This is a genomic window from Rhodomicrobium vannielii ATCC 17100, from assembly GCF_000166055.1.
GTDB lineage: Bacteria > Pseudomonadota > Alphaproteobacteria > Rhizobiales > Rhodomicrobiaceae > Rhodomicrobium > Rhodomicrobium vannielii.
Genome location: NC_014664.1, coordinates 3925049 through 3981706 on the forward strand (window position 1 = coordinate 3925049; position 56658 = coordinate 3981706).

50 protein-coding genes and 3 pseudogenes (2 of these 53 only partly in view) are annotated in these 56658 nt (G+C 63.0%); 38 read left to right on the top strand and 15 right to left on the bottom strand.

Annotated features, from left to right (window positions below; translation table 11 throughout):
• From cysK to RVAN_RS18135, 12 genes are all read left to right on the top strand, one after another.
• Positions 1 to 167: the end of a cysteine synthase A gene (cysK, locus tag RVAN_RS18080; RefSeq protein ID WP_013421135.1), read on the top strand. 832 nt of this gene lie to the left of the window's left edge; the window shows 167 of its 999 coding nt (coding positions 833–999); the start codon falls outside the window, past its left edge; the stop codon is at positions 165 to 167.
• Between the two features lie 9 nt (positions 168 to 176).
• Positions 177 to 629, top strand: coding sequence for an RrF2 family transcriptional regulator (locus RVAN_RS18085; protein ID WP_013421136.1), 453 nt, complete (start codon positions 177 to 179; stop codon positions 627 to 629).
• A gap of 1012 nt (positions 630 to 1641) precedes the next feature.
• On the top strand, positions 1642 to 4074 hold the full coding sequence (locus RVAN_RS18090; protein ID WP_013421137.1) for a TonB-dependent receptor: 2433 nt from the start codon (positions 1642 to 1644) through the stop codon (positions 4072 to 4074).
• Between the two features lie 185 nt (positions 4075 to 4259).
• Positions 4260 to 5435, top strand: coding sequence for a 2-hydroxyacyl-CoA dehydratase subunit D (locus tag RVAN_RS18095; RefSeq protein WP_013421138.1), 1176 nt, complete (start codon positions 4260 to 4262; stop codon positions 5433 to 5435).
• A 15-nt stretch (positions 5436 to 5450) separates the two neighbouring features.
• Positions 5451 to 6290: an ABC transporter ATP-binding protein gene (locus tag RVAN_RS18100; RefSeq protein ID WP_013421139.1), complete on the top strand. Its 840-nt coding sequence runs from the start codon at positions 5451 to 5453 to the stop codon at positions 6288 to 6290.
• Positions 6287 to 7156: an ABC transporter permease gene (locus RVAN_RS18105; protein WP_013421140.1), complete on the top strand. Its 870-nt coding sequence runs from the start codon at positions 6287 to 6289 to the stop codon at positions 7154 to 7156. Before RVAN_RS18100 ends, RVAN_RS18105 begins: the two co-directional genes overlap by 4 nt.
• A 46-nt stretch (positions 7157 to 7202) precedes the next feature.
• Positions 7203 to 8624, top strand: a complete 1422-nt coding sequence (locus RVAN_RS18110) for a 2-hydroxyacyl-CoA dehydratase family protein (protein ID WP_013421141.1) — start codon at positions 7203 to 7205, stop codon at positions 8622 to 8624.
• 10 nt (positions 8625 to 8634) lie between these two features.
• Entirely contained in the window at positions 8635 to 9723 is a 1089-nt protein-coding gene (locus tag RVAN_RS18115) for an aliphatic sulfonate ABC transporter substrate-binding protein (protein ID WP_013421142.1), read from the top strand.
• 12 nt (positions 9724 to 9735) lie between these two features.
• Entirely contained in the window at positions 9736 to 10563 is an 828-nt protein-coding gene (locus RVAN_RS18120) for an acyl-CoA dehydratase activase (protein ID WP_013421143.1), read from the top strand.
• A 323-nt stretch (positions 10564 to 10886) separates the two neighbouring features.
• On the top strand, positions 10887 to 12131 hold the full coding sequence (locus RVAN_RS18125; protein WP_049779544.1) for an MFS transporter: 1245 nt from the start codon (positions 10887 to 10889) through the stop codon (positions 12129 to 12131).
• A complete protein-coding gene (locus RVAN_RS18130) occupies positions 12128 to 13933 on the top strand; it encodes an ABC transporter ATP-binding protein (protein WP_081449537.1) in 1806 nt (601 codons plus the stop codon). The genes RVAN_RS18125 and RVAN_RS18130 overlap by 4 nt, the downstream gene beginning before the upstream one ends.
• Before the next feature lie 14 nt (positions 13934 to 13947).
• Positions 13948 to 15780: an ABC transporter ATP-binding protein gene (locus RVAN_RS18135; protein WP_013421146.1), complete on the top strand. Its 1833-nt coding sequence runs from the start codon at positions 13948 to 13950 to the stop codon at positions 15778 to 15780.
• 151 nt (positions 15781 to 15931) lie between these two features.
• On the opposite strand, the gene RVAN_RS20430 is transcribed toward RVAN_RS18135, so the two are convergent.
• Positions 15932 to 16072, bottom strand: a complete 141-nt coding sequence (locus RVAN_RS20430; RefSeq protein WP_155942516.1) for a hypothetical protein — start codon at positions 16070 to 16072, stop codon at positions 15932 to 15934.
• Positions 16073 to 16217: 145 nt separating this feature from the next.
• On the opposite strand from RVAN_RS20430, the gene RVAN_RS18145 reads away from it, so the two are divergent.
• The 5 genes and pseudogenes from RVAN_RS18145 to RVAN_RS20955 form a co-directional block, all read left to right on the top strand.
• Complete coding sequence (locus tag RVAN_RS18145) at positions 16218 to 16922, top strand: Crp/Fnr family transcriptional regulator (protein ID WP_013421147.1); 705 nt, start codon at positions 16218 to 16220, stop codon at positions 16920 to 16922.
• 444 nt (positions 16923 to 17366) lie between these two features.
• The gene (locus RVAN_RS18155) at positions 17367 to 17765 is read left to right on the top strand and encodes an NADH:ubiquinone oxidoreductase subunit NDUFA12 (protein WP_013421148.1); all 399 of its coding nucleotides are present in this window, start codon (positions 17367 to 17369) and stop codon (positions 17763 to 17765) included.
• Positions 17755 to 18546, top strand: coding sequence for a class I SAM-dependent methyltransferase (locus RVAN_RS18160; protein ID WP_013421149.1), 792 nt, complete (start codon positions 17755 to 17757; stop codon positions 18544 to 18546). Before RVAN_RS18155 ends, RVAN_RS18160 begins: the two co-directional genes overlap by 11 nt.
• Positions 18547 to 18639: 93 nt before the next feature.
• Positions 18640 to 19355 (top strand): annotated as a pseudogene (gene istA, locus RVAN_RS20950) (IS21 family transposase); the annotation flags it as partial.
• A pseudogene (locus tag RVAN_RS20955) lies at positions 19347 to 19697 on the top strand (ATP-binding protein); the annotation flags it as partial. The pseudogenes istA and RVAN_RS20955, both read left to right, overlap by 9 nt.
• A gap of 488 nt (positions 19698 to 20185) precedes the next feature.
• Here RVAN_RS20955 and RVAN_RS18180 read toward each other — a convergent pair.
• Both RVAN_RS18180 and RVAN_RS21075 read right to left on the bottom strand, forming a co-directional pair.
• Positions 20186 to 20632: pseudogene (locus RVAN_RS18180) on the bottom strand (IS5 family transposase); the annotation flags it as partial.
• Positions 20572 to 21138, bottom strand: a complete 567-nt coding sequence (locus RVAN_RS21075; protein WP_155942517.1) for a transposase — start codon at positions 21136 to 21138, stop codon at positions 20572 to 20574. The gene RVAN_RS21075 and the pseudogene RVAN_RS18180, both read right to left, overlap by 61 nt.
• A gap of 11 nt (positions 21139 to 21149) precedes the next feature.
• On the opposite strand from RVAN_RS21075, the gene RVAN_RS18195 reads away from it, so the two are divergent.
• Positions 21150 to 22772: an ABC-F family ATP-binding cassette domain-containing protein gene (locus RVAN_RS18195; RefSeq protein WP_013421150.1), complete on the top strand. Its 1623-nt coding sequence runs from the start codon at positions 21150 to 21152 to the stop codon at positions 22770 to 22772.
• Positions 22773 to 22801: 29 nt separating this feature from the next.
• Positions 22802 to 25273 (top strand): ATP-dependent helicase HrpB, encoded by a 2472-nt coding sequence (gene hrpB / locus RVAN_RS18200; protein WP_013421151.1) that lies wholly within the window; start codon positions 22802 to 22804, stop codon positions 25271 to 25273.
• A gap of 4 nt (positions 25274 to 25277) precedes the next feature.
• On the opposite strand, the gene RVAN_RS18205 is transcribed toward hrpB, so the two are convergent.
• A complete protein-coding gene (locus tag RVAN_RS18205) occupies positions 25278 to 25499 on the bottom strand; it encodes an FmdB family zinc ribbon protein (RefSeq protein WP_013421152.1) in 222 nt (73 codons plus the stop codon).
• 338 nt (positions 25500 to 25837) lie between these two features.
• Between RVAN_RS18205 and RVAN_RS19375 the strand changes: the two genes are divergently transcribed.
• Positions 25838 to 27049, top strand: coding sequence for a hypothetical protein (locus tag RVAN_RS19375; RefSeq protein ID WP_013421153.1), 1212 nt, complete (start codon positions 25838 to 25840; stop codon positions 27047 to 27049).
• Between the two features lie 323 nt (positions 27050 to 27372).
• On the opposite strand, the gene RVAN_RS18215 is transcribed toward RVAN_RS19375, so the two are convergent.
• Complete coding sequence (locus RVAN_RS18215; protein ID WP_013421154.1) at positions 27373 to 27801, bottom strand: hypothetical protein; 429 nt, start codon at positions 27799 to 27801, stop codon at positions 27373 to 27375.
• Between the two features lie 139 nt (positions 27802 to 27940).
• Here RVAN_RS18215 and RVAN_RS18220 point away from each other — a divergent pair, with 139 nt between their 5' ends.
• Complete coding sequence (locus RVAN_RS18220) at positions 27941 to 28744, top strand: M15 family metallopeptidase (protein ID WP_013421155.1); 804 nt, start codon at positions 27941 to 27943, stop codon at positions 28742 to 28744.
• A gap of 18 nt (positions 28745 to 28762) precedes the next feature.
• On the opposite strand, the gene RVAN_RS18225 is transcribed toward RVAN_RS18220, so the two are convergent.
• Complete coding sequence (locus tag RVAN_RS18225; RefSeq protein ID WP_013421156.1) at positions 28763 to 29467, bottom strand: phosphatase PAP2 family protein; 705 nt, start codon at positions 29465 to 29467, stop codon at positions 28763 to 28765.
• Between the two features lie 111 nt (positions 29468 to 29578).
• Complete coding sequence (locus RVAN_RS18230) at positions 29579 to 31507, bottom strand: cation:proton antiporter (protein ID WP_013421157.1); 1929 nt, start codon at positions 31505 to 31507, stop codon at positions 29579 to 29581.
• Positions 31508 to 31925: 418 nt separating this feature from the next.
• Between RVAN_RS18230 and RVAN_RS18235 the strand changes: the two genes are divergently transcribed.
• The 16 genes from RVAN_RS18235 to tcuB all read left to right on the top strand — a co-directional run bounded on the left by RVAN_RS18235 (position 31926) and on the right by tcuB (position 49445).
• Positions 31926 to 32144, top strand: a complete 219-nt coding sequence (locus RVAN_RS18235; protein ID WP_013421158.1) for a hypothetical protein — start codon at positions 31926 to 31928, stop codon at positions 32142 to 32144.
• 265 nt (positions 32145 to 32409) lie between these two features.
• On the top strand, positions 32410 to 32931 hold the full coding sequence (locus RVAN_RS18240; RefSeq protein ID WP_013421159.1) for a GNAT family N-acetyltransferase: 522 nt from the start codon (positions 32410 to 32412) through the stop codon (positions 32929 to 32931).
• A gap of 457 nt (positions 32932 to 33388) precedes the next feature.
• On the top strand, positions 33389 to 35488 hold the full coding sequence (gene nuoG, locus RVAN_RS18245; RefSeq protein ID WP_013421160.1) for an NADH-quinone oxidoreductase subunit NuoG: 2100 nt from the start codon (positions 33389 to 33391) through the stop codon (positions 35486 to 35488).
• Positions 35481 to 36512 carry an NADH-quinone oxidoreductase subunit NuoH gene (gene nuoH / locus RVAN_RS18250; RefSeq protein ID WP_013421161.1) on the top strand — a complete coding sequence of 344 codons (1032 nt, stop codon included), beginning with the start codon at positions 35481 to 35483 and terminating at the stop codon, positions 36510 to 36512. Before nuoG ends, nuoH begins: the two co-directional genes overlap by 8 nt.
• A 28-nt stretch (positions 36513 to 36540) precedes the next feature.
• Positions 36541 to 37032, top strand: a complete 492-nt coding sequence (gene nuoI / locus RVAN_RS18255; RefSeq protein WP_013421162.1) for an NADH-quinone oxidoreductase subunit NuoI — start codon at positions 36541 to 36543, stop codon at positions 37030 to 37032.
• Positions 37033 to 37480: 448 nt separating this feature from the next.
• Entirely contained in the window at positions 37481 to 38083 is a 603-nt protein-coding gene (locus tag RVAN_RS18260) for an NADH-quinone oxidoreductase subunit J (protein WP_013421163.1), read from the top strand.
• 5 nt (positions 38084 to 38088) lie between these two features.
• Complete coding sequence (gene nuoK, locus RVAN_RS18265; RefSeq protein WP_013421164.1) at positions 38089 to 38430, top strand: NADH-quinone oxidoreductase subunit NuoK; 342 nt, start codon at positions 38089 to 38091, stop codon at positions 38428 to 38430.
• Positions 38431 to 38437: 7 nt separating this feature from the next.
• On the top strand, positions 38438 to 40372 hold the full coding sequence (gene nuoL / locus RVAN_RS18270) for an NADH-quinone oxidoreductase subunit L (protein ID WP_013421165.1): 1935 nt from the start codon (positions 38438 to 38440) through the stop codon (positions 40370 to 40372).
• Positions 40369 to 41907: an NADH-quinone oxidoreductase subunit M gene (locus RVAN_RS18275; RefSeq protein WP_013421166.1), complete on the top strand. Its 1539-nt coding sequence runs from the start codon at positions 40369 to 40371 to the stop codon at positions 41905 to 41907. The genes nuoL and RVAN_RS18275 overlap by 4 nt, the downstream gene beginning before the upstream one ends.
• 2 nt (positions 41908 to 41909) lie before the next feature.
• Entirely contained in the window at positions 41910 to 43388 is a 1479-nt protein-coding gene (nuoN, locus tag RVAN_RS18280) for an NADH-quinone oxidoreductase subunit NuoN (RefSeq protein ID WP_013421167.1), read from the top strand.
• 6 nt (positions 43389 to 43394) lie between these two features.
• Positions 43395 to 44147, top strand: coding sequence for a biotin--[acetyl-CoA-carboxylase] ligase (locus RVAN_RS18285; protein WP_013421168.1), 753 nt, complete (start codon positions 43395 to 43397; stop codon positions 44145 to 44147).
• A gap of 48 nt (positions 44148 to 44195) precedes the next feature.
• Positions 44196 to 45884 carry a ribonuclease J gene (locus RVAN_RS18290; protein ID WP_013421169.1) on the top strand — a complete coding sequence of 563 codons (1689 nt, stop codon included), beginning with the start codon at positions 44196 to 44198 and terminating at the stop codon, positions 45882 to 45884.
• A gap of 26 nt (positions 45885 to 45910) precedes the next feature.
• On the top strand, positions 45911 to 46315 hold the full coding sequence (mce, locus tag RVAN_RS18295; protein ID WP_013421170.1) for a methylmalonyl-CoA epimerase: 405 nt from the start codon (positions 45911 to 45913) through the stop codon (positions 46313 to 46315).
• 5 nt (positions 46316 to 46320) lie between these two features.
• Entirely contained in the window at positions 46321 to 46548 is a 228-nt protein-coding gene (locus tag RVAN_RS18300) for a hypothetical protein (protein ID WP_013421171.1), read from the top strand.
• Positions 46549 to 47116: 568 nt separating this feature from the next.
• Complete coding sequence (gene tcuA / locus RVAN_RS18305) at positions 47117 to 48358, top strand: FAD-dependent tricarballylate dehydrogenase TcuA (RefSeq protein WP_013421172.1); 1242 nt, start codon at positions 47117 to 47119, stop codon at positions 48356 to 48358.
• Positions 48345 to 49445 carry a tricarballylate utilization 4Fe-4S protein TcuB gene (tcuB, locus tag RVAN_RS18310; protein WP_013421173.1) on the top strand — a complete coding sequence of 367 codons (1101 nt, stop codon included), beginning with the start codon at positions 48345 to 48347 and terminating at the stop codon, positions 49443 to 49445. The genes tcuA and tcuB overlap by 14 nt, the downstream gene beginning before the upstream one ends.
• 12 nt (positions 49446 to 49457) lie before the next feature.
• Here tcuB and RVAN_RS18315 read toward each other — a convergent pair whose 3' ends face one another.
• From RVAN_RS18315 to RVAN_RS18330, 4 genes are read right to left on the bottom strand one after another with little or no spacing between them, the layout of a single operon-like run.
• On the bottom strand, positions 49458 to 50819 hold the full coding sequence (locus RVAN_RS18315) for a cobyrinate a,c-diamide synthase (RefSeq protein ID WP_013421174.1): 1362 nt from the start codon (positions 50817 to 50819) through the stop codon (positions 49458 to 49460).
• Positions 50816 to 51580: a precorrin-4 C(11)-methyltransferase gene (gene cobM, locus RVAN_RS18320; RefSeq protein WP_013421175.1), complete on the bottom strand. Its 765-nt coding sequence runs from the start codon at positions 51578 to 51580 to the stop codon at positions 50816 to 50818. The genes RVAN_RS18315 and cobM overlap by 4 nt, the downstream gene beginning before the upstream one ends.
• Before the next feature lie 55 nt (positions 51581 to 51635).
• Positions 51636 to 52097, bottom strand: a complete 462-nt coding sequence (locus RVAN_RS18325) for a cobalamin biosynthesis protein (protein ID WP_013421176.1) — start codon at positions 52095 to 52097, stop codon at positions 51636 to 51638.
• Entirely contained in the window at positions 52094 to 53329 is a 1236-nt protein-coding gene (locus RVAN_RS18330; RefSeq protein WP_013421177.1) for a bifunctional cobalt-precorrin-7 (C(5))-methyltransferase/cobalt-precorrin-6B (C(15))-methyltransferase, read from the bottom strand. The genes RVAN_RS18325 and RVAN_RS18330 overlap by 4 nt, the downstream gene beginning before the upstream one ends.
• 41 nt (positions 53330 to 53370) lie before the next feature.
• Here RVAN_RS18330 and RVAN_RS18335 point away from each other — a divergent pair, with 41 nt between their 5' ends.
• Complete coding sequence (locus RVAN_RS18335; RefSeq protein WP_013421178.1) at positions 53371 to 54150, top strand: cobalt-precorrin-6A reductase; 780 nt, start codon at positions 53371 to 53373, stop codon at positions 54148 to 54150.
• Here the strand turns inward: RVAN_RS18335 and cobJ are convergent.
• The 4 genes from cobJ to cbiB all read right to left on the bottom strand — a co-directional run.
• Positions 54117 to 54881, bottom strand: a complete 765-nt coding sequence (cobJ, locus tag RVAN_RS18340) for a precorrin-3B C(17)-methyltransferase (protein WP_013421179.1) — start codon at positions 54879 to 54881, stop codon at positions 54117 to 54119. The two genes, RVAN_RS18335 and cobJ, sit on opposite strands and share 34 nt — an antisense overlap.
• Positions 54878 to 55636, bottom strand: a complete 759-nt coding sequence (locus tag RVAN_RS18345; protein ID WP_013421180.1) for a precorrin-2 C(20)-methyltransferase — start codon at positions 55634 to 55636, stop codon at positions 54878 to 54880. Before RVAN_RS18345 ends, cobJ begins: the two co-directional genes overlap by 4 nt.
• Positions 55633 to 56298 (bottom strand): precorrin-8X methylmutase, encoded by a 666-nt coding sequence (locus tag RVAN_RS18350; protein WP_013421181.1) that lies wholly within the window; start codon positions 56296 to 56298, stop codon positions 55633 to 55635. The genes RVAN_RS18345 and RVAN_RS18350 overlap by 4 nt, the downstream gene beginning before the upstream one ends.
• Positions 56299 to 56422: 124 nt before the next feature.
• Positions 56423 to 56658 carry the end of an adenosylcobinamide-phosphate synthase CbiB gene (cbiB, locus tag RVAN_RS18355; RefSeq protein ID WP_013421182.1) on the bottom strand. It continues 739 nt past the right edge of the window, so the window shows 236 of its 975 coding nt (coding positions 740–975); the start codon falls outside the window, past its right edge — the gene reads right to left on this strand; the stop codon is at positions 56423 to 56425.

Sequence of the window (56658 nt, forward strand, 5' to 3'; positions counted from 1 at the left end):
AGGGGTTGCCGATCGGAATCTCATCGGGCGCCGCCTTGGCCGCTGGTCTCAAAATTGCAGCACGGCCGAGACTTCGCGGCAAGACCGTGGTCGTTATCATTCCATCTTCGGCGGAACGAGAGCTGTCTACCCCCCTGTTTGAAAGCACAAGTCGGATCAACGACTGAGAGGAAATCATGCTTTCCGCCAAATGCAAATACGGCCTCAAGGCCATGGTCTACATAGCTCGTCGCGGAGACAAGGGACCTGTGCTGATTGCTGAGATTGCCGAGGCAGAAAACATCCCCAAAAAATTTCTCGATGTGATTTTGCTGGAGCTAAAAGTGAACGGAATGCTCACCAGCAAGAAAGGCAAGGGTGGAGGCTATCAGCTTGCTCGCAGGCCCGGTAAAATAACCGTGGCCGACATTGTGCGCGTCCTCGGTGGTCCGAATCTGGCTCCGGTGCCATGCGTTTCCAAGCTGAATTATCGCCCTTGCACGGACTGCAGGGACGAGCAGACGTGCGTGATTCGGTCGGTCATGCTGGAAGTGCGTGACGCTATCGCTGCGGTCCTCGAAAACGTTACACTGGAAGAGATGTCAAACCGGGTGCCAGCGGCGGCGCAAGTCCTCATGTTCGACATCTGAGAAGCAATGCCTCGGATCGACGGTTGCTGCGGAGTAATCGCAGCGATTTTCGTCTTGTTAGCGACCGGCTGCGGCGTGGAGCGCTGCGAGCTTGGCATGTCGATGGCAGATCGAAAGGGTGGCTCGATTGCCCCTCGACGCGGGCAAGGCGGTTCCGCCGGTAGTTTCGCGGCGCAGGCGACTTTCATTTTGCTGCGGCCATGAGCGTGCAACCCGACACGCGCTGGCTTCAGTCTGACCCGCTGCTGTCCGCTATTGATCACATCCTGAAGCGCGCGGCGGCCAAGCGAACCGCGGCAGGACGACTCCACTGTGGTCGCGAATTGCTTGGTGACGAGGGCTGAACGGCATTTTCGGCAGCACTGTTGGAGATCTTCTAGTGGTCCGATTCCGACATTTGCATCCGTTCGCGGCACCTCGTGAGCAAATGTCGGAATCACAAGGACCACTAGCAACGTGATGATTTTTAGTGGAGCTTTTGGATTTGACATTTGAGCGAGAGCTCGCTGCAACCGGGACTCAAATGTCAAACTCGCTCCACTAACATCCTTCAGCCCGGCAGTGCCTCCCGCACGAGCGTAGTTCCCCTACGCAGCTAAAGCCAGTCGAAGGCACAATTTGTCACATCCCCTCGTGGCCAGCGCATATTCGAAAAAGTTAATATTGACATTGTCTACTAGTTTAATAGACAATATTCCAATCGCATTTGGTTCCGGCTGAGCCAGCGAAGAAGCAGCTGATACGTAGCGTCCCCTATTAGGGGGCAACCGGGCGCTTTGCCTCTAGTGATATTGAGCAGAGCAAACAACTAAACCATCCGGAAGTTGGACTACCATCAATTTCCGCGGGCACTTGGGGTGGGGATCGTAAAATGAGTAGCAAATCATCGGGGAGCGCAAGCTCCGCGAGGGGTCGAAATGCGCCTAACTTTAGATCAAACGCGTTCTTCAGCGGAGCATTGGTCTTTGGGATCGCGGTCACCGCATCCGGAGTTCAGGCTCAGGAGCAGCCTGTGGTGAAAGCCCCGGTAGACCGCAACAACGCGCGGATAGCTACAACTCCAACCACAGCCCAGAACGGTGCGCCGGATTCGGGCGTGCCTGGCGCCAACTCCGCCCAGAATGCAGGCAGCGCAACAACTGCTGGAGCAACAATTCAAGACGTCATCGTTACAGCGCGCCTACGTGAAGAAAACTCGCAGGACGTTCCAATTCCGACAACAGCGTTAAGCGGTGAAACGCTCAACCGCGAGCATCACGCGACTGTCAAGGACTTCACACAGAAAGCTCCGAGCCTCACCGTCAACGCGCCCAACGCGCGCCAGACCAGTATAGCCATCCGCGGACTTGGCAAGAACAGCGCCAACGAAGCGCTTGAGGGCAGCGTCGGCGTCATCGTCGATGGCGTGTTTATCAGTTCAGTTGGTATGTCGTGGGCCGACTTTTCCGATGTCGAGCAGATAGAAATACTCCGGGGCCCGCAAGGCACGCTGCTTGGAAAGAACACAACGCTTGGCGTGCTCGCTATTACATCGAAAGCGCCGAGCTTCACTCCCGAAAAGGAGGTTGAAGTTACATACGGTAATCGTGACCTATTTGTTACGAAAGCGTCGGCAACCGGCCCTGTGATCGACGACAAGCTCGCCTATCGTGCCTCTGTTTACTTCAACCATCAAGATGGTTTTTTGGAGAATCAGCAGCCCGGCGGTGAGGCCTTCGACGGGGCCTCGGACAGATGGGGCGGCCGTCTCCAGTTCCTCTATACGCCAAATGCGAACGTCACCAACAGGACAATCATCGATCACGGTCAGTCCAACGAGCCCGTCAACGTCAACTTTCCGGTCCGGGATCCTCAAACCTACTCAGATAACGGGGCCTCGCGCGGCAACACCTATACATCCCGGCTTGCCCGGTTCAGCTATCAGCAAACCTTCAATTCCTGGGATAGCGCGAACCTCGACGGTCAAAAGAGGATTGGGACGTCTCAGAACGGCGTTTCCACCCAAACGGACTGGCGAACCGGCGGCTATACCGTGACTTCTATCAGCGCGTATCGCGACTTTGCCTTCGACGCCCTCAACGATTCCGATTCCACGCCGCTCAGTATTTCGCGCGGAGGCACTCTGGTCGATGCGAAGCAGTATTCACAAGAACTTCGCGTGACCTCACCAAAGAACGTCGAATTTCTTGGTCAGAAATTCGACTATCAAACGGGTCTCTACGCCCTGCGGAACGAGGTCGAGACGACCAGCCGAACGACCTATGGAACCGACGCAGGAAGATTTTACGCCTCGACGGTGCAATATAACGCCTTGTCGGCTCAGGCGCTGAGCGATTCACTGAACGGCGTGTTCCTGCGCGCCGCAGAACACCCGAATACAACGAGCCTTGCGGCCTATGGTCAGACGACATGGCACGCAACGGACAAGGCTGACCTTACACTCGGTCTTCGGAACACCTACGAAGAAAAGACCAACTGGATCCAGAAGTGGTATGTCGGCGGCGTCGATCTCTCATCTTTGTATTCGGGAAACACCTTGAACTATGTAAACTCTATCAGGAATGGGCAGACGAAGCTTCTGACACTGGGTACGGGGCCTCTTGTTGGGGAAACCATCTACGCCGACTCCTGGTCCTGGCTGATTAACCCCAGTTATAAGATTACGGACGACATCCTCGGCTACTTTTCCGTAAGTTCCGGAGAAAAATCCGGCGCCGTTCAATTCGATAAGACAACCGGCGCTCCTGCAAACGTCGATCCCGAAAAGACCCTCGATTACGAACTGGGGCTGAAGACGTCCTGGCTGGACCGCAAACTGACATTAAACCCCAATCTTTTCCACACACAAATCACCGACTATCAGGCGCAGTTGTCAACAATACTGGCGGGTCAGAACTCGGCGACAAGCTACCTCGGCAACGTCTCGGGTGTCCGGTTGCGGGGCGTGGAGGTCGAGGGGAATTATGTCACCCCCATCGAAGGACTGCGCTTAACCTTTAGCGGCGCCTACAATGACGCAATCTATTCGGACTTCAAGAACGCCCCCTGCGCAACTGATCTATCGTACACAAGCACCCAGGTTTGCGATTTTTCGGGCAAACGGCTTTCCGGCGCGCCGCGATGGATCGCCAACGCGGGCTTCGACTACACTCGCGAAGTAGCAGATGGCTATACCGCATTTTTCTTCGTCAGCGAAACCTTCAGAACGCGAGCCAACCTCAACACCTCTCTATCCGTGTACGGATGGCAAGACGAATACTTCCTCACGAATGCTGGCGTAGGTATCCGCCCAGACAGCGGAGCTTGGGACCTTTCGGTTTGGGGCAAAAATATCTTCGACACGCACTACTTCACGAACCTATCCAGCCTCTCATCAACCTCAAGCGTAAGCGGGACTCCGGGAGATCCCCTTACATTCGGGATCACGTTCCGTACCAAGTTGTAGACCATCTCGGGTTGATAATGGGCCTAAACCGCGCCTTACTGCCAAACGAAACGCAATAACGACAATAATGGAGAGTGGAGCGGCGAATCCGAGAAGATCTCTCCTAGCAGGCCACAAATAATATCGCGCTGCGACACATCAAGTTTCAGCGCCACTATCATCGAGAAGGATCACAGAGGGCAATAATGTCGATTAAAACGATAGAACAAATCAGGAAGCGTTTGGCCGAGAGGCCGGCAGAAATTGCCGAGGCCCGTCGCGGCGGCGCAAAGGTCGTGGGCTGGTTCAATTACAACGTGCCCGAGGAAGTCATCGATGCCTTGGGTCTGATCCCGGTCCGGCTGGGAACCGGAGGCAGCGACCGCCTGGTCGAACTCGGCTCCCGCTACATCTCCACAGGGAACTGCGTGTACGTCCGCCAGGCCGCCGGGCTTTTTGCCGAAGCGGAGGATCCCTACATTGTCAACTCGGATCTCGTCGTCTTTGATGTCACTTGCAAGCAGGTTTACCGCTTAGCCGAGATAGTTAGCCATTACTTCAACGTGAATACGCTGGTGCTCGGCGTACCTTACAACTTCACAGTCCCCGCCGGTGTTACCTATTTCCGCAAGGAGACTGCCGCGCTCACGCGTCGGCTGGAGGAACACTTCGGCGTGACGCTGACCGCAGATAACCTGCGCGCCTCAGTTCGGCTGTATGAGGAGATACGTGCCGCCATTCGCAAACTGTACGAGTATCAGAAGCAGCGGAAGTCGCCGATCAGCTGGAGCGAATCCAACGAGGTCGTGCAGGCGGGCAATTTTTTGGATCGGCGGGAGTATCTTTCGCTGCTGGAGCAGTTGCTGCAGGAGCTGAAGAACTCGAGCCGTGATGCTTACCGTCATCTTGGCGAAGATGCGCCAAGGCTTTTGCTGACCGGCAGTATCATCCCGCCCGGTGACAGCAAGCTGCCTGGCGTGATCGAGGAGCTTGGCGGAAGGATCGTCGTTGACGACCTGTGGTCTGGTTTTGCGCCCGCAAGACTTATCCACGTTCGGGGCGACACACTTGATGACGTTGCCGACGGCTATCTGGTTCCGCACGCCTCGCTGCCCAATCTCGATTTCGAGGGCGACACAAGGTTGAGCAACCTCAAGGCATTGTCGGCCGAGTTCGACGTGAGCGGCGTCCTTTTCCACTCCTTGCGTTACTGCGATGCATTCACATTCAAGGCACCGGAGACCAAGCGGTTCTTCCTTGGGCTCGGCATCTCCTTCCTAGAAATACATACCGAATACGCAGGCTCGGACTATGAGGCGATCCGCACACGCGTCGAGGCCTTTCTGGAGTTGGTCAAAGGTCGCTCGGCGGCACTGGTATAAGGCGGGCCCATTCCCATGGAAAAAATCCTCATCAGCGGTGTCAGGAAGGTTTTCCGCATCAAGGCAGGGGGCGACGCGGCACGAGGTGACGAGCCCGGCGAGTTGACGGCTCTCGACGGGGTAGATTTATCCGTGCGCGCTGGCGAGTTCGTCACTCTTGTCGGCCCGAGCGGCAGCGGGAAATCGGTGCTGCTCGACATCGTGGGAGGACTGGCGTCGGCCTCGAGCGGCAGGGTGAGCATTGATGGAGTGGAAGTTCACGAGCCCGCCCGCAACAGTGCCTACGTCTTCCAGCAATATGCGCTCTTTCCGTGGCGCAGCGCTATCGGCAACGTCGAGTATCCGCTTGAGGTGCGCGGCGTTGGCAAGGCCGAGCGGCGCGAGAAGGCCCGGCAGCTCCTCGCGCTCTTCGGCCTCTCCGGCTTCGCCGAGCGCTATCCGAACCAGCTGTCCGGGGGCATGCAGCAACGCGTCGCGATCGCTCGAGCGCTAGCGAGTGATCCCGAGGTTCTCCTCATGGACGAGCCCTTCGCAGCACTGGACGCGCAGACCCGCGAGATACTTCAGGGTGAGTTGCTGCGCATCTGGGAAGAGATTCGAACAACGGTCCTCTTCGTCACTCATGGCATCGACGAGGCCGTCTTCCTTGCCGACCGCGTGGTGGTGATGACCGCCAGACCGGGGGTCGTGAAGAAGATCATTGATGTTGAACTGCCAAGGCCGCGCCTCGACCACATACGTTCCAGTGCGGAGTTCAACGCCTGCCGTCGGGAGGTGTGGGAAGCTCTGAGCGACGAGGTCAAGAAGGCGCAGCGAGACCAGGAATACGTCCTAGAAACCGAGAGTGCATCATGACCGGCTTACAGTACAAGATCAGAGGTGCAGTGGGCCTTGACGGTGCGGCGCTGCAGCTCCCCAAGACAACAGCGTCTCGCAGAACGAAGCGTCGAAAGCCCCCGGCGAATCTTGTCTACGGACTGCCACTTCTTTTCGCGGTGGCGACGCTATGGGAACTTGCGCCCAGACTCGGCCTTTTGAACCCGATCTTCTTCCCAGCCTTTTCGGAGGTGGTGAGCGCCTGGGTGGATCTTATCGTCAACGGGTCGCTGCTCAGCGATGTCTGGGCCAGTCTCCGCCGCAGTGCCACGGGCTTCCTTCTCGCAGTTCTGGTAGCGGTGCCCCTCGGGTTGCTGATGGGAAGTTACCGCAAATTCGAGCGCTTGACCGATCTGTTCGTGCAGACACTGCGCAACACGCCGCAATATGCCCTGCTCCCCCTTTTTGTGCTGACGATGGGCATCGGCGAAGCTTCCAAGATCGCCATCACGTTCTATGCGTCGATGTGGATGCTGCTCATCAATACGATCAGCGGCGTCAAATCGGTTGATCCCACGCTGATCAAGGCAGCCAGGTCGATGGGCGCCAATGATTTCGATCTCTTCCGCAATGTGGTGCTGCCTGCCAGTGTCCCGTCGATCACAGCTGGCGCGCGGCTCGCGGTCAAGGCGTCGGTCGTCTCGGTCATCGGCGCCGAGATGTTGGCTGCCCAGTCAGGCGTTGGGCATCTGATCCAGAATGCGCAGCTGATGATGCAGGTGCCGGAGATGTACGCCGGCATCCTGACGCTGACTGTCATCGGAACGACGATCAACTACCTCCTCGTCTGGGCGGAAAAAAAGGCGAGCGGCTGGAAGTACGGCCGCGAGACATCAGCCCTCTAGCAACAACCGCAATCCCTTTCAGATCCAAGTCAAGGACGACGCACTCATGAGCACGGCGACACTCCAGACAAACGCAGTTAGAGAAGGTTTCCGCTATCCGGAGTCCATTCGCGAGGCGTTCATCGCAACTCCGGGCCTCAACTTCCGCGACGGCAGCTACGTCTCCTCGGAAAAGATGTGGGAGTTTCTCACGGTCGAAGCGCCGCGGCGGTTCCCCTACTCCTTCAGCGAGGAGCGGATTTTCGGCGAATCCCTGCACGATTACACATATTTCGCAGGCATCAAACACAACTACCTGAACCTTACGCTGCGCGACCGACTGCTCAAGGCGCACGCGAACGGGGTGCCGATCATACATGTGCAGGGCGGGCAAACAGTCGACCCCTTCTTCGCCGCTGGGGCTATTCCCGTAGTCCCAGGGCCGTTGCGTGGTTGGGCTACGAGCATGAAGGAGGGGCTAACCCTCTATCAAGCGGGTCAACGCGCCACTGACATCCTGGAAGCCGGACGCAGCGCGATCTCCGTCGATTGCTGCAACAATCCGGTTGGCGCCATGGAAGCAATTCGCCAGAACCTCATCCCTATCGACATGGTGGTGCCCTACCTCGCGCTGCGTTGCACGGACATCGCCTACACACTGGAGTCCTATCGCACCCTCGTTAAGGACATCCCGCTGCATTTCATCGACTACCCCGTTACCCGGGACACGGAATGGACGGTTCAGTACGTAGCCGAACTCCTCCGTGATTTGGTGAAGAGGATCGCCCAACTTCGGGGCGTCGAGGTCACCGAGGAAGATCTCTGGAAGGAGATCAAACTCGAAAACCGGGGCCGCAAGTTCGCCCGCGATGCGGTCGAGTTGGTCTGGCGAGCCGAGTTGCCGCCGATTCGTAGCCAGAATCTTTCCGGCATCATCACTGGCGGACGCTTCGATCGCGGCGACTCGCTGGCCGGAACCGAGTTGCTTGAGCAAGACTTCGCGGAGGTGACGCAGCGTGTCAGGGACGGTGTCCTGGCGCCGGGTGTCTCCGAGGACGCTGTCCGGCTCATCTCGGTGGGTTCATGCTTCGGGCTTCAGTCAGACTTCGTTGAGGCACACGGCGGGGTCGTCGTCGGCACCGACGATCACCTCAGCAAAATCTACGCGGATGTCGGCGAATACGGCGATCCTTATGAGCGGATGGCCGAGAGCATTCTCTCATACAACTACGAAAAGGAGACCGAGAAGCGAGCCGCCTATGTTGTCGACCTCGTGCGCCGCTCCCGTGCCAACGGTGTCGTGTGTGGCTACAACTGGGGCTGCAACTACCAATCGGCGGTATCACGCATGATCGCCGACATCGTCAAGAAAGAGACCGGCGTGCCGACGCTCAACCTCGTCGTCAACGGCCTCGGCCTGAGCCGTCTGCAAGGCAATGAGCAGACGCAAAACCGTATCGAATCCTTCATCGAGATGATCCGCCACTAAGGGGGGTAGTATGTCATCAGTCAAAAGCAAGGCTCGGCTTCGCCTGGGTTTGCTGGCGGTGGCGGTCGTGGCGCTGGTGGCCGTGGGCTTGTCCGTGGCCTCCTTCTCCAACTCCGATGGCCGGCAGATTGAGGTCATCCGTGTCGGCAGCACGGCGCCAGGGCATCTGGTGTTCACCGTCAGCAAACACCTCCACGCGTGGGATAGGGAGTTCGCGCCCGACGGCATACGCATCGAGTACCTTCCCTTCACCGGGGGAGGTTCCGAGGCGGCCACCGCTCTATCGTCGGGCAATCTGGAATTCATGTTTACCGCCAGCAACCCTGCTCTTCGCGCGGCCGCCTCCGGTGCGGACGTGAAAATGGTGGCCGTCTCCAGCTTTGCGCGACGAGGCGCGTCCTCGATCATCGTTCGCGCAGACTCGCCCATCCGGTCGGTGGCTGACCTGAAAGGCAAGAAGGTGGCCTATCTCGCTGGCACGGTGCGGCACGCTTCGCTGGTCAGGGTGCTGCAGTCGGTCGACTTGACGATCAAGGACATACAGTCGCTGCAACTCGACGCGATGGCGTCCGCGCCGGCCTTGCTGCGCGGTGATATCGACGCGCTGGTCGAAGGTGAGGGAACGGTCTGGAAGCTGATGCAGCAAAAGGCCGTCCGTGTGCTTGTCGACGGGCGTAATCATCCAGAGTGGGCGACGCCGAGCGTCATCACCGTAAACGGAGACTTCGCTCGTCGTCATCCAGACTTGGTGCGCCGCTTTCTGGCCGTCGATTTGCAATGCGCCGAGTGGGCTGATGCCCATCCAGAGGAAACCATTCGGGTGCTCTCAAAACTGAATGGGCAGCCGGTTGAATACCTCCGGACCTATCACCCGGACGGGCGATTTTTTGCCCAGCCTGCGATCACGAGCGAGGCTCTGCAGTCGTTGCGCGACGAAGAGGAGTTCATGCGGAGCACCGCCCTTTTGAAGGGCTCGATCGATCACGGCACCTGGGTGGACAGAAGTTACATCGACGCGGTTTACGCCGCGTCCGGCAAAGGAAACGCGAGCGAAACAGTGCGCGTTGTTTCCGATCAAAAAGCACAAGCTTCGCAATAAGAGGAGATCGTCATGTCGTCTGTAAACAAAGTAGAAGGAATTTACGCCGGGGTTGATGTCGGCTCGCTGGCTTCCAAGTCCGTGGTGCTGCGCGACGGCGAGATCATCGGCCAGGCCATAATTGCCAGCGGGCTTAGCTCGGACGCCAGCGGCAAGAGCGTGTTGCTGGAGGCTCTTGCCAACGCTGGCGTGGAACTCGCGGACGTTAACCACGTTGTCGCGACAGGCTATGGACGCATCACCGCATCTTACGCCACCAAGACGATAACCGAAATCAGTTGCCACGCCAGAGGCACCAACTTCCTCTATCCGAACGTGCGCACCATCATCGACATGGGCGGCCAGGATTGCAAGGCAATCCGCGTCGACGGCACCGGCAACGTCAGCGATTTTGCCATGAACGACAAGTGCGCAGCCGGCACCGGCCGCTTCCTTGAAGTCATGGCCGGCGTTTTCAAGACGCCGCTCGGTGAACTCGGGGATCTGGCGCTGAAGGCGACCGGACACGTGCCCATGAGCAGCACCTGCACCGTCTTCGTCGAGTCCGAGACGATCTCGCTGCTGGCGCGTGGAGAAAATCCGTCCAACATCCTGGCCGGCATCCATTATGCGATCGCGCGCCGCATTGCCGGGCTTTTCGCCCGCGTGGGCATCGAAAGCGATGTCTTCTTCTCAGGCGGCGTCGCCAAGAACAAAGGCATGAAGGAAGCAATCGAAACCGTTCTCAAGGTCAGCATCGTCGAGCCGATTTTCGATCCGCAACTGACCGGTGCTCTCGGTGCCGCGGTGTTCGCGCAAGCCATCGGCGCGCGCGAGGCGAAGAAGCTGGTGGAGGCTTAGTGCTGCGGATTTTACATTTGATGCACGCACCGCCTGTGGTCCCTTAATCGAATGCAAAAGTCGAAAGGCATTGGAATCAATCGGTTGTCAGTGCCTTCGAGGCGCATACGTTGCTTGGGCTGACCAAACGTATGCGCCGGAGCACCTGATCGGCCGAAATATACCGCCGAACGGCGCCCTCCCGAAATGGTCAGCGGCGCAATGAAAAATGGCTGCGCGGCGGTCGATTCAGCGACGACCGCCGCTTCTGCTTGCGAACGACATCACGGACAGGCGCCCCTTCCCCGCCGCGCGCCGATTTCAACAGGACATTGCATTTGCTGATGAATGGTCACGTGAAGGGCTTGTATGACCGCCTCGGTCTGGCCCGGATGGCAATATCGCTGCGGCATAGGAACTACCGACTGTTTTTCATCGGGCAATCGATTTCCAACGTCGGAAGCTGGATGCAGAAGATTGCTATCAGTTGGCTGGTCTACCGGATGACCGACTCGGTCTTCATGCTCGGGTTTGCCACGTTCGTCGGTCAACTGCCATCCTTCGTGATCTCTCCCTTCGCGGGCGTGCTCGCCGACCGATGTAACCGTCGTACGCTGATGCTGGTCCTGCAAACGAGCCAACTCCTGGTCGCCGCGACGCTGGCGGCCATCGTCTGTCTCGGTGTGGCGCAGGTCTGGCAGTTGCTTTTACTGAACTGCCTCATAGGCATTCTCAACGCCTGCGATCTGCCCGTTCGGCAATCCTTTACGGCGGAGATGATTGGCGAAGGCGAGGCGTCCGTCTTGAGCAACGCGATCGCGCTCAACTCCACCATGATGAATCTAGCCAAATTGATCGGCCCGGTCCTCGCCGGAACGCTAATTACCATTGCGGGCGAAGGTGTCTGTTTTATATTCAATGCCGTCAGTTTTCTCGCCGTACTTGCCTCGCTTTGCATGATGCGTGTACCGCGTCGCAAGCTGCCGCCGCGCGGTGGCGCGATCCTCGGGGAACTGCTCGGCGGCCTTCGCTATGCCCGCCATCATTCCCATATTCGACGCACCCTCGTGCTACTGAGCGTCTTCGCGTTCCTTGGTCAGCCGCACATCTCCTTGCTGCCCGTTTTCGCCAAGGAGGTGCTCGGCGGCGGCCCGGATACACTTGGCGTCTTGATGGCCTGTCAAGGGCTAGGCGCGGTCTGCGGCGCGATGTATCTGGCCGGACGCGCGTCGACGGAGGGCATTGAACGCTGCGTTGCGCTCGCCTGCATGCTCTACAGCGCGTGTCTGTTCGCCTTCACGTGCTCGCAAAACCAGGCGCTTTCCATGGCCCTGCTCGTAGTGACCGGCTTTGCCATGATGGTTCAGATGGCCGGGAGTAACACGATCCTGCAGACCCACACTGGTGCGGATATGCGGGGCCGCATCATGAGCTTCTACGCCGTCGCGGTTATGGGTATGACGCCTCTGGGCAGCCTTATTGCCGGGGGGGTCGCTGATCGAATCGGAGTCGCGGACACAGTAGCAATCGGCGCTGGTCTCTGTCTGCTGGCTGGTCTTGGATCTTGGCGCCTGATCAAGAGCGAATGATGGGCGAAGCCGAGAAAACACCTGAGGAATTCCAGACCAACACTGGAAAGTGGAAAGCATTCCTATGGTCGTATCTTCGGCGATACCGCCTGCGCCTGGCGTTTGGTGTGGCGTTTGTCGTTGCGCGCGACCTTATAGGTTACACCATTCCGCTCCTGATAAGCATCGGAATAGACACTTTGGCGCATTCGCCGAGAGAAACCGCCAGCGCAGGCGTCGCTCTTGTCAGTCTCGGCATCGCTGCTGCTGCCTTGCCGCGATTTGCATTTCAGACCGCCGCAAGGCTTAGCTTGATGTCGACCTCGCGCAACATCGAATACGAGATGCGCCGCGACTTGATGCGCCATTTCTTTGCACTTGACGCATCCTTCTGGTCTCGCACCCGTGTTGGCGACGCAATGGCTCACGCCGTCAACGACCTGAATGCCGTACGCATGATGGTCGGCCCGGGTGCGACGGCACTTTTTGAGGGAGTCACGGCGCTGCCTGTTGCCTTGGCGGTGATGGGTTGGGTGAATTGGCACTTGACATTGGCTGCGCTGCTCCCGCTGCCCTTTGCCTTTTGGGCGCTTCTGTACGCCGGGCGCATGATCCGCCATCGCTTCGATGCTATTCAGAGCCTGTTCTCCACCATGAGCGCCGCCGTCCAGCAGACGGTCTCCGGTGTTCGCGTGGTGCGAGCCTTCGTTCAGGAGCAAAACGAGACCAGCCGCTTCGACGAAATGAACCGTTCCTACGCGAAGTCCAACCGCGAACTGGCTTTGTACTCAAGTTCGCTCGATCCAATGCTGGCTTTTGCCACAGGTCTGTCGGTCCTGATTGTGCTCGGCTACGGCGGCAGGCTCGTCCTGGAAGGCAGCCTGAGTGTGGGCGACTTTGTCATGTTCACCACTTACATGGCCCTGCTGTCGCGTCCCGTCTCTTCTCTTGGGCGAGCTGTCAATCTGTTGCAACGCGGTGCCGCTTCAGTCGCCCGCTTGCACGCACTCTTCGCACAGAGGCCAAAAATCGTCGATCCCGGCGTTTCCGGCAAAGATAGCGGTGCCGCGCCCGTGCCGCTGCGCGAGCTTCAGTTCGATGACGTTTCAGTGAGCTTTGGAAAGAACGTCGCGCTGGCCGGAGTGAGCCTGCGGATTCCGTTCGGCAGCACGGTGGCGATTCTCGGCCCGACTGGGGCGGGGAAGACAACTCTAGCGCGGCTGATCCCGCGCTTGCTCGATCCGAGCTCCGGTTGCGTCCGTTTCGATGGTCGCGATGTGCGCGACATGCCGCTGGAACAGCTGCGCTCGCAGATCAGTCTGGCATCGCAGGAAACCTACCTTTTTAGCGCCACGCTCGGCGAAAACATCGCCATGGGCGCGCCGTCGGCGTCCGCTTCGCAGATTGCCGAAGCCGCACAGATGGCTGGCCTCGAAGAAGATTTGCGCGCGTTTCCTCTCGGGTTGCAGACGATCGTTGGGGAGCGTGGCGTCATGCTCTCCGGCGGGCAGAAGCAGCGTGTCGCTCTGGCGCGAGCTCTGTTACGACGCCCGCGCATTCTGGTGCTTGATGACACGCTCTCCCGCGTCGACGCCGTGACCGCAGACTTCATACTGCGTCAGTTGCGGCATGCGTCCTGGTCGCAGACGACCGTCTTCATTGCAACCCGGATCGCTGCAGCACGGCATGCCGATCACATCGTGATCCTAAGCGAAGGGCGAGTGGTCGAGGCCGGGCGCCATGACGAGCTGCTGGCGAGCAACAGCTACTATGCGCGGATGGCGCGCCTTCAAAATCTCGAACACGAGTTGGCGACGCTATGACAAGAGATGACGCCATGCTCCCCACCGCATCCGTCGACGAGGTTCCACCCAGGTTGGACGACTGGTCGGTGCTTACGAGACTCCTGGGCTTGCTGTCGCCCTATTGGGGGGAGGTAGCGGCCTCGGTACTTTGCGCACTGTTCGCTACGGCTCTCCAAATTATCAACCCGCTTCTGCTTTCCATCGCCATCGACAAGTATTTCCTCCACCACGAGCCAGCGATCGATTGGCTTCGCATCTGGCTGCCGCAGGATGCGCAACGCGGGCTGCTATTACTGTCGGTCCTCTTCTTTGCGGGCGTGGTCCTGTCATTCTTGTTTCAAAGCCTTCACGCGTATCTCGCTCAGAGCTCCGGGCAAAAGGCCATGGCCGACCTGCGCCATCGCATCTTTACACATTTGCATCGACTTCCGGTCGCCTTCTACGACGTCACTCCGGTGGGACGATTGGTGACCCGCGCCACCACCGATGTCGAGGCGCTCAACGATCTGTACACGAACGGCATAGTCTCGGTGCTAGCCAACTCTGTCATGACCCTTTGCTTTCTGGCGGCGGCGCTGCATCTGAACAGCCATCTGAGTATCGTTCTGCTCGCGTTTCTTCCCCTCTTTACGATAATGACACTGTGCTTCCGGCGCATTATCACCCGCAGCCAGCAATACGGGCGCATCCTGCTGGCTCGCATCAATTCCTTTATCGCCGAGAACGTCGGCGGCATCGACGTCGTGCATCTGTTCAATCGCCAGAAGCCGCATCTGGAACGCTTCGACGAGATGAACTCGGCCTACAACACCACCTCCATGCAATGGGTCACAGCCAACGCATGGTTCATGCCGGTGGTCGAAATACTCGGCACGATTTCCCAAGCAGCGCTCTTGTTCATGGGAGCCTGGCTATTGCAAGACGGCCAGCTCTCGATTGGGGTGATTGTCGCCTTCCTGCAGTATGCGACGCTTTTCTTGCGTCCCATCCAGGAGATAGGCGAGCGTTATGGTGTGCTGCAATCGAGCGTCGTTTCTGCCGAAAAGGTCTTCGGGTTGCTCGACATGCCTCTGTCTCGCTTGCAGGACGGGGGCGCATCGCCCGCGTTAGCCCACGCGGAGATCGAGTTTGATCACGTCTGGTTTGCCTATAAGGGCGACGAGTGGATACTGCAGGATGTCAGCTTCAAGGTAGCGAGCGGAGAGTCCTTGGCGATCGTCGGGCATACCGGCGCCGGCAAGACGACAATCGTCAACCTTTTGCTACGCTTCTACGAGCCGCAGCGCGGTGTCATCCGCGTCGGCGGCGTCGACATTCGCAGCATCCCTGCGTCGTCCCTGCGCAACCGTTTCGGCGTGGTCCTTCAGGATACTTACGTGCGCGAGGGCAGCATTCTGGATAATCTGCGCTTCGGGGCCTTAGGAGATACCGAAGCGCAGGTGCACCGCGCCGCCGAAAAGACAGGGCTCTTGATGATGGCTGATCATTTCTCCGAGGGGTTACACACGCAGGTGCACGAACGCGGAGACAACCTCTCCTCTGGCCAGAAACAGCTCATAGCCATGGCGCGCGCGATGGCTCGCGACCCGGATTTGCTGATCCTCGACGAGGCAACCGCGAATGTCGATTCCGAGACCGAGGAACGAATGCAAAAGGCAGTGGAGATGTTTCTCCGAGGACGGACGTCCGTCATCATAGCGCACCGGCTCGCGACAATTCTACACGCCGATAACATCATCGTCATGCACAAGGGGCGCGTGGCCGAAAGCGGAAATCACCGTGCATTGATACACGCTCGGGGACTTTATTGGCGGTTGTGTCAGCTGCAATACGGCGAAGTGGCCACTGATTTAGTTCGCCGCTGAAGCCAAGGTCCGAGAAGGCGAGGGTTGGAAGCCGCTCTCTTTGCTGCGATCAGCGTAGCGGCCGATCTGACGAAGGCCATTCTGCCGGTGATCGCAGGGCTTTCGGTGTGCTCCGCTGTCGGCCTCGCGTCCATGTGCAACTGGTCCACACCTATCGCAGCGCCTTCAGATCGCCGAGGCGGATCGGCGAACGCTCTTCCCAAGGCGGCTTGAACAGAGGCGGCGCGGCTGGGCGGTCGCATCGGGCATCCTCGCTGTAAGGATTGGCGCGAAGCTGGCGTGTACCCTGCATGCAAGCGCGCAGTGGATCGCCAGACCTTCAGAACTCACGGCGGCCCGAGACATGAGCGATTGACAGTTCGCGGGGCGCATGAAGACTCGAAGGGGCGTCCGTCATCGCGCATCGCGACAGAAGCGCCCCGCCGAGGAAGAAGCCCATGCCGCCGCGTTTCAGTATCGACGACATCCTCGCGAAGCCCTCGGGAGCCTCCTTCTTCGACGGCTTCATCGCGCAAAGTCACGAGAAGGGCGGCCTCATCAGCGCGGGGCTGCCGGATCGCGACGGCGTCCTTGTGGTGATGGACGGCAAGCTGCGCGTGTATCTGATCGGCGAGGACAGGGAAATGACGCTGTTCTACCTCGTCCCCGGCGACATGTTCTGCACGCATTCCGGCTGCCTGATCGAGGCGGTGGAAAAGACCGATATTCGCTACGCCGACATCGGGACTTTCGCGAAGAAGCTGGAGGACAACCCGTCGCTGGCCTTCGGCCTCATCGGCATCCTCGGCCGGGCGATGATGGGCTGTATGCGGACGATCGAAGATCTCGTCTTCCGGGACATCAAGCAGCGGCTCGCGCGCTTCTTCCTCGACCGCGCGAGGGTAGCGCAGGGAAACGCCGGGACGGAAGTCCCGCTTTTCATCGAGCTGACCGTGGAGGAAATCGCCAATCTCGTCGGCTCCTCGCGACAGACCACGTCCGCCGCGCTGAACGCCCTCATGCGAGAGGGCCTCATCAGCCGGAAGGGCCGCTCGAACTATACGGTTGCGGATGTCGGCCGACTCGCGGCCGCAGCCGGGACCGCCTTTCCCCCGCCCGATGAGACGACACGCCCCGCCCGCCAGGCGGATGGCGGCAGATAGACGCGTGCCCGGGCGTCGATGCGCGAAACCGCCATCAACGCTCCCCGCTTTGGTCGAATGGCCTGCGTTGGGGCTTGCTGACGGTATCCGCTCGGCGTCATCATGGACGCGGGAGCAAACGTCAGCCCGAAATGGAGGCGACATGAATTTGGGCCACATGGAACCGGGGCATTTCATCGGCGGAAGCCGCGTCGCCGGAACATCCGGTCGTTTCGCGGACGTTTTTAATCCTGCAACGGGTCGGCCCGAGAAGACGCCGCCGACCTCTACGCGGCGTTCGTGGCGGAAGGCGGCGCGGACAAGGATTTCTCGGGCGTCATGCCGTGGCTTGCCGCGAAGCCGCGCGAAGGTTGAGCCACGCGCAGAGACGCGATCTGGCGGGAGCGAATGGGTGGACGCCCGCCGTTGATTCGCGTAAAAGAAGTTGAAAGACCGAGGGCAAGCATGGGCTGGTTCAGCGATATTTTTACCTGGTGGAACGGCGCGACGTTGTCGACGAAGCTCTACACGAACGCGCGTGGCATCTTCGTCGGCGAAGACGAAGAGGGCAATCGTTACTATCAGGACGCGAGCGGAACCGGCTCGGCCGGCAAGCCGCGCCGCTGGGTCATCTACAAGGGCTATGCGGAGCCGAGCAAGGTTCCGCCCGACTGGTTTGGCTGGCTACACTACATCGTGGATACGCCGCCCACCGAGGAAACCTATCACGCGCGCCCGTGGCAGAAGCCGCATCAGCCGAACCTGACCGGGACCCCGGAGGCTTATCGCCCGCAGGGTAGCCTCGTCGGCGAGATGCGTCGTCCGAAGGGCGATGGCGATTATCAGCCGTGGAATGCCGAGTAAGACACCAAGCCATGCGCGCGCGGCCTCCGGCGAACAGAGCTGGAACGCGGCGGGCTATGAAGAGAACGCGCGTTTCGTCTCCGACCTCGGTGCGGACATCCTGTCATGGCTCGACCCCAAGCCGGGTGAGCGCGTGCTCGACATCGGCTGCGGCGACGGCGCGCTGACAGCCAAAATTGCGGCGCACGGCGCATCGGTTCTCGGCATCGACACGAGCGCGGCGCTACTTGCCGCCGCTAAGGCGCGCGGCCTAGACGTGCGCGCGATGAGCGGCGAGGCCATCGATCTGCCGCGTGAATTCGACGCCGTGTTCTCGAACGCGGCGCTGCATTGGATGACGCGCGCCGAGGATGTTATCCAGGGCGTTACCCGCGTGTTGAAGCCGGGTGGGCGCTTCGTCGCCGAGTTCGGCGGCTTCGGCAATGTCGCCGCCATCGTTACGGCGCTTCGCTCGGCGGCGCGCCTGTATCAAGGGAACGCCGCGCTCGCGCATCCATGGTATTTTCCAAGCCCGCGCGCCTATGAAGGCCTTCTCTACAAAAACGGCCTCATGTGCGAGCGCATCGAACTCATGCCGCGCCCCACGCCGCTGCCGACCGGCATCGAGGGCTGGCTCGCCACCTTCCGCAAGCCGTTCTTCGACCAGTTCGAGGGCAAGGTTCGCGACGCCGCTCTCGCGCACGCGGTCGAGCTGTTGCGGCCAAGCTTGCGCGACGAAGATGGGCGTTGGTGGGCGGATTATGTGCGCTTGCGCGTCGCCGCCAGACTTTTGCCGCGATAGGGCGCTTGTGTCGCTCAGCGATCTCCGGCGTCAGGCTTGGCTTCCCTCGCTTGCGCTGCCGGAGCGCTCGCGCTGGACGAACTGAACACCGAGCGCCATCGCGGCAACGCCGACGTGGTCCGCCAGGAGCTGATTGGCGAGAAGGGCATCGCCGTCAGCCTTCGCACGGTGGAGCGGGCGGTGGCGCGGTTCCGGCAGGAACTCGACGCCGAAGCGCGCGCCTGCGTGCGTTTCGAGACGCGGCCCGGCAAGCAGATGCAGATCGACTTTGGCGAGCGCCTGGTCGAGATCGGCGGCGTCAGGATCAAGGCGTTTCTGTTCGTCGCCACGCTCGGCTACTCGCGCCGGATCCATGTCCGCGCCTTCAGCGCCAGGAAAGCTGGTTCGACGGGCTGGAAAGCGCCTTTGCGAAGTTCGGCGGCGTGACGGAAGACGTGCTGTTCGACAACGCCAGGGCACTCGTCGACCGGCATGACAGGCTGACCGGCGCTGTCGCCTACAACGCAAAGCTGTTGGCTTTCGCCAGGCATTGGGGCTTTCGGCCGAAAGCCTGCGCTCCGTATCGGGCGCGCACGAAAGGCAAGACCGAAAACGGCGTGGGCTATGTGAAGAAGAACGCGGTCGCGGGGCGAGCGTTTGCGACATGGGATGCGTTCGAGGCGCACCTTGAGGCCTGGTCCCGCGAGATCGCCGACGCGCGCATTCACGGCACGACCGGGGAAAGCCCTGTGGCGCGCTTTCAGCGCGACGAGGCGGGCGCCTTGAAGCCGGCGGCCGGCGTCCCGCCGTTTCGGGCGGCGCGCGATCTCGCGGCTGGACGCTGGATCGCCAATGGCGAGAATGTGCTCCTGCTCGGGCCGCCCGGCGTCGGGAAAACCCATCTCGCCATCGCGCTCGGGCGCGAGGCCATTCTGGCGGGTTACGCCGCGCTCTTCATGCCGGCGACGGCGCTGGTGGCGCAACTCGCCAGGGCACATGTGGAAGGCCGGCTCGAGGATCGGCTCATGCACTTCGCCAAACCGAAGCTCCTGATCGTGGACGAACTGGGCTACCTGCCGTTCGAGCCCTCTGCGGCGCATCTGTTCTTCCAGCTTGTCTCGCGCCGCTACGAAAAGGGAGCGATGCTGATCACGTCCAACCGCAGCGTCGGCTGCGACAGAACCAAAGCCTCAAAGGACTGATCAATGACGGGGCAGTTCTTCGTGTCGAAACGGGGCAGTTCCGGATGTCGGTTGACACGCAAAGCGACGGCGAAAAGCGTTTCCTTACGCCTCTCTTGGAGCATTTCGGGACGACTCTTCTAAGGAAGATCAGGCAAGACGAAATCGACACGGCGGCTAAAAGGCTTCTCCCCAACGTCTCACCGGCAACCCGCAACCGGCAATTCTTCACGCCCATGTCGGCTATCCTCCACCATGCGGCGCGCAAAGGATGGTGCAATGTTCCTAGCATCAAACGCCCTAAGTCACCCTCTGGCAATATCCGATGGATCACCATCGAAGAAGCGGACGCCCTTACAGACGCTTGCGCACCTCACCTTCGCCCGCTTGTGGTTTTCCTGCTTTATACGGGAGCGAGGGCAGGGGAAGCCGTTTGGATCGATTGGAAGTGCATCAACCTAAGATCCTGACTCGGAAGTTCATCTTGCATTTTGCGACGTTGGCTCTGTCAGTCGTTTGAGCATGACGGCGATCATGGCGAGTTTGGCGAAGCCCTCGGCGATGATGGCGAGAGCTTCGTAATGGGCCATCAGGCGACGGTTGCGCCTGAGCCAGGAGAAGGTGCGCTCGACGACCCAGCGTCGCCGGACGAGTTTGAACCCGCCTTCCTTGTCCGTGCGCTTGACGATCTCCAGCGTAACCCTCTGAGCCGCAAGATCGGTGGCGAGGCGGTCTCCGCTGTAGCCGCCGTCCGCAAAGACGTGGCGGATGAAGGGGAAAAGGCGGCGGGTGTTCCTGATAAGCGCCGCAGCGCTGTCCCGGTCCTGGACGCTGGCGGGGATCACCTCGATCCCAAGCAGCAGTCCTATCGCATCGACAGCTGCGTTGCGCTTGATGCCTTTGACCTTTTTGCCCGCGTCATAGCCAACGGGATCGCGGCTCTTCCCCCTTTTTCGGTGGCCTTGACGGCCTGCGTGTCGATGATCGCGGCCGTGGGCGAAGCCTCGCGGCCCTCGGCTTCACGGCAGGCGACGAGCAGCGCATGATGGATGCGGTCGAGCACGCCGTAGCGCGACCATTCCCAGAAATAGCTGTAAACCGTGGAACGCGGCGGGAAATCCTTCGGCAACTGCCTCCACTGGCACCCCGTGCGCTTCCTTGGTAAGGGAGAGGTCGAGAGTTCAATCCTCTCTTGCAGCACCATCCATCCCCCTGACATCACAGAGAAAAGCGCCCGTCTTGAGGGCGAGCACTCCCTTTTCCCCAGCGAACGAAGCGTGACCTTTGCCTCATGCGTCGGGCCGTTCTCGATGGCCTCTGTTGCCCGACGGCTTATTTCACGGTGGCGCCGCGCTTCTCCCGTGGCATAAGGGTGGCAAATCGCGCACAAGGCGCGCGAAGCGCGATAGCGCGTCCGAAATTCTCGCAGCATTCCCGGTAGTCATGATTCGTCTCGAAAACATCAGCAAGCAGCACGGCAATCACCTGCTGTTCATCGAGGCTTCGGCCTCTCTTCTGAAAGGCGAGAAGGCCGGCCTTGTCGGACCGAACGGGGCGGGCAAGTCGTCCCTGTTCCGCATGATCACCGGACAGGATGAGCCCGACGAAGGTCAGGTGGCGATCGATCGCGGCACGACCATCGGCTATTTCGATCAGGATGTCGGCGAGATGTCGGGCCATAGCGCCGTGACCGAAGTCATGAACGGCGCAGGCCCGGTCAGCACGGTTGCGGAAGAGCTCAAGGAGCTGGAGGCCGCGATGGCCGACCCCGACCGCGCCGACGAGATGGAATCGATCATCGAGCGTTACGGCGAAGTCCTCCACGCTTTCGAGGAACTCGACGGCTACGCGCTGGAAGCCCGCGCGCGAGAAGTGCTCGCCGGCCTCTCCTTCAGCGAGGAGATGATGGACGGCGATGTCGGCAAGCTTTCCGGCGGCTGGAAGATGCGCGTCGCTCTGGCGCGTATCCTCCTGATGCGGCCCGACGCGATGCTCCTCGATGAGCCGAGCAACCATCTCGATCTCGAAAGCCTGATCTGGCTCGAACAATTCCTCAAGAACTACGATGGTGCGCTGCTGATGACCTCGCACGACCGCGAGTTCATGAACCGCATCGTCAACAAGATCGTCGAAATCGACGGCGGCTCGCTCACCAGCTACTCCGGCGACTACGAGTTCTACGCACAGCAGCGCGAACTGGCCGAGAAGCAGCAGCAGGCGCAATTCGAACGCCAGCAGGCGATGCTGGCCAAGGAAATCAAGTTCATCGAACGGTTCAAGGCGCGCGCCTCGCATGCCGCGCAGGTGCAGAGCCGGGTCAAGAAGCTTGACAAGATCGAGCGGGTCGAGCCGCCCCGGCGGCGCCAGAGCGTGCAGTTCGATTTCCCGACCGCGCCGCGCTCCGGCAACGATGTCGTGGCGCTCAAGACCGTTCACAAGCGCTACGGCAGCAAGATCATCTATGAGGGGTTCGATTTCGCGATCCGGCGCAAGGAGCGCTGGTGCGTGATGGGCATCAACGGGGCCGGCAAGTCGACGCTGCTGAAGCTGGTGGCTGGCGCGAGCGAGCCCGATCAGGGCTCTGTGACCATCGGCGCCAGCGTGAAGATGGGCTATTTCGCCCAGCACGCGATGGAAACGCTCGATGGCGACGCGACGATTTTCCAGTCGCTCGAACACGCCTTCCCGCAGGCGGGGCAGGGCACGCTGCGGACGCTCGCGGGCTGTTTCGGGTTTTCCGGCGACGATGTCGAAAAGAAATGCCGTGTGCTGTCCGGCGGCGAGAAGGCGCGGCTCGCGATGGCGATCATGCTGTTCGATCCGCCGAACTTCCTCGTGCTCGACGAGCCGACCAACCATCTCGACATGGCGACCAAGGAAATGCTCATCAAGGCGCTCGCGCAATATGAGGGCACGATGCTGTTCGTCTCGCATGACCGGCATTTCCTCGCGGCCCTTTCCAACCGCGTGCTCGAACTGACCCCGGAAGGCGTGCATAGTTATAATGGCGGCTACACGGAATATGTCGCGCGTACGGGCCATGAGGCGCCCGGCCTGCATAGCTGACGGCGAGCGCGCCCGCTCGATACGACGCCATGAAGTTTGCCACACCGCTTCCGATTGACGATGTCCTCGACGCGCTGCAGGCCGCGCTCGCCGCCCGCGCCTCGGCGGTGCTCGTCGCGCCACCCGGAGCGGGCAAGACGACGCGCGTGCCGCTCGCGCTGATGGACGAGAAATGGCTCGGTGGCCGCAAGGTGCTAGTGCTGGAACCGCGCCGCATCGCCGCGCGGGCTGCTGCCGAGCGCATGGCGGCGACGCTTTCGGAGGCCGTTGGCGAGCGCATCGGGCTTCGCGCGCGCATGGTCTCGAAATCCGGGCCGAAGACACGCATCGAGGTCGTCACCGAGGGCGTGTTCACCCGCATGATCCTCGACGATCCCGAATTGTCCGGCGTTGGCGCGGTGCTGTTCGACGAGTTTCACGAGCGCTCGCTCGACGCCGATCTCGGGCTGGCTTTGGCGCTCGACTGTCAGCGGGCTTTGCGCGACGATCTGCGCATCCTGCCGATGTCGGCGACGCTCGACGGCGCGCGCGTGGCGCGGCTTCTCGGCGATGCGCCCGTGATCGAGAGCGAGGGCCGCGCGTTCCCCGTCGAGACGCGTTATCTCGGCCGCGATGCCAATGCGCGCATCGAGGATCAAATGGCGGATGCGGTGATGCGGGCCTTGCGCGCGGAAACCGGGTCGATCCTCGCATTCCTGCCGGGACAGGGCGAAATCCGCCGCGTCGAGGAGCGGCTGAAGGAGCGCATCGCCGATCCGGCCGTGGTGCTCGCTCCGCTTTACGGCGCGATGGACGCGAAGGCGCAAGACCTCGCCCTCGAACCAGCGCGCGCGGGCCTGCGCAAGATTGTGCTCGCCACCTCCATCGCCGAAACGTCGATCACCATTGAGGGCGTGCGCGTCGTCATCGACTGCGGCCTCGCGCGGGTGCCGCGCTTCGAGCCGGATGTCGGCGTGACGCGGCTCGAAACCGTGCGCGTGTCTCGCGCCGCCGCCGATCAGCGCTGGGGCCGCGCGGGCCGCACCGCGCCCGGCGTCTGCTACCGCCTGTGGGATGAGCCGCAAACGCAGAGCCTTCCCGCTTACGCCGAGCCGGAAATTCGCTCCGCCGATCTTTCCGGCCTGCTGCTCGATTGCGCCGAATGGGGCGCGACGGACCCGCTTTCGCTGTCGTGGATCGATCCGCCGCCCGCCGCCGCCATGGATGCTGCGCGCGCGGAACTGACGGAGCTGGAAGCGCTCGACGCGAAAGGCCGCATCACCGACATGGGCAAGCGCCTGCGCTCTTTGCCGCTGCCGCCCCGGCTCGCGCGCATGGTGATTGCCGCCGCCGAATTGGGCCATGCGGACGACGCCGCCGAAATCGCGGCACTCATGGTGGAACGCGGGCTTGGCGGCAACGACGCCGACCTTGCGCATCGGCTCGAAGCATTCCGCCGGGATCGCTCACGCCGCGCGAGCGACATGCGAAAGCTGGCGGCGGGCTGGGCGCGGATGGCGGGGGCGGCGCGGCAGGCCAAGCCGCGCGAGGACTTATCGCTGGCGCGAATACTGGCGCTGGCCTTTCCCGAGCGGATCGCCAAGGCGCGCGGCGCACCCGGCCAATTCCTCCTCGCCAACGGACGCGGCGCGAACCTCGAGCCGGCGCATTCGTTGGCGCGCTCGCCCTATATCGTCGCGGCGGAATTGTCGGGGTCAGCGGCGTCAACGCGCATCCTTCTCGCGGCCGTAGCCGATGAAGCGGACGTTCTCGCAGCCGCAGGGCACCGCATTCGCGAGGCCGACGAGATCGACTTCGATCCGGCCGCGGCGGCGCTCCGAGGGCGGCGGGTTCGGCGGCTCGACGCGATCTTGCTTGGCAATGAGCCGCGCCCGGTTGCGGCGAGCGAGGCGACCTCGCGTCTACTGGCGGAAGGTATCGCAAAGCTCGGTCTCGACCGCCTGCCATGGAGCAAGTCGCAACTTCAGCTCCGCCACCGCGTCGGCTTTCTGCGCGCGGCGGAGGGTGAAGAATGGCCCGACCTCTCCGACGCCGCGCTCGGCGAAACCGCTGCGGCGTGGCTCGCGCCTTTCCTCGACGGCAAGACGAAGCTCTCGGACATCGGCGCGGACGATCTCGGTGCCGCGCTTGATGCGCTCTTGCCATGGAGCCTGAAGCGGCGCGTAGACGACGAAGCGCCGACGCATTTCGAGGCGCCCACCGGCAACCGCCACGCCATCGATTACGAAACCGCTGGCGCGCCCGCGCTCCACATCCGCGTGCAGGAGTTGTTCGGCCTGACGCAGCATCCATCGATCGCGGGCGGCAGGCTTCCGCTCACGCTGCATCTTCTCTCGCCCGCGCATCGCCCGATCCAGATCACGCGCGACCTTCCGGGCTTCTGGAGGGGGTCATGGGCGGCGGTCAAGGCCGAGATGAAAGGCCGTTACCCGCGCCACCCGTGGCCGGACGATCCAGCCCAGGCCGCCCCGACATCGCGGGCCAAGCCGCGCGGGACGTGAAGCGCTAGCGCTCCGAGGGACTGAAATTGCTGAGGTGGCCTGCTCGCTGGGCGGCAGCACGCGCGGCCTTGAGCTTGGCCTTTGTCTTGCCATGGATGACGATGTGCGACATCAGGCGCGTCATCGTCTCGTTGCCGCAATTCGGGCAGGCGGGCTTGGCGGACGAGCTGACGAGCAATTCCACGTCATTGTCGCATTTGTCACAATGAAAGCCGTAAAGCGGCATTGGAGGCTCCTTGGGTCCGCGTCACGCGACCTGTATCTTCGGTTTTTTCGTTCAGAATTGGGGCGGAAAGCTCCGCGACTCGCATCCGCGAGGCTTGCTTGCAGGAAACGGGCCACGATTTAGTCGGAGGTCGGCAAGAGCCTCGGGGCGCTGGTGCCCCCCGCAAGAGCGGGCATGCATACCCCGGAATGCGGCTCGCGCATGCGTCATCTCCCCTTTATTAACGATTTCTTCCGAATTCCGGCAGGCGCAAGGCAAGGCTGCCAAGATTTGACCCTGTTTCGCAGGCTAACGCTTTAGCGAAGCAATTCGGCTGTAACCTTCGAAGGATCGAATCGATGAACGCACGGATTTTGCCACCGCCCGCGCTGTTCGGGATCGCATGCGCCATGGTCTTCGCCACTTCGCTGGCGGTTGCTCAGGTGCCTGACGAGCCGAAGGCGCCGGCAGTATCGCCTGCGGCCCAAAGCGCTGAGCCTGCCGCGGCCAAGCCCGCGGTTTCGGAACCCGCCCAGACGCCGACTCCGGCCGCCAAGGACGCCGCCGTGGACGCGAAGCCTCAGGCTGTCGAAGCCGCGAAGGCGGACGATGCGGCGAAGAAGCCGGTTCCGGTCGAAGCCGCGAAGGTTGCTCAACCGGCGGCCGCTGAAAAGCCTGTCGAAGCCGTCAAGGCTGCCGAGCCCGCAAAAGAAGCCGTGAAGGCCGACGAGGTGAAGAAGCCCGAGCATGCGCATCAGCCCGCCAAGGGGGAAGACGCTGTGAAGGTTGCTCAGCCCGCCGCCGCTGTCGCTGAAAAGCCCGCCGAGGTTTCCAAAGCGGACGATAGCGCGAAAAAATCCGAAGCGGGTGATACCGCAAAGGCCGACGATACGAAGAAGCCGGTTGCGACCGAGGCCGCGAAGGTCGCTCAACCGGCCGCCGCTGAAAAGCCTGTCGAAGCCGTCAAGGTCGAGTCCGCGAAAGAAGCCGTGAAGGCGGACGACGCGAAGAAGCCCGAGCATGCGCACCAGCCCGCCAAGGCCGAGGACGCCGCGAAGGTCGCTCAGCCCGCCGCCGCTGAAAAACCCGCCGAGCCCGCGAAGGCAGCTGTAAAGGCGGACGATGCGAAGAAGCCCGCTCCGGTCGAAGCGGCGAAGGCGGACGACGCCAAAAAGCCGGCCGAGCCCGCGAAGGAAGCTGTAAAGGCGGAAGGCGAAAAGAAGGCTCAGCCTGCGGAGGCGGATAAGGCCAAGGAAGCGGCGAAAGCCGAGCCTGAGAAGAAGGCGAAAGCCGAAGACGGCGAGAAGAAGCAGAAGAGCAAGGCCGCAGCCAAGGAAGAAGAAAAGGCCAAGTCCAAGAAGCGCAAGGCGGAGCAGGACGAGAGCGGCGAAGGTCCGGCAAAAGTCAGTGCCGAGAAGCCAAAGCGCGGTCAGTTCGCCAGCGAGCGCGAGGCGGCGGCCAAGTGCCGTGGCTCCGTTGTGTGGGTGGACAAGAGCGGGTTCAACCACTACCCGGGAACCAAGGAATACGGCCGCAAGCCGGGCGGTTTCGGCTGCGAAACCGGCCTGTGATCGAAACGCCGCCTTCGGGCGGCGCGCGTCGTATCAATCGGCGCGAGAAAATCTTAAATCCGCGTTCAAATGGAGAAGTTTGAACGCGGATAGATCAATCGGCTCGTATCGGAGCGGTGTGGCGCGCCCAAGCGCACTCCGCTAATCTCGGTGGCGGCCAACTCGCCGCCGCTCTGGCGACATGCACTTGAAGGCCCGGTCATCGGGCAAGCGCCTGCCCATAATCCCAAGCAGCGCCGCTATTGGGTGCGCGTCAAGAACCTGTCAAAAGGCCGTGTCAGCCCCGCGATTGCAGGACCCCGGCTTGCGATGCACGCCGATAGCTATTGGCGAAACCGCGCGGGCGGCTGCGGATTGTGGGCCGGGTTGGAGTCGTGCTTCGTCACGCGAGTGAGCGCGCCGTGATCCACCAGCGGCAGCAGGTCCGCTTCCAGTGCTTCGGCGACCGACTTTTCATAAACTTCATCGCCATTCACATGCAGCGTGCATAATTTCGCGAATTTTTCTCTTTTGGCAGGATCATCCAGCGCAGCCTTCGTCCAGGCGTAGAGCGGATATCGATCCACGCCCTGCTGTTCTGCCTCGCTCACATAACCGGCAAAGGCATCGTAGACGGTTATCGCCGTGGCGTGATGCTTATGCAGCACCTCGGTCAAAGCCCGCAGCACCGCGTTTTGCGGATCGACGTTGAGGAGGCTGGCGGCCTCATCGCTGAGCCCGACGCGAATTTGATAAAGCCATTCTTCGGCCACGTGTATCTCCTGCCATTTCCCATTCCGTCATCTTACAAAGTAAACCGACACAAAAGCAGCTTTTCAGTTCGCGTTCTTAGCCGTCGATTTACGGATTACGACAAACAATTTCGCGAGGAAATCGTGATAGGTGAAGCGAATGAATCGGCAAAGCTTTGCGGCGACACTCTTCTATGTGGCTGCCGCCCTGGCGCCAGCGTCCGCGCAAGCCGAACTCCCCGACGGTTTCGTTTATCTTCGCGACGTCGCGCCCGACATCCAGCAGGACATGCGCTATGCCGGGCTGAACAATTTCACGGGATCGCCCGTTCTCGGCTATGAGGCCGCCGAATGCGTATTGCGGCGCGATGCCGCCGAAGCGCTTCAACGTGCGCAGCGCTCGGCCCAGGCACTCGGCCTCTCGCTCAAGGTTTTCGACTGCTACCGCCCGGAACGCGCGGTGAGAGCGTTCGGGGCGTGGGCGCGCGCGCCGGAGAACGAGCGCACGAAGAGCCAGTATCCGCGTCTGCCGAAGGGTGGGCTTGTGCCGAATTATATCGCATCGCGGTCGTCGCATTCGACGGGGCTCGCGGTCGATCTCACCCTTGTGCGGCAGGGCCGGAGCGACCGGTCGCCGCTCGTCCGCGACAACTGCATTGCGCCCGCTCGCGGACCGGCGGACGAGCCAAAAGGCGTCAGCAGCAACGCGAATGCTCTCGCGCTCGGCGAATTGGCGCCGGGCGAGCTTGACATGGGCACCTCGTTCGACTGCTTCGACCGCGCCTCGAACACGGCCTTTCCCGGCCTGACGCCGGAGCAGCGGCGGTCGCGCGACCTTCTCGTTACGCTGATGGAGCGCGCGGGCTTCACCAATTATCCCGCCGAATGGTGGCACTTCAGCCTCGCCCGCGCCAAGAACCGCCGAAGCTACGATGTTCCGATCACGCCTCGCCCCGCGCGATAGACGTGGTCCGGCGCGCTGTCAGGGCCGCGCGCGTCTTCCGATCCAATCGGCGGCGGCCCAGCATAGAAGCGCCCAACTCGCGCCCGCGCACCATCCCGCCAGCACGTCCGACGGCCAGTGCATCCCGAGATAGACGCGGCTCGCCCCCACGAGAAGCGTCAGCGCAACAGCGACCGCAAAAACGAAGGCTCTCCCCACCGCATCGGGCCGCGCGCGGGCGATGAGCGCGCCGAGGATCAGGAAGGTGACGGCCGACATGAAGGCATGGCCGCTCGGAAAGCTGTAGGTCGATGTCTCGGCGATTTCTGCAACGAAGTTGGGGCGAGCACGTTGCACCAGCGCCTTCAGCGTATTGTTGACAAGCGTGCCGCCGATGATGGCAACGAAGACGAGCGCGAAGCCGCCCCATCTCCGTTCGAGCGCGAAGTAGCCGAGCGCGACGATGGTCGCGAGCGTCAGCACCGCCGTCGAACCAAGCGCCGTGATATCGCGCGCGCCGACGGCAAGCCAGCGCGGCCCGAGCGCGTCGGCGGGGTTTAGCTGATCGCGCAACGCGAGAAGAAGGCCCCGATCGAAATCGGTCAGGCCGCCGCTATAAATAGCCGCCGATATGCCCGCGAATAGCGCGAGCAGCACGCTTGCCGCGACAAGGGTGGCAACGCGCGGCGGCTGCGTTGGGTCGCGCCGCGCGGGGTACGCAGGATCTTCAGCGGTGAATAACATCCGGTCTCCGGTGTTGCGAGCGGAGCATTATCGCCCGCGCGCGCTTCCGGCTGGTAAATGCTTCGACACGCCGAAAGCTCCCGCATGCGGCGACCGGGTCACATCCGCTCGTCAGGACTGAGGCGATGTCACCGGCTTGCCATCGGTCAGCGCAACCGCCTTCGCCTTTACTTCGGCCTTCTTTTTCTCGTCGGCTTTCTTGTCGTCTTGCCGCTTCTTCTCCTCAATGCGCTTCGTTCGCTCGGCGGCCTTCTCCCAATCCTGCGCGAGGAGCTGCGCAAGCTCCTCCGAACGCTGCATGGCGAGCGCGGCCATCCTCTCGACATCGGTATAATGCGCGTAGTCCTCGTAGAGGCGCGCCTCGTCGTGCTCGCGGAAAGTCTCGATGGTAAAGCGGATTTCGCCTTCCGAAAGACCGAGGCCGCGCAGCAGGTCGCGGGTTATTTCGAGTGTCGAGTGGAAGGCCTCGCGCTCGATGTTCTCAACGCCGAGGTCCATCAATTGATGCACGTGACGCCGATTTCTCGCACGCGCGTAGATCGGAACATGCGGGAAGTATGCCTTTACGAGCTGCGCCGACTTGAGCGAGCTTTCCACGTCGTCGATGGCCAGCACGAAGGCGCGCGCCTTGCCCACTTCCGCCGCTTCCAGAATGGCGAGGCGGCTCGCGTCGCCAAAATAGCTCTTGTTGCCGAACTGGCCCACGAGCTGCACCTGATCGGGGTCGGCGTCGAGCGCGGTAAACGGGATGCCCTTCGCGGTCAGCACGCGCGCCACCACCTGCCCGACGCGGCCGAAGCCCGCGATGACCACATGCCCGGCACTCGCCGGCAACTCGTCGTAGAGGGGTTCCGCTTTGACCGTGCGTTTGCGCAGGAAGTCGTCCAGCGCCAGCAGAAGGGGCGTCGTCATCATCGACAGCGTGACGATGATCCCGAGCGAGGACGCGAGCGCCGAGGTCAGCACGCCGCCCTGCTCGGCGCTGGCGAAGACCACGAAGGCGAATTCGCCGCCCTGCGAGGCTACGATGGCGAAGCGCCGCGCCGATGGCGGGTTCAGCCGCTGCCAGCGCCCGACCGCATAGAGAACAGCGAATTTCACCGCGACAAGCACCACCACCGCCGAGGCGATCAGGAAGGGCTGGCGAAGCAGCGCGTTATAATCGAGCGCCATTCCGATGGAGGTGAAAAACAGCGCGAGAAGCAGCATCTCGAACGGCCGGATGTCGGCTTCGATCTGATGGCGAAAGTGCGAGTCGGCCAGCAGTACGCCCGCGAGGAACGCGCCGAGCGAGGCGGACAGGCCAATGGATGTCATCAGCAGCGAAACCGCCGCAACCGTCAGCAGCGAGGCCGCGATCATCGCTTCGCGGACCTGCGTGAGGGCGAGGAGATGATAGAGACGGTCGAGCAGGTAGCGTCCGGCGATGATGATCAGCGCGATGGCGGCGAAAATTTTCAGCACGCCTGCAAAGGTGAGAAGCTCCGGCGATGTCGCTTTCACCGCCAGAAGCGGCACCGCGACAAGAAGCGGGATCGCGGCGATATCCTGGAACAGCAGCACCGAGAAAGAGAGGCGGCCGTGCCGCGTCGTGAGTTCGCCCTTCTCTTCGAGCGTTTGCAGCGCGAGCACGGTGGAGGACAAGGCGAGCGTGAGCCCGACGAGCATCGCTTCCGAGAAGGATAAATCAGTGCTTGGGTTGACGCCCCAGATCAGCACCACGAGCAGGATGCCGGTTACGACGAATTGTGCCGACCCTGCGCCGAAGACGGCATCGCGCATCTTCCAGAGGCGTTTGAGACGCAGTTCGAGGCCGATGAGAAACAGGAACATCGCCACGCCAAGTTCGGCGATGTGACGCAACATCTCGGCGTCGTTCGTCGAATAACCCAACATATAGCCGATGCCGTAGGGGCCGATGAAGGCGCCCGCCAACAAATAGCCAAGAATGGAGCCGAGCTTGAGCATGCGCGCGAGAGGCGCGGCCAGCGCCGCGACTCCCAGGAACACAACAAGCTGAATAAGGAGTTTTCCGTCCATCGCTCTTTTTTCAGGGGAACCGCAGCGGATGGCCTGCGCGACTGTCTGTAACCATTAAGGCAGGAAACATTGCCGCTGCCAACCCGGATCGGCCCGCGTTTTCTGGATTCAATTGCCCGGCAGATCGACCGTCGGAGGTTTGAGGCAAGAAGCCCGCGTCAGGTGCGACGCACGGCGCGCGTGCCGCAGGAGACGTGGGCACTTCCTTAAGCCCGGCTCCTGTCACGAACCTTTCGCGAACGGCGAAAAATGCGGCTGTGGTTAACCATTGGCACGGTTTCGGATACAGCTACCATTTGTATCGAGCTAATGTTACAATCTTAAGATGGTGATGACGAGCGTGCCGAGTGTGTAGCGTGAAATGACAAACCTATCTGTTTTTCCGTCCCGATTCGCTTACGCCTGCCGGGCAAAAAGGATGCCTCCGGAGGAAGTGGCCGAGCGGGCGGGACTACCGGCCGAGGCGGGACAGGATCTTGCCGTGACAGCGATCCATCTGCCGCTCTACCGGCTTTGTTATGTCGCCGACGTTCTCGATGTCAGTCTCGATTGGCTGCTCGGGCGCGAACCTGCCGCGCGAAGCGAACAGCCTCAGCAGCCCCAGCGGCAGCAGGCGCGCACGGCCCCGAGGGCATAACGCGCGGCGGCCTTTCGCCTCAGCGGCTCGCAAGCGGCAGACTGCACCACGACCGCGCACTCCAGCTGCAACGCGCCACAAACAGGCCACCTGTTTACGTGCACGGCCCGTCGTGTTATGGGCAAGTCCATGGCCAAACCGGACGCTCAACCCCTGTCAACCTTTGAAAGCCGACGACGATCGCGCCTTGCGTGAGGCTGCGCGCGTCCGAAAACGCTGCGAGCCGCTCCCGTTCTCCCCGGTCTTTCTGAGAAACAGGTTCGCGATGACGATGCCGTCCGCCACGATCCGGCTGCAAACGCCTGACGATCAACCAGCCCTCCAGTACCTCAACGAATGCGCCTTCGGGCCGGGCCGTTTCGCCCGCACCGCCTATCGCGTCCGCGAGAACTCGGTGCGCGATCCGCGCCTCAATCTCTGCATGGAACTCGACGGCGTTATGGTGGGCGCGATGGACCTGACGCCGGTCACGGTCGGCGATGTGCCGGGCGCGCTTCTGCTCGGCCCGCTGATCGTCTCGGGCGATCATCAGAGCCTCGGTCACGGCCTTCGGCTGATGCTTTACGGTCTCAAGCGCGCGAAAGATCTCGGCTATCGGATCGTGATCCTCGTCGGCGACCTCCCCTATTACCTGCGTGCCGGGTTCTGCCCCATACCGCGCGGCCGCATTGAGCTTCCGGGGCCGGTCGATCCGGCGCGGCTGCTTTATGCCGAACTCGTACCGGGCGCGCTGGAAGAGTACAGCGGCCTTATTCGCGGCATGCGCGATCCGAGCAACGTCGATTAACATCCGCCGCATCGAAGGAGCGCTCAGCCTTTCGTTCGAGCATGAATGTATCGCAAAGCCTGCGTCCGGTTTTGCGGATCATGCTTTAGCATCGGCCTGCTTGAAATCATTGGAATGACGAGGCCGAATTGAGATAAACATTGTTACCGGAAGCGGAGGCGGGACGCGTGTTTTTGCGAATCTCACCGGCGCGTCTCACCGACAAGTGACCGCAGTTGTCGGGCCTTCGGCTTGCTCTTTGCAGTGCCTGCGTTAAGAGCAATTGCGGCACGTCTCGTAGGCATATCGTCCGTTAAATAATCACTGCGAAAGGGTGCGCTTTTAGGTCGCGCGACGACTTGTTATAAAAACAGCTCGTGAGAGCACTCTGTTCGCAATTTAGGTTAGTTAACCGTTGCCGCGCGCGGCCCCTTGGTGACATAAAGGCGTCCGGGGGTTGGGCCAACAAAGGACAAAAATGCCGAAGCTGAACATCAACGGCAATGAGGTCGAGGTCGAAGACGGCATAACGCTTCTGCAGGCATGTGAGCTGGCCGGCGCGGAAATACCGCGCTTCTGCTATCACGAGCGGCTGTCCATCGCGGGCAACTGCCGCATGTGCCTCGTGGAAATAGCGGGAATGCCGAAGCCGATGGCATCTTGCGCGATGAATGTCAGCGATTTACGGCCGAACCGTGACGGCACGCCGCCGACGATTCTCACCGATTCACCGATGGTGAAGAAGGCGCGCGAAGGCGTGATGGAGTTCCTGCTGATCAACCATCCGCTCGATTGCCCGATCTGCGATCAGGGCGGAGAGTGCGATCTTCAGGACCAGGCGATGTATTACGGCTCCGAAGGCAGCCGCTATCGCGAGAACAAGCGCGCCGTCGAAGAGAAATACCTCGGTCCTCTCATCAAGACGTTCATGACGCGCTGTATTCAGTGCACGCGCTGCGTCCGCTTCATGTCAGAAGTCGCGGGCGTGCCGGAACTCGGCGCGATCGGACGCGGCGAGGACATGGAGATATCCACCTACCTCGAACGCGGGCTTCATTCGGAACTCAGCGGCAACATCGTCGACCTGTGCCCCGTGGGTGCGCTGACGTCGAAGCCTTATTCGTTCGTGGCGCGGCCTTGGGAACTGCGCAAGACCGAGTCCATCGACGTGATGGACGGCCTCGGCTCCAACATCCGCATCGACAGTCGCGGCCGCGAAGTCATGCGAATCCTGCCGCGCAACCACGACGGCGTGAACGAGGAATGGCTGTCCGATAAATCGCGCGCAATCGTCGACGGCCTCAAGAAGAAGCGGCTCGACCGCCCTTATATGCGCCGGGATGGCGTACTTGAAGAAGTGTCGTGGTACGAGGCGTTCACCGAGATCGCCGCGCAGGTCGAGAAGGCCGGCGCGCGGAAGGTGGGCGCCATCGCGGGCGACCTCTGCTCGGTCGAAGACATGTTCGCGCTGAAGACGCTGCTTGAGCTTCTCGGCTCGCCGAACATGGATTGCCGCCAGCAGAGCCAGAAGCTCCACCCCAAGCACGGTCGCGGAAGTTACCTGTTCAACGCGACCATCGCCGGCATCTCGAAAGCCGACGTCATCCTGCTCATCGGCACGAATCCGCGCAAGGAAGCCGCCGTGCTCAATGCGCGCATTCGCTGCGCGTACCTGCACAATCACGCGCGCGTCGGGTTGGTCGGCCCGGAGGCGGACCTCACCTATCCTTACGAGTGGCTCGGCAATTCGCTCGCCGTGCTCGACGAGATCGCGAAGCCCGACAATCCGGTGCTGAAGGCGCTGGCAGAGGCGTCGCATCCGCTCATCATCGTCGGCCAGGACGCGCTATCGCATGAGGCGGGCGACGCCGTGTTGGCGAAGGCCGCGGAGATCGCGGCGGCGGCGGTGAAGGGCCGCGAGGATGCGGGCTGGAACCCGCTCTCGATCCTTCACACCAGCGCCGCGCTCGTCGGCGGCCTCGACATCGGGTTCGTGCCGGGCGAGGGCGGCCTCGACACGGCGGGCATCCTCGAAGGCACGCAAAGCGGCGACATCGAAGTGCTCTATCTTCTCGGCGCTGACGAGTTCGACGTGAGCCGCACGGGCGATGCCTTCGTGATCTATCAGGGCTCGCACGGCGACTCGGGCGCGCGCATCGCGGACATCATCCTGCCGGGCGCCGCGTACACCGAGAAGAACGGCACCTACGTCAACACCGAAGGCCGCGTGCAACTCGGCGAACGCGCGATCTTCCCGCCCGGCGATGCCCGCGAGGACTGGACCATTCTCCGCGCGCTATCGGAACATCTCGGCGCGAAGCTGCCTTTCGACTGTTTCGGGTCGCTGCGCAGGGCGCTTTACAAGGCGCATCCGCATCTCGCCGCCATCGACACGGTCGAGGCAGCCAAGGTCGAGCTGAAGCTCGGCGATGTACCGCCGCTGCCGGATACGCCATTCGGCGTTTTCATCGAAGATTTCTACCAGACGAACCCGATTGCGCGGTCCTCGGCGGTCCTCGCCGAGCTTTCAGCGCTGCATCAGGAATACGAGCAGGGACTTGCGGGCGCCGATGGCTGATTGGAGCACACTCTGGAGTAACTACGGCTTTCCGACCGCGCTTATCCTCGGTCAAAGCCTGTTGACGCTCGTCGCGTTGCTTCTGTTCGTCGCGTATCTGCTGCTCGCGGACCGCAAGATCTGGGCGGCTGTGCAGCTTCGGCGCGGACCGAACGTCGTCGGCGCTTACGGGCTCCTTCAATCCTTCGCCGACTTCCTCAAATTCGTGGTGAAGGAGCCGGTCATTCCGGCGGGTGCCGACAAGACGCTGTTCCTGCTCGCGCCGCTCGCCACAACCGTGCTCGCGCTCGCGGGCTGGGCCGTGATCCCGGTGGCGGACGGCTGGGTGGTGTCCGATCTGAATGTCGGCATTCTGTATCTCTTCGCGATCTCGTCGCTCGGCGTCTACGGCATCATCATCGGCGGCTGGGCTTCGAACTCGAAATATCCGTTCCTCGGCGCTCTCCGCTCGGCCGCGCAGATGGTTTCCTACGAGGTATCCATCGGCTTCGTACTGGTGGCGGTGATCCTGTGCGCGGGCACGTTGAACCTCTCCGGCATCGTCGAGGCGCAACGCAGCAACTACGGCCTCTTCGGCTGGTACTGGCTACCGCTATTCCCGATGTTCGTGGTGTTTTTCATCTCGGCGCTCGCGGAGACGAACCGCCCACCCTTCGACTTACCCGAGGCGGAATCGGAGCTCGTCGCGGGCTTCATGGTAGAATACTCTTCGACGCCCTATCTTCTCCTGATGCTTGGCGAATATGTCGCGATCACCGTGATGTGCGCGCTGACGACGATCCTGTTCATGGGCGGCTGGCTGCCACCGTTCGAGGTCGCGCCGTTTACCTGGGTGCCGGGGATCTTCTGGTTCGTTCTGAAATTCTGCTTCGTCTTCTTCCTGTTCGCGATGGTGAAGGCGATCGTGCCCCGCTACCGCTACGACCAGTTGATGCGGCTTGGCTGGAAGATCTTCCTTCCGACGTCGCTCGCGATGGTGGTGGTTGTGGCTGCGGTTCTGCAATTCGGAGGTCTCGCGCGCTAGCGCGGGCTTATCCCAAGGGAGTGCATGCATGGGCGGCTTCGGCCAGTCTTTGAGATCAGCGGTTCTCGGCGAGTTTCTTGTCGCGACATGGCTTGCCATGAAGTATTTCTTCGGGCCGAAAGCGACGATCAACTATCCGTTCGAGAAGAACCCGCTCTCGCCCCGCTTTCGCGGCGAGCACGCGCTGCGCCGTTATCCGAACGGCATGGAGCGCTGCATCGCGTGCAAGCTTTGCGAGGCCATCTGCCCGGCGCAGGCCATCACAATCGAGGCGGGGCCACGCCGCAACGACGGCACGCGCCGCACGACGCGCTACGATATCGATATGGTGAAGTGCATCTATTGCGGCTTCTGTCAGGAAGCCTGCCCGGTGGATGCCATCGTCGAAGGACCAAATTTCGAGTTCGCTACAGAAACGCGAGAGGAATTGCTGTACGACAAGGAAAAGCTGCTTGCGAACGGGGACAGATGGGAGCGCATTCTCGCAAAAAATATTGAACTCGATGCGCCCTACCGTTAACCTTTTCTAACGGTAATCCGACTGTCTCCACTCACAGGCTCGCGCGTGTAACGCCTGACGCGGCGAACATGACGCGCAACTGATTTGCTCTCCTCCGACGAGGGGCGGAGGGAGCGCGAACCGCCGTGAGCGGCGGCTTCTTCCCCTCGCCGCAGAACGTCGCCATCCGGCAAGAGGGTACGAACCGGAGGGCGGCACTCGAAGGGGTTCACACGAGATCGATCTGTCGTCAGGCCGAAATGCCTCGGCGCAAGACGCGATTGGCATAAACAGGAGTGCCCCGCGCCCACACGGACGCCGGGTTCCGAAGATCGATTTGCGAGGGCGCATCGCGGCCTTGCTGTCGAGCTTGAACGAAAGGACGGGTTGCGTTCGCCTGGCGATCGCGATCCAGAGGACGAACCATGTCTTCCACGGCTTACGCCGCACATTTCGAGATCGGCCGCGCATGACAATCGCTGGATACTTCTTCTATCTGTTTTCCATCGTGCTCATCTCATCGGGCGCGATGGTGATTTCCGCGCGAAATCCGGTCCATTCCGTGCTGTTCCTCATCCTTGCCTTCCTGAACGCGGCGGGGCTTTTCGTGCTGCTCGGTGCCGAGTTCCTGGCGATGATCCTGGTCATCGTCTATGTGGGCGCGGTCGCGGTGCTGTTTCTGTTCGTGGTGATGACACTCGACATCGACTTCGGCCAGCTACGCAAGGGCATGAGCCGCTATTTGCCCATCGGCATTCTGGTCGGGCTCGTGCTGGTGACGGAGTTGATCCTCGTCGTCGGCGGCTTCACGATGGCGCCGGGCGCGATCCGGCCAGTGGCAAGCGCGCAGGTCTCCAACACCGAGGCGATTGGGCGCGTTCTCTACACGGATTACCTCTATTTCTTCCAGCTTTCCGGGCTCGTGCTTCTCGTCGCGATGATCGGGGCTATTGTGCTGACGCTGCGTCACCGGCCCGATTCGAAACGGCAGAACGTCGCGCGGCAGGTCGGACGCAAACGCGAGGACGCTATCGAGGTGGTTAAAGTCGAAACCGGGAAAGGGATCTCCTGAGGGCCATGCTGAACACGATCTCCCCCGTCGAGGCCGCGACCGGCATCGCACTCCAGCAATATCTCACCGTCGCCGCGATCCTCTTCACGCTCGGCGCCTTTGGCATCTTCCTGAACCGGAAGAACGTCATCATCATCCTGATGTCCGTCGAGCTGATGCTGCTCGCGGTGAACATCAACCTCGTCGCCTTCTCGGCCTATCTGAACGACCTCACGGGCCAAATCTTCGCACTGATGGTGCTGACCGTCGCGGCGGCCGAGGCTGCCATCGGGCTGGCGATCATCGTCATCTACCACCGGAACCGCGGCTCCATCGCCGTTGACGACATCAACTCGATGAAAGGCTGAGGCGGGCATGTATCAGGCCATCGTCCTACTTCCGCTGATCGGCGCGCTCTGTGCCGGCTTTTTCGGGCGCTCGCTCGGCGACAAGAATTCCGGCTTTCTGACGAGCGCTCTCGTTCTCGTCTCGGCGGCCCTTTCGTGGCTCGCGCTCTATCAGGTCGGCATCGAGGGGCAGGAAGCGCGTATAACGCTCTTCCCTTGGATCGGCGTCGGCGATCTGCAAACATCGTGGTCGCTCCGCATCGACACGCTGACCGCCGTCATGCTCGTGGTGGTGAACACCGTCTCCGCGCTCGTTCACATCTATTCCGTCGGCTACATGTCCGACGACGACCGCCAGCCGCTGTTCTTCTCCTACCTGTCGCTGTTCACCTTCGCGATGCTCTCGCTCGTGACGGCTGACAACCTCGTGCAGCTTTTCTTCGGCTGGGAGGGCGTGGGCCTCGCGTCCTATCTGCTCATCGGTTTCTGGTATCAGCGCGAAAGCGCAAATGCGGCGGCGATCAAGGCGTTCGTCGTCAATCGCGTGGGCGATTTCGGCTTCGCGATCGGCATCTTCGCGATCTGGTTCATTTTCCGCGATGTGAACTTCGACACCATCTTCGCCGCCGCGAAGGAGCATCAGGCTACAACGATCCCGTTCTTCGGCTATCAGGTGCCCGCGCTCGATTTCATCTGCCTTTTCCTGTTCATGGGCGCGATGGGCAAGTCGGCGCAGTTCCTGCTGCACACGTGGTTGCCTGACGCGATGGAAGGCCCGACGCCGGTTTCCGCCCTCATCCACGCGGCCACGATGGTCACCGCGGGTGTGTTCATGGTCGCGCGGCTGTCACCGTTGTTTGAACTGTCGCCGATTGCGCTGCTCGTCGTGACCTGCGTTGGCGCGATCACCGCGTTCTTCGCGGCCACCGTTGGCTTGGCGCAGAACGACATCAAGCGCGTCATCGCCTATTCGACCTGCTCGCAGCTCGGTTACATGTTCGTCGCGCTTGGGCTTTCGGCCTATGGCGCGGCGGTGTTTCACCTCTTTACGCACGCTTTCTTCAAGGCGCTGCTGTTCCTCGGCGCAGGCTCCGTGATCCACGCGCTCCACGGCGAGCAGGATCTGCGCAAGATGGGCGGCATGCGCAAGGCCATCCCGTTCACCTTCGGCATGATGGTCATCGGCACGCTGTCGCTCACGGGTTTTCCCTTCACGGCGGGCTACTTCTCGAAGGACATGATTATCGAGGTGGCCGAAGTCTCGCATTCGGCGGTCGGGCAAACCGTCTACTGGATGCTGATCTTCGCCGCCTTCCTCACCTCCTTCTACTCGTGGCGCCTGATCTTCATGGCGTTCTACGGCGAGCCGAAGGATCATCACGCCTTCGAGCACGCGCATGAATCGCCGCCGGTGATGACGGGGCCGCTTCTGATCCTCGCCGCCGGCGCGCTGTTCGCGGGGCTCATCTTCGCACCCTATTTCGTTGGCGCGGACTACGCCCAGTTCTGGCGCAGCTCTCTCTTGTTCCTGCACGGTTGGCACGAGCCGCATGTGGCCGACGTCTTCATGAAGTGGCTGCCGACGATCGTGATGGCGGGGGGCTTCGGCGTCGCCTACTGGGCCTATATCTCCTCGCCCGGCATTCCTGCCTGGACCGTCAAGACGTTCAAGCCGATCCACGCCTTCCTCTACAACAAGTGGTACTTCGACGAGCTTTACGACTGGATCTTCGTGCGGCCCACGCGCTGGATCGCCCGCGTGCTGTGGAAATACGGCGACGGCGCGATCATCGACGGGCTCGGCCCGGACGGGGTGGCCGCCAGCGTGATCGCCACCACGAAACGCGTCGTCCGCATCCAGACCGGCTTCGTCTACACCTACGCCTTCGTCATGCTGATAGGCGTGACGGTCCTCATCACCTGGTTCGCCTACCTTTATCGCGGGGCTTTGTTCACCCTATGAAAGAATGGCCCATCCTGACGACGCTCATGCTGCTGCCGGCCGTCGGCGCGCTTTTGCTCGCCGTCCTCCGAGGCACCGATGAAGCCGCGCTTAAAAACGCGCGCTGGATCGCGCTCTGGACGACCGTCGTCACCTTCGCGCTATCGCTCATCCTCCTGAGCGACTTCGACTATGCCAACCCGGGCTTCCAGTTCGTGGAGCACCGGCCGTGGCTGTCTGACACGATCACCTATTACGTCGGCGTCGATGGGCTTTCGCTGCCCTTCGTGATCCTGACAACATTCCTCATGCCCCTGACGATCCTCGCGAGCTGGAAGTCGATCACGGTGCGCGTGAAGGAATACATGATCGCGTTCCTGATCCTCGAAGCATTGATGATCGGCGTGTTCTGCGCGCTCGACCTCGTGCTGTTCTACCTGTTCTTCGAGGGCGGCCTCATCCCGATGTTCATCATCATCGGCGTGTGGGGCGGGCCGCGCCGCGTCTATGCGAGCTTCAAGTTCTTCCTCTACACGCTGCTCGGCTCGCTGTTCATGCTGATCGCGATCCTCGTCATGTACGGTATGGCGGGCACGACCGAGATCCCGGCGCTCCTGAAATATGACTTCCCGGTCAATGTGCAGGCGTGGCTCTGGTTCGCCTTCCTCGCGTCCTTCGCGGTGAAGCTGCCGATGTGGCCGGTTCACACCTGGCTACCCGACGCGCACGTCGAAGCGCCGACTGCGGGCTCCGTGGTGCTGGCTGCGATCCTCCTGAAAATGGGCGGTTACGGCTTCATCCGGTTCTCGCTGCCGATGTTCCCGGATGCGTCGGTGCAGTTCGCGCCGCTGATGTTTACGCTCGGCGTTGCGGCCATCATCTACACCTCGCTCGTGGCCTTCGCGCAGAAGGACATGAAGAAGCTCATCGCCTATTCTTCCGTCGCGCATATGGGCTTCGTCACCATCGGCGTGTTTTCCGGCACCGAGCAAGGCGTGCAGGGCGCGGTGTTCCAGATGATAAGCCACGGCATCGTGTCGGGCGCGCTGTTCCTCGCGGTCGGCGTCGTATACGATCGCATGCACACGCGCGAAATCGCGGCTTATGGCGGGCTTGCCGACCGCATGCCGATCTACGCCTTCTTCTTCATGGTGTTCACCATGGCGAATGTCGGCCTCCCCGGCACGAGCGGCTTCATCGGCGAATTCCTGACGCTGCTCGGCACATTCCAGGCGAACACGGTCGCGGCGTTCTTCGCGTGCTTCGGCCTCATCCTCTCGGCGGTCTACGCGCTCACGCTCTATCGCAGGATGATCTTCGGCAAGCTCGAAAAGCCGTCGCTCGCCACGATCAAGGACATGAGCCCGCGCGAAATTGGCATCATGGCGCCGCTGCTGATCCTCACCATCGTGCTTGGCTTCTACCCGAAGCCGGTGCTCGACATGACAAGCGGGTCGGTGAAGGCGATGATCCTGCCGTATCAAAAGGAACTTCAGGCGCAAGCCGACACGGGCGCGGCGGCGAAGTCGTTCGCCGAACTTGAGAAGAGGCGGTGACGATGCTGTCCGACGCTTTCACCAGGGCTTCCACAATGTTTTCGACCTACGCGCCGATCTACCCGGAACTGTTCGTCGTGCTGGCCGCCTTCGTGCTCCTCATGTGGGGCGTGTACAATCGCTACCCGGCGGGGCTTTCCATCAGCATCGTCGCGGTCGGCGTGCTGGTCGGCGCGATGGTGCTCGTGGCGCGCCAGCCTGCGGTCGCGCAGGAACTCTTTAACGGCGCCTTCGTGGATGACGGCTTCGCCCGCTTCATGAAAATCCTGACGCTCGCGGGCGCGGCGCTGGCGATCCTGCTCTCGCTCGACTATTTGCGCCGCGAACGCATCCTGCGCTTCGAATATCCGGTGCTGATCCTGCTCGCGACTGCGGGCATGATGCTGACGATCTCGGCGAACGACCTGATTTCGCTCTATCTCGCCCTCGAATTCCAGAGCCTCGCGCTTTATGTTCTCGCCGCCTTCCATCGCGATCAATTGCGCTCGACGGAAGCCGGGTTGAAATATTTCATTCTCGGCATCCTCTCGTCAGGGCTGCTGCTTTACGGCTCCTCGCTCGTCTACGGCTATACCGGCGCGACGAATTTCGCGCGCATCGCCGAAGCGGTGCACACGAGCGGCGCATCGGTGGGCCTCGTCTTCGGCCTCGTCTTCATCCTCGCGGGGCTTGCCTTCAAGCTCGCGGCGGTGCCGTTCCACATGTGGACGCCCGACGTTTACGAAGGCGCGCCGACGCCCGTCACCGCCTTCTTCGCCACCGCCGCCAAGATGTCGGCCATGGCGATGCTGATCCGCGTCGTGCTGACGGCCTTTCCCGACGCGACGCAGCAATGGCAGCAGATTGTCATCGCGATTTCGGTCGCATCCATGGCGCTCGGCGCTTTCGCCGCCATCGGACAGAAGAATATCAAGCGCCTCCTCGGCTACTCGTCCATCGGACACGTCGGTTATGCGCTTGTCGGCCTTGCCGCCGCCGTTCCGGGCGGGGCCGCCGCCGACGGTGTGTCGGCCGTGCTGATCTATCTCGCGATCTACCTCGCGATGACCGCCGGTGCCTTCGCCTGCGTGCTCGCCATGCGCAACGGGCGGACGACCTACAGCGAGAGCATTTCCGACCTCGCTGGCGTGTCGAAAGAGCAGCCGCTGTTCGCCTTTCTGTTCGCGATGCTGCTGTTCTCGCTTGCGGGCGTCCCTCCGCTCGCGGGCTTTTTCGCCAAGCTTTATGTGTTCAACGCCGCCGTTCAGTCGCAGCTTTACTGGCTTGCGATCGTCGGCGTTGTGCTTTCGGTCGTCAGCGCCTACTATTATCTGCGTATCGTGAAGGTGATGTATTTCGACGAAAAGGGCGAAACCTTCGAGCCGATCGCGCCGTCCGTGAAGATCACGCTCGGCATCACCGCCGCGTTTACGCTTCTGTTCTTCCTCTATCCGAGCCCGCTCAAGCTAGCCGCCGACGCAGCCTCGCGCACATTCTTCTGAGGCTTGATGACGCTTCGTCCTGAAATACCGGTTCTTCGCTTCGACAGCATCGATTCCACAAACGAGGAAGCCCTGCGGCAACTTGCTGCCGAGGCGGACCTCCCATTATGGATCGTGGCGCGGACGCAGACGAAAGGACGGGGCCGGGCGGGGCGCTCGTGGCAGTCACCCGAGGGCAATGTCTACGCGACGCTTCTCCTGAAGACCGCCGTCAGCGCGGCCACGGCGACGCAACTTTCCTTCGTCGCGGGGCTGGCCGCGCACGACGCAGCGGCCGCGCACCTGTCGCCGAATGAAGCCGCGCGCCTCCGGTTGAAATGGCCGAACGATCTCATGCTCGGCCGCGCGAAGCTCGCGGGCAACCTGCTCGAAAGCATCTCGCTCGCCCGCAATCGCGGCCTCGCCGTAGTCCTCGGCGTCGGAATGAATGTCGCAGCGCTGCCTGACGACACCGGGCGCGATGTGGCATCGCTCGGCCTCGCGCCATCCTCCGTGGAAGCGGTCTTCGCGTCCCTCGCCAGAGCCTTCGACATCTGGCTCGCGCGCTGGAATGAGGGCAGGGGCTTTCCCGCGATCCGAGAAGCGTGGCTTTCCCGCGCGCTGGCGCTCAACGAAACAATCAGCGTAAATTTGAACAACTCTATTATTCGCGGTAGATTTTGCGGCGTCGACGATACCGGCGCATTAAAGCTTACGACCGAGGCGGGGGTTGTCATGACCGTCACTGCGGGCGACATTTATCCAGATGCGCTTCGCTGATCGCCAAGGCCAGCGACTTAACTCCCTTTGTTGGAAACCATAAAAAGAATGACTGTGACAGGAACGCCTGCCAATCCCGAACTCGTGTTTTTGCCCCTCGGCGGCATCGGTGAAATCGGCCTCAACGTCTACCTTTACGGCATCGGCCCCGAGGACGACCGCCAATGGCTGATGATCGATTGCGGCATCACCTTCCCCGACGATTCCGAGCCCGGGGTGGACGTGGTTCTGCCCGACCTCCGGTTCATCGAAAACGATCGACAGAACCTCGCGGGCATCCTCATCACCCACGCGCATGAAGATCATATCGGCGCGGTGGCCGAGATGTGGCCGAAGCTGCGCGTGCCCGTCTATGTGACCAAGTTTGCTGCGCATCTCCTGCGCTCGAAGCTTCAGGAACATAGCCACGGCTCCGAAGTGCCCATCGTCGAGATGGCGCAGGGCGCGCGGTTCAATATCGGGCGGTTCGATGTCGATCTCGTCACGGTGGCGCACTCTATCCCCGAGTGCAATTCCGTGTTCATTCGCACGCCCGCCGGCAATGTGCTCCACACGGGCGACTGGAAATTCGACGATACCCCAGCCTACGGCGATCCGAGCGACGAAGCGAAATTCGCGCGGCTCGGCGACGAGGGCGTGCGTGCGCTGATCTGCGACAGCACCAACGCGCTCGTTGAAGGCATCAGCGTCACGGAAGAAGTGGTCGCGACAAATCTGAAGCTCGTCATCGGCCGCCAGAAGGGCCGCGTCGCGCTCACCACCTTCGCGTCGAACGTCAACCGGTTGATTTCCATCTCGGAAGCCGCTCGCGCTGCGGGCCGCGAAGTGGTGCTGGTCGGCCGCGCGATGCACCGCATCGTCGAGGCCGCGCGCGACTCGGGGCTCTGGCCGGAGCACCTCACCTATTCGGATCAGGACGCGTTCCCGTCCATTCCGCGCGACAAGGTTCTCGCGCTGGTGACTGGCAGCCAGGGTGAGGCGCAGGCCGCGCTGGCCAGGATCGCCAAGGGCGAGCACCCGTTCGTCAAGTTCGACCAGGGCGACAGCGTGATATTCTCCTCGCGCACGATCCCCGGCAACGAAGACTCCGTGATCCGTATCCAGAACCAGCTCGCGGATCGTGGGATCTCGATCATCACCGAGGCGCACGAAGGGCCGATCCATGCGTCCGGCCACCCGCGCCGAGGCGAACTCACGCGCATGTACCGGCTCACGCGCCCGCAATACGTCATCCCAATGCACGGCGAGCCGCGCCATCTCGAAGCGCACGCCACCTTCGCCGAAGGCCACGGCATCATGACCCTGCGCGGCGTGCGCGACGGCAAGCTTGTGCATTTGGGGCCGAACTCTCCGCACATAGCGGACAGCGGCATACCGATCGGGCGCCTTTACCGCGACGGCAATCTCGTGCTCGACGCGGGTGACCCTTGCGTGACTGAACGCAGGCGGCTTTCGTGGAACGGCTATATCGCCGTGTCGGTGGTGATTTCGCGCAGCGGCGATTTCGCGGCCGATCCCGTCGTCAGCATGGCGGGCCTGCCCGCGCGCGACGCCAAGGGCCTGCCGATGAGTGAGCGCGCGCTATCCGCCGTTTACAACGCGGTGGAGAGCATCCCGCGCCCGAGACGCAAGGACCCCGCGTTGATCCGCGATGCGGTCACGCGCTCCGTGCGCGCCGAAATGCGCCTCGTTTGGGGCAAGAAGCCGCTTTGCTCCGTGCTTGTTTCCGTGCTTTAACCGCCGCTAAACGAGAGGACCGTCGCATGATCGGACGCCTGAACCACGTGGCGATTGCCGTAAAAAATCTGGAAACGGCCGCCGCCGTCTATCGTGAGACGCTCGGCGCGGAAGTGTCTGAAACCGTGCCGCAGCCGGACCACGGCGTTTCCACGATCTTCATCACGCTGCCCAACACGAAGATCGAGCTGTTGGAGCCGCTGGGCGAGAGTTCGCCGCTCGCGAAGTTCCTCGAAAAGAACCCGGATGGCGGCATCCACCATATCTGCTACGAGGTGGACGACATCCTCGCCGCGCGCGACAGGCTCGTGGCGAAAGGCGCGCGCGTGCTGGGCAATGGCGATCCCAAGATTGGCGCGCATGGCAAGCCCGTGCTTTTCCTTCACCCGAAGGATTTCTGCGGCACTCTGGTGGAACTGGAACAAAGGTAAGCGCCATGAATATCTTGCTGGCGATTGCGCTGTTTGTGACTTGCTGGTGGATCGTGTTTCTTTTCAGCATCCCCCGAAAGGTCGGCGCCGATGGCGAAATTGCAGCCCCTCGTACGGGCCTGTTCGCTAATGTGGTGCTGGCGACGGTCGTGGCGACGGTGATTGTGCTGGCGTTGCATGAGGCGATCTCGCTCGGCATCATCGACACCGCCGCCTTCCTCCCCGCAGAATAAAAAGAAAACAGCAAGGCGAACCTTGCTGTTTTAAGTTTCTGCTGCTGGCTTTTATATTTTTGAAGCACCCGCGCCCTTGGGGACGGCGCAAGCGCTTTTCCTCCCTAGACTTGGGCGCCGTGCCTCGTTCTGTGCTCAGCCATCCGTTACCCATGTCAAATTGTTATGGCAGACTAGCGAAAAACGCAGAGGTTGTCACTTCAACTTATGGGCAATAAGGCAAAAAAAATACGCGTATTGCCTAAGCCCACGTCAAGCCATTCCCTTCAGAGTGCGATTGGCGGGCTTTAAAGCATGTTTTGGAATGATTTTGCGCGAAGTGGCGGAATAGACTGCCTGTTCAGATAAGCCGCCGCCACGTGGCGCGCTTCTGTTAGTCGGCCTCATCGAAAGCATTTCGAAACATTCGATGGCAGAGCGTGCGCCGGTCATGGCGGCTCCACATAATAAGCCGGTCGATCGGTAGCTCGCCTCCAAGCGGGCAGGCCATCGCGATGCGAGTGCAAGGCGCTGGCCGCACGAGGAAATTTCCTATATGTGAGGCGCAACCTCAACACCCTCGCGCGGCATGACAGGCGCACTTTCCGAACAGGTTCTGGTGATCGGCGGCGGATTGGCCGCGCTGGCGGCTGCGATCTCGGCGCGTCGCGCGGGCGCTCGCGTGACGATGCTCGAAGCCGCCCCGCACGAGCTTCGCGGCGGTAACACCCGGCATTCGCGCAACTTGCGGATCGCACACGACAAGCCGACCGCGCAGATTCCGGGCTCCTATTGCGAAGACGAGTTTCTCGCCGACCTCGCCAAGGCGAGCGATGGCCGCAACGACGCGGGCGTGTCGCGGCTGCTTGTGCACGCTTCGACCGATCTGCCGGACTGGCTCGCCGCGCAAGGAGCCATGTTTCAGACGCAGGACATCCCCTATTCGCGCAAGACCGCGTTCTTCCTCGGCGGCGGCAAGGCGGCGGTGAATGCGCTTTACGCGACAGCCGAACGGCTCGGCGTGCGCATCCACTACGGCGCGCAAGTGGACAGCGTCGACCTTGAGAGCGGAGCGGCGGGGCCATTTCATCCCCGCGCGACGGTGCTCGCCTGCGGCGGCGCGCAAGCCGCCATGCCAACCACGATGCCGGGCTTCATCAATCGCGGCACGCCTTACGCGCAGGGCGAGATCCTGCGCGCGGCGCTCGCGCAAGGGGCCGCGGCCGTGGGCGACGCGGGTGCGGCGCATCTCGTGGCGGTCGACGCGCGCTCGCCGGAAGCCGATGGCGGCATCGTCACCCGCGTGGACGGCATGGAACACGGCATGGCAGTCGATGCGCGGGGCGCGCGCTTCGCGGACGAAACCGCCGTCACCGGGCCGACGCGCTACGCCACCTGGGGCCGCCTCGTCGCCGATCTGCCGGAGCGCCGCGCCGCCCTCGTGCTCGACGCCGACGGCATCGAACGCGCGCCGCTTTCAATCTTCCCGCCGCTCGAAGCGCCGACGCTGGCGGAACTCGCGGCCCGCATCGGCGCGGACGCCGCCACGCTGGAAGCTTCGGCACGCGAGTCGAGCCGCGTCGCGCGCCCGCCGTTCTACGCCTTCCCGATCCGGCCGGGCATCACCTTCACCTGCCTTGGGCTCCGAGTCGACGAAACCGCGCGCGTTGTGCTGCGCGACGGCTCGGCGTGCGCGAATGTCTTCGCGGCGGGCATGATTATGGCCCCGAACGTCCTCGGCACGGGCTACGTCGCGGGCGGTGGCATGACCGTCGGCGCGGTCTTCGGCCGCATCGCGGGAGAGGAGGCCGCCCGCCATGCGCTTTCCTGAAACGCAGTCGCCTGAAACGCCATCGCCCGGGAAACTTGCGCCGCTGGCCGAAGCCCGCCGCATTGCCACGATCTGCGCGGTCTGCAACTACTGCAACGGCTTCTGCGAGGCGATGCGCGCCATCGAGCGGCGTGGAGAGCGCGCTTCCGTTGAGCCGAAAGCCGCCGCAGCGCCAGCCTTCAGCGACGGCGACCTCGCCTATATCGCGCATCTCTGCCACAACTGCGGAAATTGCCTCACGTCCTGCCAATATGAGCCGCCGCATGTCTTCGCCGTGGATGCGCCGAAAGCACTGGCCGAGGTGCGCGCCCTCTCATGGCGGGAGCGTCCATGGCTCGCGCTCGCGATCTTCGTCGCGGTCGTCGCGCTGACCGTCGCGATCGTGCCATGGGGTACGCTCACCGCGCGACATGCGGGCGAGGGGGCATTCTATGCCGTGATCCCGTGGGCGACGATGACGGCGGCGACGCTGGCACCGTTCCTGTTCGGGATGGCGCTCGTGGGCATCCGCGTGGCGCGGTTCTGGCGCGCGATTTCGGGCGGCTACTCGCGCGGCGGCGGCTCCCTGTGGCGCGCGATCCCGCTTGCGATCCGCGATGCGGCGACACTGCGCAATCTCGAAGGCGGCGGCATCGCGTGCGAGCGAAGCACCTCCCGCCGCTTCCTCCATCACGCGCTCGCCTACGGTTTCCTGCTCTGCTTCGCGGCGACCTGCACTGCGACCTTCTATCATCACGGCTTCGGCTGGCTCGCGCCTTATCCGCTGTTGAGCATGCCGGTGATCCTCGGCACGGTCGGCGGCATCGGCATGGTGATCGGCGCGGCGGGGCTTGCAGGCGTGCGCACCCGTGGCGGCACGGCCTTCGACACGACGGGCGATTTCGTCCTGCTGGCCCAGCTTTTCGCCGTCGCCGCCTCCGGCCTCGCGCTGCTGGCGTTGCGCGACACGAGCGCGATGGGGCTGCTCCTCGCGGTGCATCTGGGCACAGTGCTGGGCTTCTTCGCGACGCTGCCCTTCGGCAGGTTTGCACATGCGCCATACCGCGCGGCGGCGCTTCTCAGGGCTGCGATTGAGCGGGGCCGGTAGCTTCGCTGCGGCTCAGCCCTCGACGGCGATGGCGTGAAAGAACGAGCCGCTGACGAGCCCGCGCCGCGAACCCGTTTCGGCGCAAGGCTCGCCGCGCGCATCCACGGCATCGAGCAGCGGCGCGTCGTTGACCGCGAGCACGCTCGCGTAATGAAACTCGTGGCCCCAGAGCGTGCCGCCAGCCCGCCCCAGCGCGCCGTCCGCCAGAAGCTGCGCGCGCCGATAGCCAAGATGCAGCTTGCGCTTGGCGAAACTCGTCTCAAGGCCGAGCAGCCCCGCCATCGCGTGCCGCACGCCGTCCGCGTCTTCGAGCCCGGAGCCTAGCACCATATAGCCGCCGCACTCGCCGTGAATGTTGGTGCCGCGCGCGGCCGCATCGCGAAGGCCGCCGAGGAAGTGCGAGGCGGCGGCGAGCGTCCCGGCGTGAAGCTCGGGGTAGCCGCCGGGCAGCCACACCGCATCCGCTGAAGCGTCCGGCGCGTCGTCAGCCAGCGGCGAGAAACACAGGATTTCCGCGCCCGCGTCGCGCCAGCCTTGCAGCATATGCGGATAGAGAAAGGAGAACGCGCGGTCCTTCGCAAGCGCAATGCGTTGGCCGGGTGGCGGCAGCGGCGGCGCGGATGGGGCGGCTTCGAGCACGCACGGCGCGGCGCTCGCGACGATTGCATCAAGCGAAACCTGCGCGGCGACTTCCTCCGCCAGCTTATCGAGCCAACCGTCGAGATCCGCATGCTCGCCCGCCTGCACGAGCCCAAGATGACGGTCGGGCAGCGCGATGGAGGCACGCCGACGCAACGCGCCGAGCACCGGTACGCCGATCCGCTCCAGCGCCGCGCGGATAGGCCGCTCATGCCCCTCGCTCGCCACGCGGTTCAGGATAACGCCTGCGAGGTGCACATCGTCGCGATAGAGCTTGCAGCCGAGCGCCACCGCCGCCGCAGTCTCTGACTGCGCGGACACGTCCAGCACGAGCACAACAGGCCAGCCCGTCAATGCGGCGAGGTCGGCGGTCGCGCCCCGCGCCGTTCGTCCTTCCGCCGCCACGCCGTCGAACAGGCCCATCACGCCTTCCGCGATGCACAGAGTTCGGTCTAACGGCATCTCAGATGCCGCCGACGCGCCAGCCCGCCCGATGAGGCTACCGATCAGCTCGCGCGGCATCGCCCACGTATCGAGGTTGAAGCTTGGTCGCCCACACGCTGCTTCGTGAAAGGCGGGGTCGATATAGTCCGGCCCGGATTTGAACGGCTGCACCGCCACGCCGCGCCGCGTCAACGCGCGCATCAGGCCCAGCGAAAGCGTGGTCTTGCCCGCGCCGGATCGCACGGCGGAAATTATGACGCCGCGCGGCCCGGATTTGCCGCCGCCCGTCATTCGCCGCGGCCTCGATAGCGGCGCTGATAGCCGGGATCGTAGAGCGAGCTTTCGCGGAAATCCGCTGAGCCGAGAGAGTGGCCCACGAGGATCAGCGCGGTTCGGTCGATATGGGCCGCCTCCGCCACCTTCGCGGCAAGTTCGCCGAGGGCTGCGCGGATGATCGTTTCCTCCGGCCAACTCGCGCGGTAGACGACCGCCGCCGGGCAATCCGCGCCGTAAAACGGGAGAAGCTCCGCCACAACCTTGTCGAGCGCGTGGATCGACAGATGCACCGCGAGCGTGGCGCGCGTGGCGGCGAAGGCGGCGAGCGTCTCCGTGTCCGGCATGGCTGATGCGCGGCCCGATGTCCGCGTCAGCACGACCGATTGCGCCACTTCGGGTAGCGTGAGTTCGCGCCCGAGCGCCGCCGCCGCCGCCGCGAACGATGGCACGCCGGGTGTTACGGTGTACGGAATGTCGAGCGCATCAAGGCGGCGCGTCTGCTCGCCAAGCGCGCTCCACACTGACAGGTCGCCCGAATGCAGACGCGCCACGTCATGGCCTGCCGCCGTCGCGTCCACGATATCGGCGACGATTTCGTCGAGCGACATCGGCGCGGTGTTCACGATGCGCGCGCCCGGCGGGCAGTGGCCGAGGATTGCCTCCGGCACGAGCGAGCCCGCATAGAGGCACACGGGGCAGCGCGCTATGATGTCGCGGCCGCGAAGCGTCAGGAGGTCGGGCGCGCCCGGCCCCGCACCGATGAAATGAACGGTCATTCGGTCTCTCCTTAGAGTATTTCCGCTTAAAACGGGATCGTGGAAATGCTCTATCTCATTGTTCTGACGCAATTCCGGACGGAAAACCGGTTCCCACTTTTCCTGGAATTGCTTTCGCGGCGGCGTCTTTACCGATGGCGATGGCGCAAGCAGCTTCGCGGTTGGTGACGCGCGCGCAGAGAAGCCGCGCGCCGGGTCCGGCTGCGGCGAGCGCCGCCGCTTCGGCGACCGAGGGCACGCCCTTTTCCGCCAGCACGCGCGCCGACAGGGTCAACCCGCCCGGCGCAGCCTCTGCCAGATCCGCCTCGCTCAACAACGCGACGCGCATGCGAAGACGCTGCGCCGCTTCCAGAAACCCCGGCTCGACGGCCTTATCCGCGAGCGTGGCCAACGCGGTGAGCGAGGCCGCCTCGACGCCCGCCGCTTCGAGCGCCGCCACGACAGCGCCGCTGATGGCATCCGCGCCCGCGTTCTTGCGGAAGCCGAGCCCCGCAATGATGGTCGTCTTGCCCGTCATGATTTCACCGCGCGCCACTGCGTGACGGGCATCGCGGCGCGCCATCCGGTGAAGCTGCCCAGCGCCGACGCGCGCGAAATCTCAATGCGGGTGAGTTCACCGCCGCGCCGCTTGAACGCGTCCACCAGAAGCGCCTCGCTTTCGAGCGTCACGGCGTTGGCGACGATGCGGCCGCCGGGCTTCAGCGCGTTCCATGCAGCGTCGAACACGCCCGCGTCCGTCAGCCCGCCGCCGATGAACACGGCGTCCGGCGAAGGCAGATCCGCCAGCGCATCCGGCGCGCATCCCTCGACCACGCGAAGATCCGGCGCCCCGAGCGAGAGCGCATTGCGCATTGCGCGCGCGGCCCGCTCTGCATTCTCCTCGACGCCGATAGCGCGCATTGCTGGATGCCGGAGCAGCCACTCGATGGCGATTGAGCCGGAGCCGAGGCCGATGTCCCACAGGAGTTCGCCGGGCCGGGGGGCGAGCGCCGCAAGCGTCACCGCGCGGACCTCGCGCTTCGTCAACTGGCCGTCGCTTTCGAATAGCGCGTCGTCGAGGCCCGGCGTCAGCGGCACGATGCGCGCATCCGCGCCGCCCGCGACTTCGATGGCGAGCACGTTCAGCGCGGCGATGCCATCAAGCGTGAACGCGTCGGCGCGAGCGCTACTGACGCGCTCACCCATGCCGCCCATCTCTTCAAGCACCGTGAGCGTGGATGCGCCGAAGCCGAGATCGGTCAGCAGCCGCGCGGCTTTTGCGGGCGTCGTTCCATCCCATGACAGCGCGAGGATGCGCGCGCCGGGAAACAGATGCCGCGTCACCCCTTCCAGTGCGCGGCCGTGCAGCGTGATCGCGGCAACGTCCTGCAACGCCCAAGCCATGCGCGACGCGGCGAGGCTGAAGGATGACGGTTGCGGCACGCAGAGAATTTCGTCCGCGCCGGCAAAGGTGGCGATCTGCTTGCCGACGCCATAATGAAACGGGTCGCCGCTCGCGAGCACGCATACAGGCCGCCCGCGCCGCGCGGCGATCTGCGGGAAGGCGTCGTGCAGCGGGCTCGGCCATGGGAGCGTCTCACCCCGGATCAGAGGCGCAGCGAGCGCGAGATGCCGCGCGCCGCCGACCACCAACTCAGCGCTTGAAACGAGCGCGCGCGCATGCGCCGTCAGCCCCTCGACACCGTCTTCGCCGATGCCGACGATAGACAGCCAGCGCCGAAGCGTGTTTGTTTCCCGCGGTTCCATCATGAGGCCCGTCGCGCCTTCGCGACATTCCGTGAGAGTTCACGATGCGACTTCTGATCCTTGGCGGCACAGCCGACGCCTCCGCGCTCGCGAAGCGGCTGGTGGGCGACGCGCGGTTCGAGCCCACGCTGTCCCTCGCGGGCCGCACCGTTTCGCCCGCAACGCCAGCCATTCCGTTCCGCATCGGCGGCTTCGGTGGAGCGGAGGGCCTCGCGGCATACCTCCGCGACGAGCGTATCGACGCGATGATCGACGCCACGCATCCTTTCGCCGCGCGCATCTCCGCCAATGCCGTCAAGGCGGCGGAAGCGGCAAGTGTTCCGCTCGCGAGCCTCATGCGTCCAGCATGGGCGCGGCAGGAGGGCGATTGCTGGATTTCCGTTCCTTCGCCCGAAGCCGCCGCCGCAGCTCTCGGCGACGAGCGGCGTAACGTGTTCCTGACCGTGGGGCGGCTCGAACTGCCCGCCTTCGCCGCCGCGCCGCACCATCGTTATGTGGCGCGCGTGATCGACCGGCCCGAAGGCGTGACGCTGCCGCCCGACCTCGCCTTCATCGAGGCGCGTGGGCCTTACGACGCCGAAGCCGAGTTGAAGCTGATGCGCGACGGCGGGTTTGATGTGGTCGTTTCCAAGAATTCGGGTGGCGCGGCAACCTACGGCAAGATCGAGGCGGCGCGCGCGCTCGGCCTGCCCGTGGTGATGATCGAGCGGCCGGAGAAGCCTGCGGGTCACGCGCTCAGCTCGCCCGCAGAAGCGGTGGCGTGGCTCGAAACGCTGCTCGCCGCGTGCGATCATTCCGGGGCGCGCTCCGAACGCGGCGTATAGACCCACGGCAGCGCAGCGCCGTCGCGCTCGATGAGCCGCGTGGTGCTCGCGCCGATCATGACGAGCGTGCGCATGTCCACGATGGACGGGTCCGCTTCGGCCAGCGTCGTCACTGTGACGCGCGCCTCCGCCGTTCCCGCCGCGCGGACGAACAGCACGACCGTATCGCCCGCCTTCACCTCGCGCAGAATGTCGAGCGCCGCGCCCAATTGATGCGGGCGCGCGAGCGACTTCGCATTGTAGAGGGAGATCACGAAATCCGCTTCGGCCGCCGCGCGAAGACGGCGCTCGACCGTAGCCCAGCTTTTGAGATTATCGGAAAGCGAGATGGCGCAAAAGTCGCCGCCGAGAGGCGCTCCGACCTCTGCCGCCACGGCCAGCATCGCGGTCACGCCCGGTTCGACGCGAATGTCGAGCGCGCGCCAGGCTGGATCGCCCGCGTCCACTGCCTCGAAAATCGCCGCCGCCATGGCGAAAACGCCCGCATCGCCACCGGAGACCACAGCCACGCGACGCCCCTGCGCCGCAAGCTCCAGCGCATGGCGCGCGCGGTCGATCTCCACGCGGTTGCCGGACGCATGGCGCGTTTGCCCCTCGCGCTGCGGCACCCGGTCGAGATAGAGGCCGTAGCCGATGAGGTCGGTCGCTTCGGCCAGCGCGAGGCTCGCGGCGGGCGTGGTGTAGGCCGCGTCGCCCGGCCCGACGCCGACGATGACGAGCGACCCCGTCATATGCGCCTCCCGTTGCCGGGGATGAGGATCATGGAGAAATAGGGTGCCTTCGCTGCATCCACGTCTGCCAGCGGGACGACGCGCTCGCCCGGCATGGTGCCGCGCTCCACATAGATCGCGCGGTCGAGCAGCCCCGCCTGCGCCACCGCGCGGCGCACCTTCGCGAGATTGCGGCCAACTTTCATTATGGCGGCGGCATCCGTGTCGGCGAGACGGCGGGCGAGCGTCGCCTCGTCGAGCGTGCCGGGCAGCACCGTAAGCACGTCGTCGCCCCAGGTGAGCGGCGCATTCGCCTTGGCCGCGCAGCCCGAAATGCCGATGACGCCGGGCACGATCTCGACCGGGTAATCGCGCTCCAGACGCCGCCACATATGCATGAACGAGCCGTAGAAGAACGGGTCGCCCTCGCCCATCAGCCCGACAGACCTGCCCGCGCGCAGCAGCGCGGCGAGCCGTTCCGCCGACGCCTCGTAGAAATTGCGCATCGGGCTGGTATAGGCGGCATCCTCGACCGGCGCTTCGGTCGTGACGGGATAATACAGCGTCAGTTCCTCGCGGCCCGGCTCGATCAGCGGTGCGGCCACGGAGCGGGCGCAGCTTTCGCGGCCCTCCTTCGCAAAGCATGCGAGCACATCCACCGAACGGATCAGCCCCGCCGCGCGCAGCGTGAGATAGCGCACGTCGCCCGGTCCGACGCCGATGCCGTAAAGCGTGCCCGCTTCCGCGCCGCCCGCGATAAGTTCGAGCGGGCTCATTCTTTCTCGCTCGCGAGCGCGTTGACGGCGGCGGCGGCCATGGCGCTTCCGCCCCGGCGGCCCCTCACCACGAGATAAGGCACGCGGCCATCGGCGGCGAGCGCATCCTTCGACTCAGCCGCGCCGACGAAACCGACCGGCGTGCCGATGATCGCTGCGGGTGCGGGCGCGCCTTCGTCCAGCATTTCGAGGAGGCGGAACAGTGCGGACGGCGCGTTGCCGATGGCGACCACCGCGCCTTCGAGGTGCGGCCGCCAGAGTTCCATCGCGGCGGCGGAGCGCGTGTTGCAGATTTCTTTCGCAAGGTCGGGCACGGTTTCGTCCGCAAGCGTACAGATCACCGCGTTGCTCGCTGGAAGACGCGCGCGTGTGACGCCGAAAGCCACCATGTTCGCGTCGCAGAGGATCGGCGCACCCGCGAGCAATGCCGCGCGCGCGGCGGCGGCGAAGCTCGGCGACATTTCGAGGTCGTTCACCACATCGACCATCCCGCAGGCGTGGATGATGCGGACCGCGACCTTCGCCTCAAGCTCGTCGAAGCGCGAGAGGTCGGCCTCGCTGCGGATGATGGAGAAGGAGCGGCGATAGATTTCGGCTCCATCGCGGATATAGTCCCGCGGGGCGGGCTTCTGGGCTTCGGTCATCGATTTTGGGGCGGACATGGACGTGGCTCGGCTCAGTCGGATCGGCTCAATGGGATCAGCTTGGCGCTCCGTCAAAAAATGCAGTTAGCCAATGCGCGCGCGGGCTGTCAAACGCAATCGGGACGCGTGGAATGCCACAGCGTCAAAGCGCCGTGAAGGCGACGACGGCCGCCGCGAGCGCATTCGCCTGAATGAGGCAGGCCGTGCGATAGAGACGCAGCGCCGCGCGGATGTCATCGGCCGTGAGCGCGGCTCGCCCGTCGCCCATCCACGAATCGTCCACCAGCGTGCCGCCATAGACGCGCGGGCCGCCGAGCTTGAAGCCGAGCGCGCCCGCCATCGCGGCTTCCGGCCAGCCCGCGTTTGGCGAGCGATGGC

What these genes read in the sequence shown, in the direction of transcription:
- RVAN_RS18085 (WP_013421136.1), top strand. Translation starts at nt 177, where the DNA reads ATGCTTTCCGCCAAATGCAAATACGGCCTCAAGGCCATGGTCTACATA.
- RVAN_RS18095 (WP_013421138.1), top strand. Translation starts at nt 4,260, where the DNA reads ATGTCGATTAAAACGATAGAACAAATCAGGAAGCGTTTGGCCGAGAGG.
- RVAN_RS18100 (WP_013421139.1), top strand. Translation starts at nt 5,451, where the DNA reads ATGGAAAAAATCCTCATCAGCGGTGTCAGGAAGGTTTTCCGCATCAAG.
- RVAN_RS18105 (WP_013421140.1), top strand. Translation starts at nt 6,287, where the DNA reads ATGACCGGCTTACAGTACAAGATCAGAGGTGCAGTGGGCCTTGACGGT.
- RVAN_RS18110 (WP_013421141.1), top strand. Translation starts at nt 7,203, where the DNA reads ATGAGCACGGCGACACTCCAGACAAACGCAGTTAGAGAAGGTTTCCGC.
- RVAN_RS18115 (WP_013421142.1), top strand. Translation starts at nt 8,635, where the DNA reads ATGTCATCAGTCAAAAGCAAGGCTCGGCTTCGCCTGGGTTTGCTGGCG.
- RVAN_RS18120 (WP_013421143.1), top strand. Translation starts at nt 9,736, where the DNA reads ATGTCGTCTGTAAACAAAGTAGAAGGAATTTACGCCGGGGTTGATGTC.
- RVAN_RS18125 (WP_049779544.1), top strand. Translation starts at nt 10,887, where the DNA reads ATGAATGGTCACGTGAAGGGCTTGTATGACCGCCTCGGTCTGGCCCGG.
- RVAN_RS18130 (WP_081449537.1), top strand. Translation starts at nt 12,128, where the DNA reads ATGATGGGCGAAGCCGAGAAAACACCTGAGGAATTCCAGACCAACACT.
- RVAN_RS18135 (WP_013421146.1), top strand. Translation starts at nt 13,948, where the DNA reads ATGCTCCCCACCGCATCCGTCGACGAGGTTCCACCCAGGTTGGACGAC.
- RVAN_RS20430 (WP_155942516.1), bottom strand. Translation starts at nt 16,072, where the DNA reads ATGCAGGGTACACGCCAGCTTCGCGCCAATCCTTACAGCGAGGATGCC.
- RVAN_RS18145 (WP_013421147.1), top strand. Translation starts at nt 16,218, where the DNA reads ATGCCGCCGCGTTTCAGTATCGACGACATCCTCGCGAAGCCCTCGGGA.
- RVAN_RS18155 (WP_013421148.1), top strand. Translation starts at nt 17,367, where the DNA reads ATGGGCTGGTTCAGCGATATTTTTACCTGGTGGAACGGCGCGACGTTG.
- RVAN_RS18160 (WP_013421149.1), top strand. Translation starts at nt 17,755, where the DNA reads ATGCCGAGTAAGACACCAAGCCATGCGCGCGCGGCCTCCGGCGAACAG.
- RVAN_RS21075 (WP_155942517.1), bottom strand. Translation starts at nt 21,138, where the DNA reads ATGCTGCGAGAATTTCGGACGCGCTATCGCGCTTCGCGCGCCTTGTGC.
- RVAN_RS18195 (WP_013421150.1), top strand. Translation starts at nt 21,150, where the DNA reads ATGATTCGTCTCGAAAACATCAGCAAGCAGCACGGCAATCACCTGCTG.
- hrpB (WP_013421151.1), top strand. Translation starts at nt 22,802, where the DNA reads ATGAAGTTTGCCACACCGCTTCCGATTGACGATGTCCTCGACGCGCTG.
- RVAN_RS18205 (WP_013421152.1), bottom strand. Translation starts at nt 25,499, where the DNA reads ATGCCGCTTTACGGCTTTCATTGTGACAAATGCGACAATGACGTGGAA.
- RVAN_RS19375 (WP_013421153.1), top strand. Translation starts at nt 25,838, where the DNA reads ATGAACGCACGGATTTTGCCACCGCCCGCGCTGTTCGGGATCGCATGC.
- RVAN_RS18220 (WP_013421155.1), top strand. Translation starts at nt 27,941, where the DNA reads ATGAATCGGCAAAGCTTTGCGGCGACACTCTTCTATGTGGCTGCCGCC.
- RVAN_RS18225 (WP_013421156.1), bottom strand. Translation starts at nt 29,467, where the DNA reads ATGTTATTCACCGCTGAAGATCCTGCGTACCCCGCGCGGCGCGACCCA.
- RVAN_RS18230 (WP_013421157.1), bottom strand. Translation starts at nt 31,507, where the DNA reads ATGGACGGAAAACTCCTTATTCAGCTTGTTGTGTTCCTGGGAGTCGCG.
- RVAN_RS18235 (WP_013421158.1), top strand. Translation starts at nt 31,926, where the DNA reads ATGCCTCCGGAGGAAGTGGCCGAGCGGGCGGGACTACCGGCCGAGGCG.
- RVAN_RS18240 (WP_013421159.1), top strand. Translation starts at nt 32,410, where the DNA reads ATGACGATGCCGTCCGCCACGATCCGGCTGCAAACGCCTGACGATCAA.
- nuoG (WP_013421160.1), top strand. Translation starts at nt 33,389, where the DNA reads ATGCCGAAGCTGAACATCAACGGCAATGAGGTCGAGGTCGAAGACGGC.
- nuoH (WP_013421161.1), top strand. Translation starts at nt 35,481, where the DNA reads ATGGCTGATTGGAGCACACTCTGGAGTAACTACGGCTTTCCGACCGCG.
- nuoI (WP_013421162.1), top strand. Translation starts at nt 36,541, where the DNA reads ATGGGCGGCTTCGGCCAGTCTTTGAGATCAGCGGTTCTCGGCGAGTTT.
- RVAN_RS18260 (WP_013421163.1), top strand. Translation starts at nt 37,481, where the DNA reads ATGACAATCGCTGGATACTTCTTCTATCTGTTTTCCATCGTGCTCATC.
- nuoK (WP_013421164.1), top strand. Translation starts at nt 38,089, where the DNA reads ATGCTGAACACGATCTCCCCCGTCGAGGCCGCGACCGGCATCGCACTC.
- nuoL (WP_013421165.1), top strand. Translation starts at nt 38,438, where the DNA reads ATGTATCAGGCCATCGTCCTACTTCCGCTGATCGGCGCGCTCTGTGCC.
- RVAN_RS18275 (WP_013421166.1), top strand. Translation starts at nt 40,369, where the DNA reads ATGAAAGAATGGCCCATCCTGACGACGCTCATGCTGCTGCCGGCCGTC.
- nuoN (WP_013421167.1), top strand. Translation starts at nt 41,910, where the DNA reads ATGCTGTCCGACGCTTTCACCAGGGCTTCCACAATGTTTTCGACCTAC.
- RVAN_RS18285 (WP_013421168.1), top strand. Translation starts at nt 43,395, where the DNA reads ATGACGCTTCGTCCTGAAATACCGGTTCTTCGCTTCGACAGCATCGAT.
- RVAN_RS18290 (WP_013421169.1), top strand. Translation starts at nt 44,196, where the DNA reads ATGACTGTGACAGGAACGCCTGCCAATCCCGAACTCGTGTTTTTGCCC.
- mce (WP_013421170.1), top strand. Translation starts at nt 45,911, where the DNA reads ATGATCGGACGCCTGAACCACGTGGCGATTGCCGTAAAAAATCTGGAA.
- RVAN_RS18300 (WP_013421171.1), top strand. Translation starts at nt 46,321, where the DNA reads ATGAATATCTTGCTGGCGATTGCGCTGTTTGTGACTTGCTGGTGGATC.
- tcuA (WP_013421172.1), top strand. Translation starts at nt 47,117, where the DNA reads ATGACAGGCGCACTTTCCGAACAGGTTCTGGTGATCGGCGGCGGATTG.
- tcuB (WP_013421173.1), top strand. Translation starts at nt 48,345, where the DNA reads ATGCGCTTTCCTGAAACGCAGTCGCCTGAAACGCCATCGCCCGGGAAA.
- RVAN_RS18315 (WP_013421174.1), bottom strand. Translation starts at nt 50,819, where the DNA reads ATGACGGGCGGCGGCAAATCCGGGCCGCGCGGCGTCATAATTTCCGCC.
- cobM (WP_013421175.1), bottom strand. Translation starts at nt 51,580, where the DNA reads ATGACCGTTCATTTCATCGGTGCGGGGCCGGGCGCGCCCGACCTCCTG.
- RVAN_RS18325 (WP_013421176.1), bottom strand. Translation starts at nt 52,097, where the DNA reads ATGACGGGCAAGACGACCATCATTGCGGGGCTCGGCTTCCGCAAGAAC.
- RVAN_RS18330 (WP_013421177.1), bottom strand. Translation starts at nt 53,329, where the DNA reads ATGATGGAACCGCGGGAAACAAACACGCTTCGGCGCTGGCTGTCTATC.
- RVAN_RS18335 (WP_013421178.1), top strand. Translation starts at nt 53,371, where the DNA reads ATGCGACTTCTGATCCTTGGCGGCACAGCCGACGCCTCCGCGCTCGCG.
- cobJ (WP_013421179.1), bottom strand. Translation starts at nt 54,881, where the DNA reads ATGACGGGGTCGCTCGTCATCGTCGGCGTCGGGCCGGGCGACGCGGCC.
- RVAN_RS18345 (WP_013421180.1), bottom strand. Translation starts at nt 55,636, where the DNA reads ATGAGCCCGCTCGAACTTATCGCGGGCGGCGCGGAAGCGGGCACGCTT.
- RVAN_RS18350 (WP_013421181.1), bottom strand. Translation starts at nt 56,298, where the DNA reads ATGTCCGCCCCAAAATCGATGACCGAAGCCCAGAAGCCCGCCCCGCGG.